Genomic DNA, 55,362 nt, shown 5'->3' on the forward strand with positions numbered 1-55,362 from the left:
CGCCGCACCCCTCTTCCCGCTTCCCGCCGCCTCCCTCCGCCGGGATCGCTGCCCGGCGTTTCGTCCCCTGTGCTCCCGCGCCGAGGGGTATTCGGCGGGCAGCGATTGCCGAGACCCGCTCTGCGTCTCTGCCTCCGTGGTCACATCACGTGGCGTGGTGTCGTTTCGCAAGGTCGGCGCGCCCTGTGTCCCGGTGTGGGTGAGACGATGCTGGGACCGCGCCTCGCGCGATGGCGCCATCTCAACTGGCCCAGGTGCAGTGCCGGTCCCCGTCGACCGCGCCATGCGGGCTTTTCGCAAGCGTGATGGGTTCTTACTCATCACCGTTCACCGAAACCCCGCACGCGCATCCGCAAAACCCATCACCGTTGCAGAAACCCCGCACGAAGTGACACCACTCATTGGGGCTCGCCCGGGCCTCCCCGCGCCCCTCATGGCGTGATCGCTGCCCGGCCATGCGCCTTCCGGAGCCTCGCGTCGAGGGGAGTTCATCGGGCAGTGATGGGCTCAGGTTCGCTCGGTCGTCTGCGAGAGCGGAGACTCGCGGGGGCTCTCAGGATGCGGGGCGTACGGTCGTGCCGTGAGCGTGCACATCCGCAGCATCGGCACCGCCGTCCCCCCGACCGAGCTGCCCCAGACGAAGGCCCGTGACCTCTTCGCGGCCCAGCCCGGCATCAACCGCCTCGGCGCGCGCCTCATCGGCGCGGCCTTCGATGGCTCCGCGATCGAGACGAGGCACACGGTCGTGGATGCGCTGGCCGGCGGCACCGACTCGGCGCTCGTCGCCGATGGCCTGGTGCTGGACGCCTCCACCGGCGCCCGCAATACGGTCTACGCCGAGCGCGTGCCAGAGCTGCTGCTCGGCGCCGCCCGCGCCGCACTCGAGGGCAGCGGCCTCGAGACCGGCGACATCACGCACGTCGTCACCGTCTCCTGCACGGGCTTCTACGCGCCCGGCCCCGACTACGAACTCGTGCGCGGCCTCGGCCTGTCGCCCCGCGTGCAGCGCTTCCACCTCGGTTTCATGGGCTGCTACGGCGCCTTCCCGGCGCTGCGTGCAGCGGATGCCTTCGCCAGAGCCGACCCGAACGCGGTCGTGCTCATCGTGTGCGTCGAGCTGTGCACCATCCACTTGACGAGCTCGAACGACCCGGAGCAGATCGTCGCCACCTCGGTCTTCGCCGACGGGGCTGCGGCAGCCCTCGTGACGGCACGTCCCGCCCCGGCCGGCACACGCATCCTGACCATCGACGCCCTCGCGAGCACCATCACCGACGAGGGCGAGTCGGAGATGGCGTGGACCATCGGCGACAGCGGGTTCCGGATGCGCCTCTCGGGGTACGTGCCGAGCATCATCGGGGCGTCGATCGAAGACGTCGTCGCTCCGCTGCTCGCGCCGACCGTGCCCGCCGAGACACCGCTGTGGGCGATCCACCCGGGCGGGCGGAGCATCCTCGACAAGGTCGAGCAGGCCCTCGGGCTCACCGAGGAGCAGCTCGCGCCGTCACGAGGCGTGCTGCGCGACCACGGCAACATGTCGAGCGCGACGGTGCTGTTCATCCTCGAACGGCTGCTCAGCGGGAACGCCGATGACTCGAGGCGCGGCATCAGCGGCGGCGAGTCGAGCATCGACGGCCAGGGTGTTGACGGCCCAAGCTCCGGTGCCCCGGCGGTCGGCGCCCTGAGCGTTGGCGGCCCAGGCGTCGGCGGCCCGAGCGCCGGCGATCCGACCATGGGCGCCTCGAGCGTCGGTGCCCCGAGCGCCGGCGATCCGAGCGTCGAGAACCCCAGCGGTCGCGACCGCGGCGAGGCGCTCTGCGCGATGGCGTTCGGTCCCGGCCTCACGGTCGAGGTCGGACGATTCACGCGGATGCGCGCGTGAGCGCACTCCGCGCGGTCGCCTCGGCGCTCGCCGTCCCGCGCGATACGACGTCGCTCGAGCTCATGGACGACCCCGATTGCGACCGCGATCGCCTCTTCGCGACGTACCGGCAGTTCCGCGCCGTCAACGCCCTCGTCGCGGGCTGGCGGCGCGTGTACCTGCGCGACGTGCGGCCCGTGCTCGACCGGACGCGCGCATCCAAGTTGCTGGACATCGGCTTCGGGGGCGGCGACATTCCACTGGCACTCGCCCGGTGGGCCGCGCACGACGGGCTGCGCCTCGAGGTGACCGCCATCGACCCCGACGAGCGAGCGCACGAGTTCGTCGAGACGCGCGGCCTCACGGGGAGCGGCGTCGACTTCCGGGCGGCGTCCAGCAGCGAGCTCGTCGCCGCGGGGGAGTCCTACGACATCGTCACGTCCAACCACCTCCTGCACCACCTCGACCCGGATGCGCTCACCGGCCTCCTCGCCGACAGCGCGGCCCTCGCCCCGCTCACCCTGCACAGCGACATCGAGCGCGGACGCATCGCGCTCGCCGCGTTCGGCGCCGCGACGAAGCCCCTCGACCGCGGGTCGTTCGTGCACTTCGACGGGACGCTCTCCATCCGTCGCAGCTACACGGCGCCCGAGCTCCGAGCGGTCGCGCCGGACGGATGGACGGTGCGGCGCGAGTTCCCCTACCGGCTGCTGCTGACCCGAGACCAGACGCTCACGCCGCAGGGCTCGCCTCAGCCCGCCGGTGTACCGTCGGCGACGTGAACGTGCCCCCGCTGCTGGTCGCCGCGACAACCAGCTACGCCGCGAACTGCGCCCTCGGCGTGAGCGTCGCGACGGGTGTCGTGCGAACCGGCCGCTGGCATTGGATCCACCACGCCCTCTACATCTGCACGTCGGGGCTCACGCTCGCCGCCGGCGTCGCGCTGCTCACGAGCCGCGACGAGCATCGCCGCCGCGCCGGCACGCTGCTGCTGCCGACCGCGCTCCCGCTCGCCGCGATCCCGTACGCCGGCACCCACTCCCGACGCCACCCCGCCATCGCGCTCGCGGCCGCACCCTTCTACGCGCTCGCGGTGCGAGCATCCGCTCGCCGCTGAGAAATCCAGCCCTGCCGGGTTGCCGCCCGGCCCCACCGCTGCCGCGTTGCTGCCCTGCCCTGCCGCCCTGCCCGCCAGCGCCCCGACCGGTCAATCGCTGCCAGTCGAATTGCCTTCCAGGATGAGCGCTGGACGGGTATTCGACTGGCAGCGATCTTGCGGGCGCGGGCTCAGGCGCGGGTGACTGCGATGTAGGTGGGGCCGCCAGACCGCGCGGCGGCACATCTGGCGCCGTAGCGCCTCAGCCTTCGCCGTTGTAGTACGGCCACGGGTTGATGCGGCGGTCACCGCGGCGGTCCGGTCCGGTGAGGGTCACCTCGCCGGTCGCTGCCCACTCGACGCCGCGCGGGAACATGCGGATGAACTCGATGCGGCGGAACGTGTCGATGTCGTGCCCGATCGTGATCGTGAACGAGCGGCCAGTGCCGTACTCGTTGATCCAGGCAAGGGGCTGCTCCGTGTTGATTCCGGGCAGCGCGGCGATGCCCTCCGGCGGAATCGCGACGGGGTAGTGGGGCATGGGCCACATGGGCGCCTTCTCGTAGGACTCGAGGTCGTCGAAGGTCGTGAGAAGAACCTGTGCGCCCTCGTACAGTTCGACGCCGACGAGGATGTCGTCGCCCGTGACCGTCCAGGTGTCGTTGATGCCGTCGGTGATGGCGTGGCGGGGTTCGGTCGTGCGCAGCTGCGCCTCACCCCAGGGGCGGGGGCGGATGCCGGTTGGCACGCTGAGCTTCGAGCCGCGCATGACGTTGTACTCCTCCGGGTACCCCCAGTCGTCTTCCTGCACGGCAGAGCCGTGGAACCAGACGATGCCCTTGCCGTCGTCGTGCACGAACTTCAGGATCGCCGCGTCCGTCTCCGGACCGAATCCGGTGCCCTGGTCGTGGTAGCCGTCACGACCTTCGAACACGATGAGCAGCGCGTCGTACTTGCCGATGATCTCGGAGGTGAGACCGCGGGGGTCCTCGGTGACGCGCACCTTGAACCGCCCCGTGTCTTCGAGGAGTGTCGTCAGCCACTGGTTGTGCTGGCGGAAGCTGCGGAACTCGTTGTCATGCTCCGACGTCATGTGTCCCGAGAGGATGAGCACGTTGAGGGGACTGGTCACTGGTTCTCCTTTGAGCCGGGTGTTCGGGCCAGGCTTCCACGCTTATGTCGAAATCGCACATAAGAAGTTCGGATCGCCGGCATCAGGCTGAGGGTCTGGACTTTTGAGCCCCGAGGTCCACCCGAAGGCTCGGGCATACGTTTCAGGCGGATGCGCCAGACTCAGCGCATGGAATTCCTCGACGTCCTGCGGCGCCGCAAGACCACCAACGGCCCGTTCCTCCCCGACCCCGTCAGCGAGGAGCATCAGCGCCTCCTCATGGAGGTCGCCGGCCGTGCCCCATCGCAGCTCAACAGCCAGCCGTGGCGGTTCGTTGTCGTCGAGGCGCGCGAGACGATCGAGGAGATCGCCAGCATCAGCGGCGAGAGCATGACGACGGCCATGAGCAACGGCACGTTCTTCGAGCGGTACAAGCCGTACTTCCGCTTCAGCAAGCAGGAGATGGAGCAGCGGCGAGACGGGATGCTGTTCGACAAGCTCCCCGCGCCGCTCCGGCCCTTCACGAGCCAGGTGTTCACGAAGCGCGGGCAGTTCCTCATGAACTCGCTGCGCGTCCCCAACACGCTCGGCGAGGAGAACCGTAAGCTCGTCGCGGGCTCACCGCTGCTGCTCGGCGTGATGCTCGACCGCGCCGAGTATCGGCCAGGGGAGCTGTCCTCGTTCTACTCGGTGTTCAGCATGGGGGCGGCCATGGAGAACATCTGGCTCACCACGGGTGAGATCGGGATGGGCATCCAGTTCGTGTCGTTCCCCATGGAGGTGCCGGGGCAGTGGGACAAGATCGTCGACCTCCTCAAGGTGCCGGACGAGTTCGAGCTCATGGCCGTGTACCGCCTCGGCTACCTCCCCAAGGAGCAGCGCCGCCCCGCCATCGACTGGTCGTCGCACCAGCGCAAGCTGCCCTCGCAGTACGTGTTCCGCGACACGTGCGAGACGCCGCAGCAGGGCTGGGACGAGGCCGCGCCGACGACGTAGGCGACGGCTGGATTACACGGCGGGGCAGGCCGTCGTGTACGTGAGGTTCGTCATCCGCACCCCGTGGCTCAGGACGCCCTGTGGCGGCACCGCGGTTCGTGGTGTCGTCAGCTCGACGATGAAGGAGTCGGTCGAGCCGGTCGACGAGTAGGTGACGGAACCCGCCACGACCGGCCCGATCGGCAGGTCGGCCGTCGGACGGTAGGTGTTGGATACGGGCTCCAGTTCGACCCTGTTCCCGGGGGTCGCGACCGCTCCCGGAAGTCCGATGACGCGGAGGTGCTCGCGGTAGAAGTCGCTCCCGTCGACGTCGAAGACGCGGAAGCTGATGTTCGCGAGGGGTCGGTCGAAGGTGATCGTCGTCGTCTGCGTGTAGGCGGCGTCGAACTCCTTGTTCGCTGCGGCCACCGTCTGTCGGTCGCCGAGGAAGATGCCGTCACCGGTCGTGTTGAGGTTGTCGGAGGTCGCGGGAACCTCGATGTTCGGCCCAGTGGCGACGGTGACGGTGTACGTGACGACCTCGCCCGTCGGCGTCGTGAAGGTGCCGACGCCGTTGCTCGTATCCGTGGCGGTGAAGGTGTTCTGCCAGCTGAGTTGCGCGTCCTGCGTGCACACGCCAGACGCAGCAGCGACCGGGGCGGCAGATGCGACGGCGATGAGCGGCACTGACCAGGCCGCGCCCGTGACGAGCGCTCTGCGCGAGAGCTCGGGTCGGCGAGATGAAGGGTTCGGGTGCGACATGAGGACCTCTCGAGTGGGGGCGGCGAGGTGCCACGGGGAGGGAACGGAGCCGAGGGGAGGCAGGAAGGAATGCGGCTTCCGCTTCGATTGTGAGCGAGAACTCTCCGGAAGTCATGTGGGAGCTGCATCTGGATCCGGCGGGCCAGCCGTGCTCGCCGCGTCGCGCGTCAGCTGGCGGTGGAGTTCGCGAGGGCTGTCCGCGCCACCTCTCCCGAGAGCACGAGCTCGGCGACGGCCTCCATCTCGGGGCTCAGGAAACGGTCGGGACCGGCTCCATCGGAGACGGCGGAGACGAGGCCCAGGACGGCGCTGGTTGCCCGGCCCGGCTCGAGGGGAGCGCGGAACTGGAGCGCGCGGGATCCGGTGAGCACCTCGATGGCGAGCACCCGCCCGAGCCCGTCGACGGCGCGGCGCAGCTTGCGCGCTGCAGCCCAGCCCATCGAGACGTGGTCCTCCTGCATGGCCGATGACGGGATCGAGTCGACGGATGCGGGCACCGCGAGCCGCTTGAGCTCCGAGACGATGCCCGCGGCCGCGTACTGCGCGATCATGAGGCCCGAGTCGACGCCGACCTCATGCGCGAGGAACGGCGGGAGCCCGCGGTTGCGGGACGGGTCGAGGGCGCGGTCGGTGCGGCGCTCGGAGATGCTGGCCACGTCGGCGACCGCGATGGCCAGGAAGTCGAGGACGTATGCGACGGGCGCCCCGTGGAAGTTGCCGTTCGACGCGACCCGACCATCCAGCGTCACGACCGGGTTGTCGACGGCGGATGCGAGCTCACGCTCTGCGATCATCGCCGCGTGCGCCAGCGTGTCGCGGGCGGCCCCGTGGACCTGGGGGGAGCAGCGCAGCGAGTAGGCGTCCTGCACGCGGCCGTCCTCAGGCCCGCGGTGGCTGGCGACGATGGGGGATCCGGCGAGGAATCGGCGCAGGTTCGCGGCGGACTCGCCCTGGCCGAGCTGCGGGCGCAGGGCCTGCAGATCGGCGGCGAAGACAGCATCGGTCGCGAACTGGCTCTCGACCGACATTGCGGCGGCCAGGTCGGCCGTCGTGAGCAGCATCCGGATGTCGTGGATCGCGAGCAGCAGCATCCCGAGCATCCCGTCGGTGCCGTTGATGAGCGCGAGGCCCTCCTTCTCGCGGAGGACAAGCGGCTCGATGCCGGCGGCGACAAGTGCCGCACCCGCATCAACTTCGGTGCCGCTCGCGTCGCGCACGGTTCCCTCGCCGGTCGCGGCGAGGGCCAGGTGAGACAGCGGGGCGAGGTCACCCGAGCAGCCGAGCGAACCGTACTCCCGCACCATCGGGGTGATGCCCGCGTTGAGCATGGCCGCGTACGTCTCGACGACCACGGGGCGCACGCCGGTTCGCCCCGTCGCGAGGGTCTGCAGGCGCAGCAGCTGCAGTGCCCGGATCACCTCGCGTTCCACCTCCGGCCCAGTGCCAGCCGCGTGCGAGCGGATGAGGCTCGCCTGCAGCTGCACGCGCCGCTCGGGCGCGATGAACTTCGTCGCGAGCGCGCCGAAGCCCGTCGAGATGCCGTAGTGCGGGTTCGGGTCGTCGGCGAGGCGTTCGATGAGGTCGCGGGTGCGCGCCACCTCGTCGAGTGCGGCCGGTGCGACGTCGACGTGCGCGCCATGCCTTGCGACGGCGACGACCTCCGCAGGCTCGAGCGGGCGAAGACCGAGAGTGACGGGCCCGACCGGTGCGGCCTGGCCTGAGCCGGGTTCGGCGGGGCTGGACGAGGTGCGGCCGGCGGCGGATGCGGGTGTGCTCATGACCTCGATTCCACCCCACCCGTTGCGTATTGTCAGCGCGGGGAGGACACTCAGTGTCTGTGATCTCAGACAGAGTGCCCGCGCTGGCCGGCCAGTTCGCGCGTGCGCTGCCGACGGTCGACCCGGTGTCCAACATGAGTGAGATAACCGCCACTCGAGGCCCCGTAGCGCGGTTCGGGCCGCTTTCATCACTGATGTTGGTCACGCGCGCCCGGGAGTCGGACCCGCCGGCCCCGGCGGCTGCCACGGACGCGGCGGACCCGGCGGACCCGACGGAGTCGCCCGCGCGCCTGACCAACTTGCGTGAGATACCCGCTACTCGAGGCCGTTTAGTGCGGTTCGGGTCGGTTTTCTCACTCATGTTGGTCACTGCTGCCCGGGAGCCGTGCGCCACCGACGCGGCGGGCCCGGCGGAGTCGCCTGCGCGCCTGACCAACTTGCGTGCAATATCTGCCGTCCGAGGGGGTTTGGCGCGGTTCGGGCCGTTTTTCGCACTGATGTTGGTCACGCGCGCGGCCAGGTCGAGGCCGCTCGAGGGCATTGCCGGGATGAGCTCGTGACGGAAGCCGGCGGCAAGGCTGCTGGCCGCGCCCAGGTACCGGCGGCCGACCAGACGCTCGCGATCCTCAGCTTCCTGAGTCGCCAGCGGGGGCCGGTTGCGGCGAGCACGATCGCGACGCAGCTCGGCATCCCGCGCTCGAGCGTCTACCACCTGCTGACGACGCTGCTCGAGCACCGCTTCGTCGTGCATCTGCGCGGCGAGCGTCGCTGGGGTCTCGGGACGGCCGCGTTCGAGTTGGCCGGCGGATACGCGCGGCAGGAGCCGCTCGCGCGCGTCGGCCACCAGGTGGTCGCCGACCTCGTCGACCAGGTGGGGGAGAGTGCCCACCTTGCCGTGATGAGCGGCCGAGATGTGCTCTACATCGTCGACGAGCGCGCACCACGTCGGCCGGTTCTGGTCGCCGACGTGGGGGTGCGTCTGCCGGCGCACCTCACCGCGTCCGGTCGTGCGATGCTCGCGGCCCTGCCGCAGAAGCAGGTGCGTGCGCTGTTCCCGGATGCGTCTTCGTTCGCGGATCGCACGGGTCGCGGCCCGAGGACTCCGCGTGAGCTGCGGGCGGTACTCGATGGGGTCCGGAGCGGGGCGCTGGCGTCGGAGAACGGCGAGGTGTCGGCGGGGATGCGCTCGGTGGGGATGCCAGTGCTCGACCACACCGGCTGGCCTGCGGCTGCGATCGCGGTCACCTGGTCGGAGGATCGCCCCCAGGATGAGCCGCGGCTGCGGCTGCTCCTCGAGAGGTCCGCTGCCGAGATCACCCGCCGCATCTTCGGCGGGTAGGCCCGCCCCAGAGGCTCAGGTGAGGTGCGGCGGGTTGCTGGTGTCCGGCTCGTAGTCTTTGGTGCCGAGCGGGTGCCGTTTGCGCTGTCGCGCGCTCTTGATGATCGTGATGAGGCCGTAGCCGCCGGCGAATCCGCCGACCCAGGTGAGGGCGTGCAGGTAGGCGGGTCCGCCCATGAGGTCTGCGATGACGGCGATCACGCCGAGCGCGAGTCCCGCGATGAGGTATCCGAGGGCGAGAACTTCTTGTCGCGTCATATTCGTCTCTTCAGGCCAGGGAAGCGAATGGGGTCACGGCGACGGAGTCGACCGTGTCAGTTGCTAGTGAATATACCTCCTGCGCCGTGCCACGAGGGCGTTTGAGCGTGCGGAGCAGTCGGGGTGTGAGGATGGGGCGATGACACGCATCCTCATCACCGGTTCAACGGACGGCCTCGGATACTCGACTGCGGAGTCGCTCCTCGATCAGGGGCACGAGGTCATCGTGCACGCGCGGAGCGCGGCTCGGGCGGAGGCAGTCTCGGCGCTCATCGACCGCGGTGCGGACCTCGTGGTCGCCGACCTGTCCGACCGCGGCGCGGTGCTCGACGCGACGGACGAGCTCAACGAGGGGCGGGCCATCGACGCGGTGATCCACAACGCCGGAGTGCTGACGGGGCCGAGCCTGCTGCCCGTCAACGTGGTCGCGCCGTATCTCTGCACGGCTCTCCTGACGACTCCGAGCAGGCATGTCTACCTCAGCAGCAGCATGCACCGAGACGGCAAGGCACAGCTCGCGGGGCTCGACTGGTCGGGTGGTTCCGTGACGGCGAGCTACTCCGACACGAAGCTGCTCGTCGCGGCCTTCTCGGCGGGCGTCGCCGAGCTGTGGGGTCCGCGCGTGCTCGCCAATTCCGTCGACCCGGGCTGGGTGGCGACGAAGATGGGCGGGTCCGGGGCGCCAGATGACTTCGACCTCGGCCACGAGACGCAGGAGCGTCTGGCGGTCGACCCGAGCCTGCAGGTCACGGGCGGCTACTGGCACCACGGCGCCCAGCAGCAGCCGGCGGGCGGTGTGCGTGACGCGGACTTCCGGGCGCGCCTCATCGAGGAGCTGGCCGAGGTCACCGGGGTCGCCCTGCCGACGCGCTGACGCGCGCATCCGCTCACGCGAGCACGCAGATTCGATCCGGAGCTGACGCGCACGCACAGATGAGATCGCGCACAGACGCGGGCCCGCGCATCCGGAACCAGGAAAGGAGGAACCTGGTGGATGCGGGGGCCCGCGCGGATCGTGCGAGTGCGGTGCTCAGCTCGCCGGTGGAGCAGCCGACGAGCTGGGCACTGCCCGGAGCGGAGTGACCTAGCCGCGGCCCTGCACTGCGTACGGGTTGAGGATGGCCTCTTCGGTCCCGGGGAGGATGCCCTCCTCGGTCGCGGTGGGGCGTCCGGCGTCCGGCGGGAACGACTCGGTCATCGAGATCGGCATGGCGCCGTTGCGGTAGAGGTTGTTGGAGCCGGTTGAGGGCTTCCAGTCGTTGGGCTCCCAGTCGGGCACGTAGTTGCGGTATCCGCCCGTGTTGACCTCGATGCGCATGCCGCTGGGGTCGCGGAGGTAGAGGAAGCTCTGCTCGCCGATGCCGTGGATGGAGGGGCCGTACTCGATGGGGATGTTGTTCTCCATGAGCACGTCGGCGCCCTGGAGGAGCTCCTCGCGGGTGTCGACCCAGTACGCGTAGTGGTTGATGCGGCCGGGGCGCGACGAGCTGTCGAGGACGACGCCGAGGTCGTGCGACTTCTCGTTGGTGGTGAGGACGGAGAAGACCGTGACGGGGTGGTCGTCGAGCACCGTGTAGGCCATGATGCGGAAGCCGAGGACCTCGTTGTACCACTTCGCGAAGCCGCGAACGTCGGAGGCGGCGACGGTGACGTGGTCGAGCTGGCGGGGGCCGACGGCGTGCTTCGAGCGCTTCTCGGGGCGGTCGGGGAAGACGGAGGCGTGCTCGGCGTCTGCCTGGTACTTCTCGACGTCCCAGTAGAGCTCCATCGTGTGACCGTACGGCCCGGTGAAGGTGTACGACTTGCCGTGGCCGACGCTGCGGTCTGCCCATTCGCCGTGCACGCCAGCGGCTTCGATGCGCTTGGCCGCCTCGTCGAGCGCCTCGGCGCTGGAGGTGCGCCAGCCCATGACGTTGAGGGCGGCCTCTGGGCCTTCGGCGATGACGAGGCTGTACGTGTAGTAGTCGCCCCACGAGCGGAGGTAGACCTTGCCGTCTTCGCGTGCGACGACGCGCAGGCCGAATTCGTTCTCGTAGAACGTGACCGAGGCTTCGACGTCTGGCGTCGCGATCTCGATGTGCGAGAGGTGGGAGAGCAGTTTGATCATCGTCGATCCTTTTCGTCTGGTGCGGTGCGTCTGTGGCGGTTCTCGGCCGCGGCTTGCATGTGCCGTCTCGGGCACAACACCACTTTCGTTCCGAACCCACATATCAGGGAAGCTGAAGTTCATGATGGCGAGCATCATCGATGTGGATGGTTCGCTCGCGGCTACCATTGCGGCATGTCCGGTGGCGGTGGTGACGAGCGCAGTGTCGCGCAGAAGTTGTTCGCGATCGTCGACGCGTTCGCGGCTCGTGAGGAGCTGACGCTCTCGCAGGTCGCGGCGGCAGCGAACCTGCCGGTGTCGACGGCGCACCGCATGCTCGCGTCCTGGACCGAGTGGGGTGGTCTCGAGCGGACGGAGTCGGGCACCTACCGGGTCGGTATCAAGCTGTGGCGCCTCGGGGCGCGGCGGACGACGGTCGAGCGCTTGCGCGCCATCGCGCGGCCGTATCTCGAGGATCTCCTGGAGGCGACGGAGGAGAACGTGCACATCGCGGTGCGGGACGGCCTCGGCGCGGTGTACCTCGAGCGCATCTCGAGCCCGAACGCGGTGCGGGTCATCTCGGATGTCGGCACGCGTCTGCCCCTGCACGCGACTGGTGTCGGGCTGGTGCTGCTCGCGCATTCGCCCATCGAGGTCTTCGACGAGGTCGTCGCGTCGAAGCCGCGGCAGTACCTGCCGAACACGATCACCGAGGAGAAAGCGCTTCGGCGCCGGCTCGCGGAGATCCGGGCGACGGGCCTCTCCAGGTCGGTCGAGGAGATGACGCCTGGTGCGTTCTCGATGGCCGCTCCGGTTGTGGATGCGCACGGCGAGGTCGTCGCGGCGGTGTCGATCATCGCGCACGTCGAGCGGCTTGCCGAGCCGCAGTTCGCACTCGGGGTGCGGATGGCGGCGCGTGGGATATCGGGTGCGGTCGGTCGGTGACCGGCCCGTTGGTGAGGGTGGGGAGTTCTCACCTTGTTGCCCGTGATGAACATAGCTAGGCTAACTACATGACTTCCCTCGCTCCCACCTCCACCTCTGAGAAGTCTGCCAAGCGCTCCACTTCGGACCGCTACTGGGATGCCTACCAGCGCCGCACGCTCCCGAAGGAGTTCCTCGCCCTGTCCGTCATCGGCGCGACGCTCAGTCTCGGCTTCATCGCCGCCGTCTCCGCGTTCCTCTGATCGGGCCGGTGACCACAGCTGATGACTGACGTCTCAAGGAACCGCGAACAGAACTCGACGACGCGTGAGCGCCCCTCCGCGACTCCAGGAGACGAGGCTTCGGAGGCGGTCGACGAGCTCCGTCGCGCGGAGGCGCGCCTCGGGCGGCGCCGCCAGGCGACCGGTGAGCTGAGCGAGACCCACCGCTCGGCGATGCGGTTCATCCTCGAGCGCACCGGCGAGGGGAAGCGAACGAGCCCAGGCGAGCTGGCCGACTGGCTCGACGTCACGAGCGCGTCTGCGACGATGCTCGTGCAGCGCCTCGCCGAATCGGGCCTCGTGCGAACCGCACCGGACCCGGATGACCGTCGACGCAAGATGATCGTTCCTGTCGACACCGACCTCGATGCCGACGAGATCGACCCGGTCTCCGGCCAGATCCGCAGCCTCTCCGAAGATCTCTCCCCGCAGGAGGCGAAGCTCGTCTCGCTGTACCTCGACCGCGTCACCGCGGTCGTCGATGGGGAGTCGTCGAACAGCTGACGCAGCTGCGGGTGGGGTGCCGCTGCTTTGAAGCGATGAAGTCGGTCAGAGCAGAAAGAGCCCGCGGAGTCGGCTCGGACGTCCAGATCAAAGCCGATCCCGCGGGCAGGTCGGCCGCTCGCAGAAGCGGCCGAGTCGTGAATTCTGCGGTGGTTAGCGGGTCTTCCCGAGCACGTGGATTGCTCCCGTCGTGACGCCGACCTCGAGCTTCTCGAGGGTCACCCCGCGGGTCTCGGGAACCTGCGTGATCGTGAAGAGCAACGCGACCGCCCCGATACCGGCGAAGAGGAAGAACACCCCGCTGATGCCCATCCCGGCGATGAGGCTCGGGAAGTAGAGGGCCAGGAAGCCGTTGGTCATCCAGCCGAAGAACACGGACACGCCGATGCCGAGGCCACGCATGTGCAGCGGGAAGATCTCCGCCAGGTATACCCAGACGGCGACGTTCAAGAAGGTCTGCATCGAGGCGACGAACGCGACGACGAGGATGAGGATCACGAACGGGCGGGCCGGGTTGCCGACCGGAAGCAGCAGCGACGCGGCGCCGATGAGCAGATGGCAGGTCGTCGTCAGCGTGAGGCCGATCGCGAACGTCTTCCGGCGGTCCACGCGGTCCATCATGTACAGCGCGATGAACCCGCCGATGACGGCGACCACACCGGGCGCGATGTTCGCGATGAGAGCCGCATCCGCTTCGAAGCCCGACTCGATGAGCACGACCTGCCCGTAGTACATGATCGAATTGATGCCGGTCAGCTGCTGCATCATGGAGACGCCGATGCCGATGAGCAGGATGCGGATGAGCCACTTGTTCGTGAGCACCGCGCCGAGGCCCACCTTCGCCTCCGTCTGCTCTTCCTTCGCGACCTGCTCGACCTCGCCGAGCTCGGCGATCGCGCGCTCCTCGGAGCGCACCGTCTTGAGCACGGTGAGCGCATCCGCGTGCCGTCCCTTCTCGACGAGCCAGCGCGGCGACTCGGGCATGCGCAGCATCCCGAAGAAGAGGGCGATGGCGGGAATCGCGCAGACGGCGAACATGATGCGCCAGACCCCGTCGATGTGGCTGAGCGTGTTGCCGAGGATGGCGTTGATGACAAACGCGGAGAGCTGACCCGTGACGATCGCGACCTCGTTGCGGCCCGTGATCGAACCGCGGATCTCGAACGGCGCCAGCTCTGCCAGGTAGACGGGCACGACGGTGGATGCGCCGCCGACGGCGAGGCCCAGCATGATGCGCCCCACGACGAGCAGCGCGAAGTTCGGCGACGCGACGACGACGACCGTGCCGAGGAAGAAGAGCACGGCGAGGATGATGATGGTGCGGCGGCGGCCGATGGCGTCCGAGATGCGTCCGCCGAAGAGCGCCCCGAAGGCGGCGGCGAACACGAGGGAGCTGGTGACGACGCCCTCCGTGAAGGCATCGAGGCCGATCTCCGCGGCCATGGGGCGCAGCGCGCCGTTGATGACGCCGGTGTCGTAGCCGAAGAGCAGTCCGCCGAAGCAGGCGACGATCGAGATGAGTCCGAGCCGCTTGCGGTACGGGCCTGGCGTGAGTTTGGGCAGGGTCGTCTCTGACGCTGATGCCCCATGCGTGGAAGTGATGAGAACTCCTTTGTCTCCGCGGTTCGTCGCGCTCCTGGGTGATCTCTGCGCGATTCTGGCCGGGTCGCCCGGCCAATTGGAGGCAACCTTATACGTACTAGACGCCGAGCGCTAGTACGTAATAGTCTGTGCGTGCTGGGCGCACCCAGCAGCACAGTGTCGTGTCGGCACCGCCGTCCTCAGGAGAAGCACCATGTCCAAGACCCCCCTCATTCGTGTCGCGCTCATCGGCGCCGGCCGCATCGGCAGCAACCACGCAGCGCTCATCGCCCGCGACATCCCGAACGCCGAGCTCATCGCCATCGCCGACCCCGTCGAGGGTGCCGCGGCGAAGCTCGCCGAGACGCTCGGCGTCGAGCAGTCGTACACGGACATCGCCGAGCTGCTCGCCCGCCCCGACCTCGACGCGGTCGTCATCACGGCCCCGCCGCGCTTCCACACCGCGCTCGTCGAGCAGGCGGCCGCGGCAGGCAAGGCCATCTTCTGCGAGAAGCCGACGGGTGTCTCGCTCGAGGAGCTGCGCCGCGTCGAGGCCGCCGTCGAACGCCACGACGTGATCTTCCAGGTCGGCTTCAACCGCCGCTACGCCAACGGGTTCCCCGAGCTGCGCTCCGCCCTCGACGCGGGAGCCCTCGGCACGCCGCAGCTACTGCGCTCGGTGACCCGCGACCCGGGCCTCGCGAACCCCGCGGCGATCCCGCCGTTCACGATCTTCCTCGAGACCCTCATCCACGACTTCGACACCCTCAACTTCTTCAACCCGGGCTCCCGCGCCACCCAGGTCTACGCGGTCGCGGATGCGCTCGTCGCGCCGGACTTCAAGGACAAGGGCCTCCTCGACACCGCTGTCGTCACGATCCGCTACGACAACGGCGCCATCGCAACGGCGGAGGCGAACTTCTCCGCCGCCTACGGCTACGACACCCGTGCCGAGGTCTTCGGCAGCGCCGGCATGGCGACCGCGGGTGAGCTGGCGGCGTCGAGCCTGCGCCTCTATGGCGCGGCGGGCGCGTCCTTCGACACGGTGCGCGCCGACACGCAGCTCATGCGTGCCGCCTACACGGGCGAGCTGCAGGCATTCGTCGACGCCGTCGCCGGCGTCGAGACCCCCCGCCCCGGCACGGAGGCCGCGCTCGAGGCCATGGTCATCGCGCTCGCCTGCATCGAGTCGGTCAAGACCGGCGCACCAGTCGAGGTCGTCCGATGAGCGGGGCCGTCGCTGGTGCTGGCTCGGGCGCTGTCGAATCGCCGTTCGTGCTCGCCGCGTGTGCGGAGATGCTGTTCCTCGACCTCCCGTTCGAGGAGCGAGTGCGCCGCATCGATGAAGCCGGCTTCGAGGTCGAGATCTGGCGGTGGTGGGAGAAGGACCTGGATGCGCTCGTCGCGACCGGCGCGACGTTCGGCTCCATGTCTGGGTACATCCGAGGTGAGCTCATCGACCCGTACGGGGCCGACGCGATCGTCGCCACGGCGCGCGAGTCGCTCGAGGCGGCCCAGGTGCTGAATGTGCCGCGCCTCGTGATCCACGGGACGGGCCTCGACGACAACGGCCTGCCCGTGCGTCCGAGCGCGCACACCACTCCGGCCGACTGGCTCGCCGCCCTGCGTACGTTGGAGCGCCTCGCGAAGCTCGGCGAGGAGTACGGCAAGGTGTTCACGCTCGAGAACCTCAACCACGCCGTCGACCACCCCGGCGTGCCGTTCAACCGGGCGAGCGACACGATCGCGCTCGTCGCCGCGGTCGACAGCCCGCACCTTCGGCTCAACCTCGACCTGTACCACGCGCAGATCGGCGAGGGGGACCTCGTCGACCTGTGCGGGCGCGCGCTGCCGTTCATCGGCGAGATCCAGGTCGCGGATGTGCCCGGGCGCTGCGAGCCGGGAACGGGCGAGATCCACTACCCGCGGGTCGCTCGGGAACTCGACGAGCTCGGCTACCGCGGGGTCGTCGCGATGGAGGCGTTCGCGTCCGGTGACTCCGACCTCGCGCTCCGCAGGTTCCGGGAGGCCTTTAGCATCGAGGTATGAGCGACGTTGACGCACGAGACGCCCGCCGCCCGGTGAGACCGGGCGGCGGCAAGCGCGTCACGATGCGCGACGTCGCCGACGCGGCTGGCGTCTCGCAGCCGCTCGTGTCGATCGTCATGCGCGACGTGCCGGGTGCGAGCCCAGAGTCGCGCGCGCATGTTCTCGAGGTCGCTGCCCGTCTCGGCTACCGGCGCGACGAGCGGGCGAGGATGCTCAAGCAGGGCCGCTCGCGCCTCGTCGGCATCGTCTTCCACGCGGCGCAGCCGTTCCACGGCGAGCTCATCGACGAGCTCCAGCTCGCGGCCCGGTCTGCTGGGTACAACGTGTCGCTCGCTGCGGTCACGAAGCGACGGGGCGAGGCGGATGCGATCGAGGCGCTGCTGGGGGAGCGGGTCGAGGGGCTCGTCCTGCTCGGAGCGTCGCTGCCCGAGGAGCAGCTCGACCGCATCGCCGAGGAGGTTCCCGTCGTCACGGTCGCCAGCCAGTACTCGTCGGCGTCGTTCGACAGCGTGTCCATGGACGACGCGCGCGGTATGGAGCTGGCGGTGCGGCACCTGCACGAGCGCGGGCACTCGCGCATCCTGTACCTCGGGGCGCCTGGCGTCTCGGGTGATGAGGTGCGCACGGCCACGTTCCTCGCCGCCACGGCTGCTGCCGGGCTCGGCGACCAGGTCGCGATCGTCGCGGGCGGAGCTTCGGAGGCCGCCGGCGCGAAGGTGATCGAGGAGGCGCTGGCCCGCTACCCGGACGCCACCGCTGTAGTCGCCTTCAACGACCGGAGCGCGCAGGGCGTCGTCGCCCAGGCGCGCCTCCTCGGCAAGCGTGTTCCCGAGGACCTGGCCGTGGTCGGCTTCGACGACTCCGAGCAAGCCGAGCTGCCGTACCTGCAGCTCACCAGCCTCGCGCAGGATCCGGCGCAGCTCGCATCCGCGGCCGTCGAGATGGTGGTGGGGCGCGTCGACGCGAGCGCCGAAGGCGAGCAGCCGCGGAGCGGGGAGCACCGCATCCTGCCGACGAGGCTCGTCGTGCGCAGCAGCAGCAACTCGGTCGAGCGCTCGAGGTGACGGAACGTCGGCCGCCCGGCTTCGACGGGGTGAGTCCGTCCCGTCCCAGCGGTTCGCTGCCTGGGCTGCGCGACGCTGCCCGCCGCCAGTACTTCTCGCTCGGCACCGGCGAGCTGGCGTCGGTCCTGACCTTCACGATGCTGGGCGTGTGGGTCGTGCCACCCATCTTGCCGTCGGGCAGTGACGTCGCCGCGTTCTGGTCGGCGCTCGCACCCCTGCTGCTCGTGCTCCTGCACGGTGGCTCGTACTGGCTGCTCGCCCGCCGCTGGGTCGGCACCTCCAGGATGCCCGTCGGTCTCGCGCGCACGTTCTGGGTGTTGAAGTGGCTGAACCTCGCGGTGCTCGTCGGCGGTCTCGTCGGCGTCGTGGCCTGGTGGCCCAGCTCCTGGCTGGTCGCGGTGCTCGTCCTGTTCACATGGGCATTCGGGGCCGTCGAGTACCTCAACTACTTCGTCGTGCGGCTGAGCTACCCGGCGCGGGCCTGGCTGCCAGAGGTGCGACGCCTTCGGACTCCGCGCTTGATGAGGGATATCAGGCAAGCCACGCATCGGTAGGCTTCCCGGATGCCACTCGGTCGCGGATTTCGTGTGCTCTGGAGCGCGAACGCCCTGTCGAACCTGGCAGACGGCATCGCGTTCGTATCGATGCCGCTGCTGGCCGCCTCGGTCACCGACGACCCGCGCCTCGTCGCGGGCTTGGCGACGCTCTACGCGCTGGTCCGCCTCCTGGTCGCGCTGCCCATCGGCGTCTGGGTCGATCGGGTCGAACGCCGGACCCTGCTCGTCGCGGCGAATGTGCTGCGCGGCTGCGCCCTGCTGGGGCTTGCCGTGGCCATCCAGCTCGGCTTCTCCTCCCTCATGGTCCTGTATGCGGCGATGGCCGTGGTCGCGACGTTGGAGAGCGCGGCGGACAACGCCGCATCGGCCATGCTGCCGTCGCTCGTCGACCGCGAGCGACTCGATTCCGCGAACGGGAGGGTCGCGGCGGCGCAGCTTGTCGCGGACGAGTTCGCGGGCCCTCCCCTCGGGGGCTTGCTGTTCGCACTCGCCGCAGCAGCCCCTGTCTTCGCGATGGGTGGGCTGTGGGCCGTCGCGGGCCTCGTTGCCCTCGCGCTGCCGATTCGGCGACCGTCGAGGCCAGGATCGGATGCGCGCGACGCACGACGTTCAGTCTTCGTCGAGGTGCGCGAGGGCATCGCCTGGTTGGCACGCCACCGCGTCGTCGGCAGTCTTGCGCTCATCGGAGCGCTCGCGAGCGTCGGCTACATGCTGCCCTTCTCGATTCTCGTGCTGTTCGCCGAGGAGCGCCTCGGCCTGGACAGCACCGGATACGGCCTGCTGCTCGCCGCGTCGGCCCTCGGCGGCTTGCTCGGCTCCTTCCTCGCAGCCCGGCTTCGCACGTGGCTCGGATACCGATGGACGATCGTGGCCAGTCTGGCGCTGGGGGCGCTCACGCTCGGTGGGCTGTGCCTCACGACGAAGCCGATCGTCGCCGGCGTGCTCTTGGCGCTCTACATCCTGCACGCGACAGTCTGGAGCATCTGCTCGCAGTCCCTCCGCCAGCGCCTCATCCCGGACGAGCTGCTCGGCCGCGTGGGCGCCAGCACGCGCGTGCTCGGTCTCCTGGGGCTCGCCATCGGGGCGACGATGGGCGGGCTCCTGGGGGTGGTCGACATCGCGATACCGGTCGCGGCCGGGGCCGGGATGTTCGTGGTCTGCGGCTTGGTTGCTGCTGGCGCGCTGCGGGGCGGCGTGTCCGGTCGGCGTCCGGGGAGTTCCTCTCAGGCGTCCGGAGAGCCGATGCGTCGATAGGGTCGCTCTATGTGGGAGACGGATACCGAGGACTTCGCAGACATCAAGAGCGCTGAACTCGCGCTGCTCTCGTCGGCCGTTCGAGCCGACTCCGCCCAGACGTCCGCGTTCCTGTCCGAGGACTTCGCGGAGATCGGGCGCTCCGGGCGTCGCTGGACGTACGCGGAGTCGGTGGCGGCCCTGGCCGGCGAGGAGGAGCGACCTCTGCCGCGCACATCGGAGTGGCTCTTCAATCGGGTGAGCGCGGAGCTCGTGCTCATGAACTACGTGCTCCATGAGCCCGGTCGGGACAGCAGGCATGCGTCGCTCTGGGACACGCGAGGCCCAACCCTCCGGTATCACCAGGGGACGATCATCCCCAGCTAGCCGGCGGAGCTGCGGGTCACGAACCTCGTTCGGGGTGCTCACTGCCGCGAAGGCGCCACGCCCGAGCGGGGTTCGTCGTGAACATCGCTGCGGCGACGGCGTCACCGACGCGCGAGGCGATCGTCCGCCTCGTCTGGCTGAGGAGGCCGCGCATCCCGGCCCCGCCGTCGGCTGCTGTCGCCGAGCGCGTCGTGGTGTCGCCGCCGATGAGGAGCGAGTCGGCGTGGCCCGTGTCCACGATCCGGCTGATGACAGACAGCAGGGCGGTGTCCGTGCGTGCGTGGTTGGGCGAGGGGCCGTCGACGCACAGGTACGTGCCCGTGGTGCTGACTTCGGCGATGTACTCGAGGTCGGGGTTGCGGCCCAGGTGTCCCAGGACGACGGCTTCAGGCGTCACTTCGAGCTCCCGGAGCAGGCCGACGACCTCGAGGGCGCCCCTTCCTCCTTCGAGGTGGACGGCGATGGGCGCACCGGTCGCGTGATGCGCGGCCGCAGCTGCATCCAAGCTCGTCCGTTCGAACGGCGTCACGCACGCCGGTCCGGTCCCGACCTTGATCAGGCCGCACCGCCGATCGATCACGTCGTCGACGAAGACCGCCGCGAGTTCGACGGCACTGGCGTCGAGGAGCGGATGCCCGGGCGGGTAGACCTCCCGGCGGTGCCGGCCGGTCGCGGCGACGATGTGGACTCGGGACGCGTGACCGAGTTCTCGCAGTGCGGCCAGCTGCCGACCGAGGCCGCGCGGAGTCCACTGCACGATCGTGGTTCCGCCTTCCTCGCGGAAGAGGTCAGCCTCGAGCACCGCGGCCCCGAAGTCGGCGAGCTCCTGGCCTGGCAGGGCGGGCGTGGAGAGGAACAGATGGTCGTGCGAGTCCACGACGCCGAGGCTCGCCGCGTCGAGGTCGCCGGCAATCGTTCGGACGACCTCAGCGCTCACGCGGTCGTGCTGTTCGGGGAGACCGTGTCGAGTGCGCGCAGGGCCGCCATGGTGCGGGGCAGGCCGACGTAGGCGACGAGGTGCACGAAGGCCTCAGCGACCTCTTCTCTCGACATGCCGATCCTGATCGACGATGCGATCTGTCCCTGCAGTTGAGGATCCACGCCGCCCAGTGCCGCGAGGGCTCCGAGGTTGAGGAGCTGCCGATCGCGGGGGCTGAGCCCGGGGCGCTGGTAGGTGCCGCCGAAGACCGCACCGACGATCCACTCATCGAAACCGGGCGCCGTCGCGTCGACGGTCGTGCGCCATCCCTGCGTCGTCTCGGGTTCCTGCAACGCGGCGAGCGCATCGAGGCCGGCTTCTGGGTCGTACTGCTTGTCCACGGCGTCTCCATTCTGTAATGGTTCACACGTTACACTTGTCGAGTGGCCGACAAGACAGCATTCAGGACAGATGGTGGAGCGGCGTGGCTCAACCTCCTCGCTACTCGGGGGCAGGCATTCGGCGCGCATCCCATCGAGCGCCTTCAGGGTCCTGACGACCTCCAACGGTGGCTCACGTTGATGGGCCTGCGGCCCCGAGAGGCGCCGAGCGAAAGCGACCTGAAGGAAACGGTGCGGCTCCGCGAGACCCTTCGTGGGCTGGCGATGGCAGCCGTGGAGCCCTCGCCGCCCAGGGAGCTGAGGGTGGATGCGCTCCTCGAGTTCTCCGCGAAGGGAAACCCGGCTCTGGCTGGGGCGCCGCTCGGCGATGTCGCGTCCGCGCTGTCAGCGCTCGCCATCCAGGCGACCCTCACGTTGCGGGGGCCCGACCGTGCGCTCCTTCGCCAGTGCGATGAGGTCGACTGTCGCTGGGTCTTTCTGGATTCATCCGGCCGCAGGCGGTGGTGCCCAGCGGCTGCGTGTGCATCCCGCGGACGTGTGCGCGCGCACCGCGCAGCGGCGGCTGTGGGCGCATCGTCGCCCTCGTGAGCTCGGCGCTCGACTCGTCTAGCTTGGCGGCCGGTCCTGTTCCGAATGGTGCCGTTCTTGCCAGGAGGGGTCGGCGATTCCGGTCAGGACGCTGAGCACCGTGCGCTCGGCGAGCTTCGCGTCGATCGGCTGGTGGCCGAAGAACGCTCGGTAGTAGAGCGGTGCCGCGAGGAGGTCGAGGGTGAGCTCCATGTCGAGTTCCGCCCGAAGGTCTCCTCGCTCGATGGCGTGCTCGAGGACTGTCCTGGTCGTCGCGCGGCGAGCCTCGAAGTACTCGCGGAGGAACAGCTCGCGGAGCTCCGGGTCGGCCTCCAGGTCGGCGAGGAGCCCCGGGAGTGCGCGGGTGATGGGGGAGTTGCCGAACCCGTCGGCGATGTTCGAGATGCCGCTGACGAGGTCGCAGTGCACGCAGCCGGTGTCGGGCGTCGGCGTCGTTCCGAGCACCGAGATGAGCGTGTGCACGACGATGCCCGGCAGGCTCTTCCAGCGCCGCCGAAGCGCGGGCTTGCTCGTGCCGGCGGCTGCCGCGACGTTCTCCATCGTGAGTGCGCGATATTGACCGGTCTCGAGGAGGCTGATGACCGCCTCGGTCGCCCTGGCGTCGATCGTCGCGTCGCGGGGGCGGCCGTGCGGCAGTGATCGGGTCTGGGGTGCGGTGTGCGGCTCTGGTTGCGGCATTGCCTCACCGTACCCTACATTCATTACGTTCCGGTGTGGAATGTAATGATGGGAGTGGGCATGCAGCAGGATGAATCGCGTTCGACGGCGGGGGCGACGACACCCTCAGAGGTCGAGGCCGGAGGTGTCTTCTCGCCACGTCTGCGCGGGTCCACGATCGGGATCCTCGTGAGCGTCGGGGCGGTGGCCTTCGAATCGCTTGGGGTCGCAACCGTCCTCCCGACCGTCGCCGAACAGCTGGGCGGCCTGCGCGGATACGGCTGGGGGCTCTCGGCACTCATGCTCGCCAGCATCGTCGGCACCGTCGTCGCCGGGAGCGACATCGACCGCAGGGGGCCCGCGCGGGCAGTGGTGGTCGGAAGCCTGGTCTTCGCGCTCGGCTGCCTGCTCGCCGGTCTCGCCCCCGGGTGGGGCGTGTTCGTGGCCGCGCGAGCGCTCCAGGGATTCGGGGTCGGAGCGATCATGGCGTACGCGTACAGCCTGGTCGGCCTCGCGTATCCGCCTCGGCTCCAGGCCGTCATGTTCGCGTTCCTGTCGTCGGCGTGGACGATCCCGTCGCTCCTGGGTCCGGTCTTCGCTGGGGTGCTCACGACGGTGCTCGACTGGCGCGTCGTGTTCTGGACCATCGCGCCGATCACGATTCTCCTCCTCCCGCTCGTCTTGCCTGGTGCACTCCGGGTCTCTGCAGGACCGAGGGTGCGGAGCGGCCGGTTGTTCTCCGCGCCCGTCTGGTTCTCGGTGCTCCTCGCGGCTGGGACGGGGGCCGTGCTCTTCGGCCTCGAGGTGGATGCGCTCCCGCTGATGCTCGCGCTGCTCGTCATGGGCCTGGTGGCCGCTGCCGTGGGCTTGCGCCGCACTTTGCCGAGGGGCTCATTCCGTGCGCGTCGTGGTGCACCGGCCGGGGTCGTCGTGCGCTTCATCCTGTGCGGTGTGTACTTCGGGTCGGAGGCGTTCCTGCCCCTCGGGCTCACGAGCATCCACGACCTCGACGTCACGATCGCAGGGCTGGGTCTCGCGGCCGGCGCGCTCGCCTGGACGGCCGGGTCGTTCGTGCAGGCGCGGATCGATGCGGCCAGACCGGGGCAGCGTTCTCGCTCGACGAGGCTCGGGATGCTCGTCCTGCTGGGCGGCCAGCTGCTCATGGGGGCGGCTGTCGCGCTTCCGGTGGCCTGGCCTGGCTGGGCCGTCGTCGGCTGGGGCATCGCTGGAATCGGGATGGGGATCGCGTTCAACGCATCGACGGCGGCGACCATGTCGGCCACGCCGACCTCGGCCGCGGGGAGCATCAGCGCGAGTCTGCAGCTCGCGCAGACCCTAGCGACGGCCGTCATCGCCGGCCTCGGTGGGGCGGCCGTCGCGCGGCTCGGCGCCACGACGCCCGCGTTCCTCGCGGTCTTCGGGTCCACCGCCGCACTCGCCCTGGTGGGTGTGTGGGTCGCGGGGCGCCTCAAAGGGCAGGCGGCCGAAGCCGGGGACGGACGCCAGTAGGAGGAATGGGGCGCCAAGTTGTCCGGGGAAGAGCGCGCGGCGCCGCGTTCGCCTCTCCTCTCTACTCCGGCGAGGCGCGCGCGATGTGCACCGCGAGGAAGGCCACTTCCTCGTCGGGAAGCTCCACGCCGTGCGTCTCGCGGATGAACGTGCGCACGCGTTCCGCGGTCGCGATCGCACGAGGGGCTCGCTCGCTGAGGTTCCGGAACAGGAAGTCGTCGCCGCCCAGCAGCTGGCCCGCGAAGAAGCGCTCCGCGAAGAACTGCAGGTGCGTGAGGAACCGCGAGGCGTGGAGGTCCTTCCTGGAGACCCGGACGGCGGAGGTCATCGTCACGATGCTCGTGACCTTCGCGACCAGGTCGACGACGCGCATCGAGTCGACGCCGAGCTTGCCCGTGTCGGCGTTGACGAGGTGGAAGGCCACGTTGGCTGCCTCCTCCTCGCCGAGCCGCACGCCGAGGCGTCGTTCCACGTCGTCGAGGGCACGGACGCTCACGGCGTGGTGGTCCGGGTAGACGGTGCGCACCTCCCACGCGAGCCGGTTCGTGAGGGCGATGCCCTTCCGGTATCGCTCCACCGCGAAGTGGAGGTGGTCGGTGAGGGTGAGGTACACGTGCGGGTCGAGGGTGAGTCCCGCGCGACCCGCATCCGCGACGATCTCGCGGGTCAGCTCGACGTACTCTGCCGGGATCTGCGCGAGCAGCTCGACGAGGTTCCGGTGATCCGAGTCAGGGAGGGAGATGAACTCCTGGTCCGTGATCGTCGCCGAAACCTCGTCGCCCGGCTTCTGTCCGTACCCGATGCCCTTGCCCAGCAGGACGCGTTCGACGCCGCGGTCGTCGACGACGAGCACCACACTGGAATTGAGGACCTTCTTGATGGCGGGCACGGTGGTCTCCTTTGACGCCGCTTGGAGGGGAGGGGGTTAGCTGAGGTCTGCGCCGTTGGACTCGATGACCTGGCGGTACCAGTGGAACGAGTCCTTGCGTCGGCGCTCCAGTGTGCCATTCCCGAGGTCGTCGAGGTCGACGTGGATGAACCCGTACCGCTTGCTCATCTGCGACGTCGACGAGCTGACGAGGTCGATGGGCCCCCAGCTGGTGTAGCCGAGCAGATCGACGCCCTCGTCCACAGCCTGGATCATCTGCTCGAAGTGCGCTCGGAAGTACTCGACGCGGTAGTCGTCGCGGATCCGTCCGTCCTCGTCGACCGTGTCGCGCATCCCGAGCCCGTTCTCCACGATGAAGAGGGGCTTGCGGTAGCGGTCGTAGAGGTCGAGGAGGGAGATGCGCAGCCCGATCGGGTCGATCTGCCAGCCCCACTCGGACGAGCCGAGGTAGGGGTTCTTGACGCCGAGGACCGTGTTGCCCGGCGTGCGCTCAGCGTCGGGGTCGACTGATTCGGTCATCGACATGTAGTAGCTGAACGACACGAAGTCGGCGGTGTGCTCGCGCAGGAGCTCAACGTCGCCGTCCTCGAACGGCACCGTGACCCCCATTTCCTCGAGCTGGCGGAGCACGATCGGCGAGTACGACCCGCCGGCCTGCACATCCGAGCACATGTAGAGGAGGCGTTCCTTCGCACGCGTCGCGGCGACGTCGTTCGGGTGGCAGGTGCGCGGGTAGGTCGTGAGCATGGTGATCATGCAGCCCATCTGCGCGTCCGGGTGCAGCTCTCGCAGCATGCGGGTGACGGATGCGCCGGCGATGAACTGGTGGTGCAGGGCCGTGTAGCAGGCCTGCGTGATCGAGGTCCCCGTCACGGTCTCCTCGATGATGCCGCCCGAGGTGAACGGGTGGCGTTCCATGCCGTCGATCTCGTTGAACGAGATCCACCGCTTCACGATGTGCCCGAACCGTTCGAAGCAGGTGCGGGCGAAACGCTCGAAGAGGCCGATCGTGGCCCGGTCGAGCCAGCCGTTGCGGGTGACCGCGAGCTCGAGGGGTGCGTCGAAGTGCGACAGCGTCACGAGGGGCTGGATGCCGTGGCGCTGCATCTCCTCGAACAGGTCGAGGTAGTAGGCGATGCCGTCCTCGTTGGGCTCGAGCTCCTCGCCGGTCGGGTACAGGCGCGACCAGAGGATCGACACCCGCAGCACGCTGAAGCCCATCTCGGCGAACAGGGCGAGGTCTTCCTTGTACCGGTGCACGAAGTCGATGGCGCGCCGCTTCGGGAAGTACGTGGGGTCCGGGTCGCGCTTGGCTTCGGCGATGCTCTCGAGGGTGACGGCGTGCAGCGCGGCGAAGTCGTCGTTGTTGGCGTTCGGGTGGCGGCGGAGCACGTCGGTGACGACCCAGCCGCGGCCATCCTCACCCCAGCCGCCTTCGGCTTGGTTCGCGGCGATTGCGCCGCCCCAGAGGAAGTGATCAGACAGTGCCATGTGCGGTCTCCTTGATGTTGGTGAGTGAGATGAGGGATGCGCCCCGGTTGACGTGCTGGCCGGTGTCGAACTGCGCGTCGCCGCCGGCCGTGTTGACGACGACGATGGGGGTGATCGTGTCGAGGCCAGCCGCGGCGATGGCGTCGAGGTCCGCGTCTATGACGGGCTGGCCCGCCTCGACTCGGTCACCCTGCGCGACGTGCGTTGTGAAGGGGGCGCCTTCGAGGACGACGGTGTCCATGCCGACGTGCACGAGCACCTCGACGCCGTCGTCAGTGCGGATGCCGATCGCGTGCTGCGAGTCGAGGAGGGAGGTCACGGTGCCCGACACGGGGGCGACCACGCGCCCATCCGTGGGGCGGATCGCGACGCCGTCGCCGAGCACACCCGTCGAGAAGACCCCGTCGCCGAGCGAGGCGAGCTCGACGACCTCGCCCTGCATGGGGGAGACGATCGTGAGCGCGCGAGGCTGCGTCGCACCCGCTGCGGCATCCGTGCCCGCGTCCGCGCTGGCGTCCGGGTCCGCATGCTCGTCGGTCTTGCCGAGCACGCGCAGGGTGCCAGAGTCGGAGTCCTTCCACAGCACGACGCCGACGATGAACGACACGGCCGCGCCGATCACGAGGCCGATGAGGGCGTGGATGAGGTTCCACGGGTCGAGGGCGTCGATGAACATGGAGAAGCTCGCGAGGCCGGGGCTGACGATCGCGAAGGTGTCGACGAACGTGATGCCGAGGTATGCGCCCGAGGTGATGGCGCCGGCGAGCACCGCGATGAGGGCGCGTCGGTTCTGGAGGGTGACGCCGTAGAGGGCCGGCTCGGTGACGCCGAACAGTGCTGAGAAGCCTGCGGAGATCGCTGTGGCGCGGAGCACCTGGTTGCGGGTGCGGACGGCGACGGCGAAGCTCGCGCCGGCCTCGGCGATGTTGTGCGCGAGGGAGGCGGTCAGGTAGAAGCTCTCCTTGCCGTACGTTGCCATCGTCGTGATCGTCGGCGGCAGGAGCGGCTTGTGCATGCCGACAGAGATGAGGAACGGCAGGATGGCGGCGAGGAGCGCGACGGCGATCCACCCGAAGGTGTTGTGGAAGTTGAAGAGCAGGCCGGCGAAGAGGTCGCCGATCTCGAAGCCGAACGGGCCGATGAGGAACACCGTGGCAGGCGCGACCACGAGGTAGCACATGAGGGGCACGTAGAAGGTGCGGATGGGCGGCCACGAGAACTTCGTGAAGAAGCGCTCCGCGCCCCAGAGCAGCAGTACCGCGAGGATCGCGGGGAACACCTGCGCGTTGTAGTTGACGACGGGCACCGGAATCCCGAAGAGCGCCGCGCCGCCATCCTGGGTCACGAGGCTCGTGAATCCGGGGAAGAGGAGCAGCGCGACGGAGCCGAGGGCCACCGGCCGGTTCACGTCGAGCTTCTTCGCGGTCGTGTAGGCGACGAGCAGCGGCAGGAACGCGAAGACGGCGTCGGGGACGGCGGAGATGAGCGCATACGAATCGCTCTCCCGGTCGATCCAGCCGAGCGCAGCCGCGAGGACGAGGAGTGACTTGAAGATTCCCGCGCCGGCGATGGCGGGGATGATGGGCACGAAGACGCTGACGACGAAGTCCAGCACCTTCGAGCCGACCCGCTTGGCGGTCCACGGGGTGCGGGGCTTCTCGGCCGCGGGGGCGGTCGGTGACCCCGAGCGGAGCTTCTCGACCGCTCGGTAGTACTCGAGGACCCGTCCTCCGACGATGACCTGCGTCTGTGGGCCGCGGACCACGCCAAGCACGCCGGGGATGGACTTGAGCGCGGCCTCGTCGACGGGGGTGTCGTCGCTGAGGGTAAACCTCAGGCGGGTCGAGCAGTGCTGCAGGGCAGACACGTTGCTGCTCCCGCCGACGTGCTCGAGGATCTCTGCCGCCTCTGAGCTGATGTTCATGTTGTGCTCCTCCATTGGAACTCGGGGGACAGCTTCCGGGCAACAAAAAAAGGACCCGATCGTAGCTCTGTAGAGCAACAATCGGATCCTGCCTGCATGACCAGTCACATGTCCGTTGCATGAATGTACACGGATCCTGGAGCGCTGTCCACCGGCGGTTCGGAGGTACACTCGGCCTCAGCAGGGTGTGTGCGTGGCACCCGCGCGCCAGGTGACCTTCGGGGCCTTCGCGATCCGATCGGTGAGCGATATCTGGAGTGCCCTTGACGAACATCCGCCCCAGGGAGCGTGCGCTGGCCGCGTTCGCCGCCATCGCCTTCGGCTTCGTGATCGCCGGCGCCAACAGCATCAACCCGCTGCTGCCCATGCTCCGGGCCGAGGTTCCCCTGAGCCCGCTCGGTGTGTCGCTGACGTTCGTGGTCTACGTATCGGCAGCGGTTGCCACCCTCCTGGTCGTCGGATTCACGCGGCTGCGGGTGACACCCGGTGCGGCCGTGGTCGCGGCCCTGCTCATCGCTGCGCTCGCGAACCTGCTCCTCGCTTCCTCGAGCGAGGTGCAGCTGCTCGTCGGACGGGCCGCGACCGGTGTCGCGGTCGGACTCGCCACGGGCGGTGCGGCAGGTCTGGTCGTGGGTGCGCTCAGAGGGCGCGGGCGGGGGCTGGCTGCGACGGGGAACCTCGTCGGCGCTGTTGTCGGCACTGCGATCGCCCAGGGGGTTGCGGCGCTCGAGACCGTCGCAGGGGCGATGTCCATGTATTTCGCTGGTGCCGCGACAGCTCTCGTGCTCGCGCTGGTGCTCGCCCTGCTGCTTCCCCGCGGTGTGCCACGCGCTGCGCGGAAGGGCGGGGCTGGGGCTCCGGCCTCCCGGCGCCTGACGCGCGCGGACGTCCGGACGATCTCGCGCGCCGCCGTCGTCTGGACGGGGCTCAGCTCGGGCGTCGTGTACGCGCCCACGGTGTTTTCCGATGCCTCGATGCCGATTGCGCAGTTCGCCGGCAGCGTCACCATGCTGGTCGCCGCGGCCATCGCTCAGCTCGCGAGCGTGCCGCTCGGTCGGCTGCTCCCCGCGGCGAGCGGTCACCTCGCGTTCGCCGTCGGCTGCGCGCTCGCGGTCACGTCGGTGCTGATCTCGAACAACCCGCTCGCCCTGCTCGCGATGGCACTGCTCGGTGCTGGCGGGGCTGTGGCCTACCGGACCTCGCTGGTGCGCCTGACGCGCGGAGCGGCCCCGAGCCAGCAGAGCTCGCTCGCGTCGAAGTTCGCCGTCGCCACCTACGCGGCATCCGCTTCGACGGTGCTCGTGATCGGAGTGCTCGGGAGCGTGATGCGGACCGAGGTCGTGCTCGCGGTGTTCGCGACGCTGCTGAGCGTCGCGGCGGTCTGCATGCATCTGGGCGCACCCCGGTTCAGGGACCTCGCCGACGGGCCCACGGGCAACGGAGCGCGCTGAGGTCTGGTGGCGCAGGTCGCCGCGCACTCGGCGCCAGCCTGCTGTCGACGATCCGCGGCACGGGTGGCTCGGCGGGAGGTCTCATCGCACCGCATCCGGGATACTCCCCACAACTTTCAACAGTGTGTAAAGTTTGCAGCAGGGTCAGACCCGGCAGGAGGGTAAGCGAACCGTGACCGCACAGGTCCTGGTGGTTCGTGCCTAGTCCGAACTGCAACATCCGCGGAGGAGGCGCCACCGCACGGCGCCTCCTCCGTCGGCGTAGGAGGCCCGATCTGCGCTACCGAGTGTGATGCGAGGCGGAGCGGATGCTGGTTCGAGTCCCGGTGGTGAAGAGGTCGTCGATGGTCGCCGCGAGCAGTGCGTGGGCGTCGACCGAGGGGTCCAGGAGCCATTGCAATTGGACCCCATCGGCGGTGGCGATGATGCGCCGTGCCGCGTCAGCAGCCACGACCCTCTCTCGCACGACACCCTGCCTCTGCCCCTCGAGGATGGTCTCGGTCGTTCGGGCGACGTGTCCCTCGAATCTCGCAGTGAAGTACCCGTGTGCCGGATGGGTGACCTGTGCGGCCTCCGCCGCGAACGAAAGGTAGAGGTGCACGATTCCTCGGACCTCGGCGTTGAATCGCAGTGCGTCGAGGAGCACCTCGAACTGGTCGCAGCCCTCTGTGCGCTCGTGCAGGTCCGCGTCCCACCGTTCGATCACTTCGCGCAGCAGCCCCTCGCGTGATCCGAAGTAGTAGCCGACATGCGCTGGGTCGATGTCCAGTGATCGGGCGATGCCACGGAGGCTGGTTGCGTGATATCCGTGTTCCGCGATCGTCGCGAGTGCCACGCCGAGAATCTCCTCTCGCCGCTTCGCGCCCCGTGCGTAGGTCCCCCTGGCTGGCATGCGGTCAGCCTAACGCCGCATGAGGCGGGGCTCTTCGATCGGAAGAAGGTGCCCACTTCCGACGATGGGAGCCCCGGCCATACGCGGACGAGGATCACCCGGTCGTCTGCACTCAGACCTGACGTCCGCTCCCCTTCTTCGTCGCCAGTCCGATCAGCTGGGAGTATGTCGCGATCGCCTCGGCCTCCGTGATCGCGCCTTTGAGGGTCGAGGCCGACAGGGACTCGCCCGCGCCGACAAGGGCGATGCAGAGGCGGTGGAGTTCCGGTTCGGGCATGACGACGTGCGGCCGAAGGATCGCCTCGAACATCTGGACGCCCGTCTCCTCGAGCTCGCGGTAGATGCGGGCACGTTCTTCGTTGCCCGTCATCGCAGCCCCGACGGCGAAGAACTCGCTGCTCGCATCCGTCGCGCACCGGATGTACGTCTCGGAGAGGGCGTGGATCGTGGGTTCGTGGGCGAGGCCGTCCTGGGCCATCCCCTCTTGGAAGGCCCGCTTCCTCTCCGCGTCGATCCATCGGTACAGGGCGGTCAGCAGTGACGAGCGCGACTCGAAGTGGTCGTAGACGACGGGCTTCGACACGCCCCCGTGCTGGGCGAGGGTGCCCAGCGTCAGGGCGTCTACCCCGTCCTGCCGCACGATGGCCAGCGCCTTCTCCAGCAGATCCTGGTGACGAGCGTCCCAGGGGAGGCGACGCTTCCGTGGTTCCTCGAGGGGTGGTGCCGCTTGGGTTTTCATTAAACTACCTTTGGTAGGTTACCGTTGCTACTATCAGTAGCTTACCGAGTTGCGGGTGCCAGCAGGCGGCGTCCAACTCGCCGATGAGAGGAATCGCCATCACTTCGCAGCCCGTCCACTCAACTCCTCATGTCGACAGCGATGCCGATGACGATGGGGCATCGAGCTCAGTACCGAAGCACGCGGTGCATCCTCGCGTCTTCATCTTCGGCATCTCAGGCAGGGTCGGCCGTCTGCTCGCGACCCGCCTTCGAGGTCAGGGCGTGCCCGTTTCCGGTCTCGTTCGGACCCCGCAGCAGGCCGTTTCGCTCGAGGGAGCCGAGGTGTCGCCGCTGCTCGGCGACCTCGGAGCCGCCACCACTGACGACCTCCGGGCGATGCTCCGCGACTGCGATGTCGTCGTCTACGCCGCGGGTTCGAACGCTGGCCCCCAGCGCGTGACGGACGACATCGACCTCGCCGCCCTCGGCCGCGTGGCGGAGGCGGTCGAGCGCACCCCAGGGGCGCGACTCATTCTGCTCTCCGTGCTTCCCGAAGCGTGGCGTGAACGAGCGTTGAGCGACGACGAGGAGCACTACTTCGCGGCCAAGAAGCGGGCAGAGGTGAGCCTGACCCGTCAGGACATCGATTGGGTGATCCTCCGCCCATCGCTCTTGACGGATGATGCTGGAATCGGGGAGGTCTCCCTCGGGCCCGCGGAGGAGCACGGCGAGATACCCCGAGAAGATGTGGCCGCTGTCCTCGAGGCCCTGGTTCTCGAGCCGTCCATCAGTCGGCAGATCCTGGAGCTAAACGAGGGGCAGACTCCGGTCGCCGAGGCGGTTCGCGGGTTCGCGCGCGAGCTCTGAGCTCTGGGTTCATCGAGGCAAGTGGGCGTGGTCGCCGTCGCTCGTGAGGATCGTGAGGATCTCTACCGGGCCTGGCCCGTGTGCACCGAAAGCGTGGGGGATCATCGTCGAGAATTCAGCGGCGCTTCCCGCTTCGACCAGGATGAGTCGATCGCCCAGTCGAAGTTCGGCAATACCCGACAGCACGGTGAACCAGTCCCGTCCTGGGTGGACGCCAGCTTCTTCCGTCGGCGGCGCCGGCGTCGTGATGCGCATCTTCGCGACGGTGAGTCCGTTCGGGGCGCGGTTGCTGGCCAGTGTCCAAAGGGTCGTGCCGCGTTGCTCATCCTGGCGTGGGCGGATCACCACGTCGGCATCATCGGCCGGCTCGATGAGCTGATCGAGGCTGGTATCGAGAGCTCGAGCGATCGGGATGAGCTGATCGAGTGCGATGCGTCGGCCACCTGTCTCGATCCGGCTGAGGTTCGAGGGGCTGAGGAAGCTGCGTTCGGCCAGCGTGTCAAGAGACCACCCACGCGACTGTCGAAGAGCTCTGATGCGCTGCCGGACGAGGCGGTCTACGTCAGTTTCTTGCGTCATAGACAAGAGTGTATGCGCTTGACGCAGGTTCGATCTACGTTGGATACATGCCTCATACCGCGAGTACCCACGCTCACCACGACCAGCTGTCTCGCCTTCTGGACCTCGACGCGATCATCCATCGGTCTGTCACCGAGCGAGCAGTGAGGGCTCTCGCCCGTCATGCACGCAAAGCCGACGTCACCACAGTCCTCGACATCGGCGCCGGGACCGGAGCGGGCCTCTTCGCCCTCGCCACAGAATTCGAAGATGCAGAACTCGTCGCGATCGATCTCGACGAACGGATGCTCGATGACATCCGCGGGCGTGCAGGCCGGCAAGGGCTCGGGGGTCGAATCACCAGCCTCCGCGCCGATGTGGGCGAGCGGCTCTTCGATGCCGGAGACGCTGACGTGATCTGGTCGTCCAACGCGCTGCATGAAGTGCCGGATCCGGCGCTGGCCCTGGCGAACATGTTCCGCAGTCTGCGCCGCGGAGGCGTGCTCGCGATCGTCGAGATGGTTGCTCCACCGCTCGTGCTCCCCAGTGAACACGCATCGTTGGAGACGCTTCTCCGCCTCGCCGCAGGAGCAGATCGCAACGCTCCAGACTGGACGACGGACATCACCGCGGCCGGCTTCGAGCTCCTCGAGACCCGCACGCTCACGAGCGGCCAGCGTCTCGCCGCTGACGGGCCAGGGGGCGCATACGCGGCGCTCGAACTCCGGCGACTCGCGCAGCACGCGCAGCCCGAGCTCAGCGACGAGTCGGCGCGGTCCATCAGAGAGATCATCGCCGACCTGTCGGGTGAGCATCGACTCATCGAGCGCGTGCATGTCCGCGGCGCACGAGCCCTCTGGATCGCCCGCCGCCCCTGAGGCGCGGCCCGAACGTAGCTCCGGCCTTCGCGCCTAGCTGTATTGACCCGTGAGGTTGTGAACGCGGTCTGAGGGGCGTTGGCCGCCGATTCCGGTGTGGGGTCTGTGGTGATTGTAGTGATGGAGCCAGGTGTCGTAGGTCGCGGCTCTGGCTTCATCGTACCCCACCGGAGCACGCAGAGGGTCCGGCCCAGCCCCCACCAGGGCACGCAGAGGGTCCGGCCCAGCCCCCACCAGGGCACGCAGAGGGTCCGGCCCAGCCCCCACCAGGGCACGCAGAGGGTCCGGCCCAGCCCCCACCGGGGCACGCAGAGGGTCCGGCCCAGCCCCAGCCAGGGCACGCGAAAAGGCCCAGGATGCTCGCATCCCGGGCCCCTCGCTCAGCGGATCAGCTTAGAGCTGGCCAGCCTCTTCTCCGATGTTGGAGTAGGTGTTGCCGTTGCCGTACTGGTAGATGCCGATCGTGGCCTCTGACGGGTCGCCGTTCTCGTCGAACGAGATCGGGCCGGAGACACCGTCGTAGTCGATGTCGGTTCCAGCTTCGAGCAGCGCGACGCAGTCGGCGTAGGTGGTGCACTTCTCACCATCGACGGAGACCTTCTGCATGTTGTCCTTGATCGTTGCCGGGTCAGCGGCACCGCCGGCCTGAGCGGCGAGGGCCGCCAGGATGACGGCGTCGTACGACTCAGCGCCATACGTGAAGTCCTTCAGGTCCGGGTCGATGCCGAGCAGCTGGGCGCGGAAGTCGTCAGAAGCGACAACACCGGGGATGGTGCCCTTGGCGCAGTTCAGCGTGCCCTCTTCGAAGTCGGCGGAGTAGTCGGCCATGTTGCCGTCGACCATGTAGAGCTTGTCGGCGGGGAAGCCCTTGGTGCCGATGAGCTGCGGAACGATGGTCGCCGTCTGGTCGAACGCGACGAGCGCGATCGCGTCGGGGTCGGCGGCCGTGACGGCGTCGATCTGCGCGGAGAACTGGCTGTCACCCTCGTTGAAGGCTTCAGACGCGACGACCTCGCCACCAGCAGCCTCGACTGCCGTGGTGATGCTCTCAGAGAGGCCCGAGCCATAGGCGTCGTTCAGGTAGATGATGCCGACGGATGCGTTGCCGTCGTTGACGATCGTGTTTCCGTTGACGCGTCCCTGGAGGATGTCCGAGGGGGCGGTGCGGAAGTAGAAGCCGTTGTCGGCGTAGGTGGAGAACTCGGCCGAGGTGTTCGCCGGCGAGATCTGCACGACGCCCGCGCCGGTGATCTGGTCGATGACCGTCATCGAGACGCCCGAGGATGCCGCGCCGACGATGGCGGACACGTTCTGGCTGAGCAGGTCGGTGACCGACTGCGTCGCGATGTCGGTCGACGTGTCGCCCGAGTCACGGTGGACGACGGTGATGTTGCCGCCGAGCACACCGGACGGCGAGGCGTTGATCTCGGCGACTGCGAGGTCGACACCGGCGATCTCGGGCGGGCCGAGGAAGGCGAGGGTTCCGGTCTGCGGAAGCAGCGAGCCGATCTTGAGCGCTTCGGAGCGCTCCTGAGCGGCCGGTGCGTCGACGGGCGTGACGTCGGCGACGGATGCAGCTGTGTCGGGCCCACAGACCGCAGCGGCAGCATCGCCCTCCGCAGCTGGATCGCCGCCGTCGGTCGTCGACGAGCACGCAGCCAGCATGAAGACGCCGACGCTCATGGCGGCGATTCCTGTGGTGATGCGCAACTTCCTGGAGGGAGACGACTTGGCAAAGTTACTCATGGTGCTCCTTTATACGTAAGCAGAGAGCGAGCGCCGCGCAGCGGCGCCCGGATCTCAAGCTAGCCGCGGCACTGCGACTAACTGATTCATGCTTGTTACGAGCGAGTAAATCATGAGTCAGGGCTCGATGTGTATTTCACCATCGGCACGTGGGGAATGTCGTCCTCCATGAAGTTCTCACCGCAGCGTTCAAACCCGAATCTCGCGTACCAGGACTCGAGGTGCGCCTGTCCGTTGAGGGAGGTCGAGAGGCCTTCACTCTCGGCGATCTCGACGAGGTGGCGGATGATCTGAGCCGAGTAGCCGAGGCCTCGGGAGCTCTCGGCGGTCACGACCCTGCCGATGGGGCGTGATGCGTGCGTGGGCAGGTGCTCGTCCGGCCAGCCGATGGGGAGGAGTCTCGCGTAGCTGTGGGGGTAGAGGGGGTCGTCGCCGATGAACGCGTGCAGGGTGCCGTCGGCGAAGTCGGCCGTGTCCGGGTCGAGGTACACACAGTCCTGCTCGACGACGAAGATGCTCGAGCGCAGGTGCAGGATGCCCCAGAGTTCGGCGGCGCTGAGTTCGGTGAAGGTGCGGACCGTGATCATGCCAGCCAGTCTTGCAGAGCAGCGGGCGGCGAGCGGGCGGCTCCGTGCAGCGGATGCTGGGGAGCTCTGATCCGCGCCCCCTACGATGGCGCCATGGTTCGCGGATACCTGACGACGAAGTCCACCGACGACGCGGGGAAGCCTCGCATCGACGTCGCGTTCGATGAGCTCGGCGACGAGCTGTTCGGCGATGGTCACCTCCATCGCGGCCAAGTGCTCGTCGACGTGGCCTACTCGAGCCTCAACTACAAGGACGCCCTGCTGCTCGCCGGCAGGCCCGGCGTGAGTAGAGCCGATGTGCTCGTCCCGGGCATCGACGTCGTCGGCGTCGTTCGGGAGTCACGCACGCCGAACTTCGTGCCAGGCGATCGCGTCGTGCTGAACGGGGCGGGACTCGGCGAGAGCAGGCACGGCGGCCTCGCCGAGCTGTGCCTCGTCGACGACGAGTCGCTCATCCACCTGCCCGAGGAGATGTCCCTCTTGCAGGGAGCCGCCATCGGCACTGCCGGCTACACGGCGATGCTGTCGGTGCTGGCGCTCGAGAAGCAGGTCGCACCCGGCGACGGCGATGTGCTCGTGACCGGTGCCGCGGGTGGCGTCGGAAGCGTCGCGATCGCCCTGCTGGCCGGACTCGGCTACCGGGTCGTCGCATCCACTGGCCGCGGTGACGAGGAGGGCGACTACCTGCGCCACCTCGGCGCAGCCGAGATCATCGACCGGCATGTGCTCTCCGATACGCCGGGCAAGGGGCTGCAGACGGAGCGCTGGGCCGGGGCCATCGACGCGGTCGGCTCGACGACCCTCGCGAACGTGATCGCGCAGACGAGACGAGAAGGGCTGGTGACGGCGTGCGGACTGGCGCAGGGCACCGACCTGCCGACGACCGTCCTGCCGTTCATCCTGCGCGGGGTGACGCTGCGCGGCATCAACTCGGTCGTGCAGAGCCTGGAGGTGCGCGCCGAAGCCTGGAACAGGCTCCTCGATCTCGACAGCGAACTGCTCGAGTCGATGACCGAGGTCGTCGCACTCGAGGAGGCGATCGAGGTCGCGCAGCCCATCCTCGATGGGACAGTGCGCGGGCGAACGGTCGTGCGCGTGCGGGGCGACGCCTGATCCGAAGGCGACTGACGCTGGATCAGGCCAGAGGTGCGTGTTCGAGGTTCTCCGAAGCCCACGTGCCGAGCTGCTTGAGCACTGGGATGAGGCGCTGTCCGGCCGTCGTGAGCTCGTAGCTGACCGAGATCGGCGGGCCGTCGTTGACGGTGCGCGCGACGAGTCCGGCCCCGGCGAGCTCGGTCAGTCGGTCGGAGAGGACCGCGTCGCTGATGCCCGTCACGGCGCGGCGCAGGGCGACGAAGGTGAGGGGCTGCGAGCCGAGCACATCGATGATCATGCCGTTCCAGCGCTTGCCCAGCAGCGTGAAGGCAAGCGAGATGGCGCCGTCGCATTCCGCGGTGCCGTGCTCCTGCGCTTTCTCTGCCATGCCGCCAGTGTACCCGTGCTAATCTGCACAGAGTCGCTCTGGTTTTCATAGCGACTCTGTGTAATTTCAAGGAGCCCCGCATGTCCCTTCTCCGTATCGATGCCAGCCTGCTCCCCGCCACCTCCGCCAGCCGCGCGCTCGGCGACCTCGTCGAGGCCGAGTGGACCCAGGCACACCCAGACTCGGTCGTCACACGCCGCAACCTCATCGAGTCGCCCATCCCCGCCGACGCCTGGCAGAACGCCGTCTACGCTGGCTTCACGCCCGAGGATGACCGCACCGAGGAGCAGCGCGCCGCTGTCGCTCTCGCAGCGCAGCTGGCCGACGAGATCATCTCGGCCGACGCCCTGCTCTTCACCGTGCCGCTCTACAACTACGGCATCTCGCAGCACTTCAAGCTCTGGTTCGACCTCGCCTACACCGACCCGCGCACCAATGCTGGAAGCACGACGCTCGCCGGGAAGCCCGCAACCCTCGCGACCGTCCTCGGTGGCAACTACGACGAGGGCACCCCGAAGGAGGGCTGGGACCACTCCACGCCCTACCTCACCCGTCTGCTCCAGGACGCCTGGGGCCTCGATCTCCGCGTCGTGCAGCGTCCATTCACGCTCGTCGGCGTCAACCCTGCCCTCGACCAGTTCACCGACCTCGCCGCCGACCTCAAGTCCAACGCCGAGACGAAGGCGACGGAGTCCGGCCGCGAGCTCGCCGAGCTCCGCGGCAAGACCGACGCCGCGTAGGCAGGCGGAGTCCAGCTCCACCACCTCGAACGTCGCCGGCCACCGGCCGGGCCGTCGTCACCCGGGTAGGCGACAGTCGAGCCGCCCCGGAGGAGAACTCGCTTCGCTGAGGGAACGTCATCTCAACGAAGCGAGTTCTCTCTCCAGAGGCGTTCGGACTCCGTGGGCGGGATGCGCCTAGCTCGCGACGTCGGCCTTCCGGCGGTCAGTGAGCTTCTCGAGCCAGCCGTTGACAACCTGCGCGAGAAGGCCAAGAGCGATGGCCGTGACCACGGCGAGCACCATCATGAGCAGCGGGTTGTCCGTGCTGAAGGAGCCGAATACGGCGCCGATCACCACCGCGTAGCCCACCCACACGGCACTCGCGAGCACGGAAAGCGGGAGGAACCGGGGCATCGGCATCCGTGCGTCGGATGCGGCGAGCACTGTCGCGATGCGCCCCATCGGCAACAGCCTCACGGTGACCATGACCCACTTCGGACGGGTCTTCAGCTGATCGCCGACACGCGTGCGCACGGCCGTGAGCCGGCGCCCGTTCATCCAGCTCCATTTGCCGAAACCGACGCCTCTCGCGAGCCAGTAGGTGCCGATGTCGCCGAGCACCATGCCGACGACGCAGAACGCGAAGAGGCCGAACAGGTTGATGAGGGCCGTCCACCCCTGATCTCCGGCGGTGAGGGCGGAGAGCGCCACGACCAGCGATTGACTCGGCAGGAACGTGACGACACCGCCGATGAGCAGCACAAGGGCCACGACTGCGAAGCTCCAGCCGGAGCCCCTCAGGTCGAGCACCCAGTTGGTGAGTTCCTCCACGTAGCCTCTACGCCCTTTCGTCGACGGCTCGGCGTTCCAACGCGGCCCTACTCGGGTGCCGAGGCGTTGGCCGCGGCCCGGGCTGCTGCGGGGAGCGCCGCGAGAACGCGGTCGATGGCCGCATCGTCGTGGGCAGCCGAGACGAACCAGGCCTCGAAGACGCTCGGCGGCAGGTTGACACCGGCGTCAAGCATCGCGGCGAAGAACGGCGGGTAGCGCCAGGCCTCCTGGCGCTTGACCTCGTCCTCGTTCCGCGGCCCGCCACCGGTTCCGGTCCAGCCGAGAGCCGCGCCGTCGCCGAAGGTGAAGCTGAAGAGGTTGCCGACGTTCTGCACCGAGTGGGCGACGCCCGCGGCGGTGAGCGCCTCGGAGGTCGCGGTGCGGATGCGCTCGGCAGCCGCATCGACGCGAGCGTAGACGGCGTCGCCGGCGTGTGAGAGCGTCGCGATGCCGGCGGCGACCGCGACGGGGTTCCCCGAGAGCGTGCCCGCCTGGTAGACGGGGCCCTGCGGGGCGAGGTGGCTCATGATCTCGCGCGAACCGCCCAGTGCTGCGACGGGCATGCCGCCGCCGATGACCTTGCCGAACGTGTACAGGTCGGCCTGCCATCCGCTCGAGGACTCGATCTTCTGCTCCTCGCCCCACCAGCCCGCTGGGCCTGTGCGGAACCCGGTGAGCACCTCGTCGCAGACGAGCAGGGCACCCTCGGACGAGCACAGCTTGGCGAGCTCCCGGTTGAAGCCAGGCTCGGGAGGGACGACGCCCATGTTCGCGGGTGACGCCTCGGTGATGACAGCGGCGATCTCACCGGGATGCTCGGCGAACGCGGCCCGCACAGCCTCGAGGTCGTTGAACGGGACGACGATGGTCTGCGAGGTGATGGCTTCCGGCACACCGGCAGAGCCCGGGAGCGCAAGCGTGGCGAGGCCCGAGCCCGCGGCCGCGAGGAGGCCGTCGGAGTGGCCGTGATAGCAGCCCGCGAACTTCACGATGAGGTCGCGGCCCGTGTAGCCGCGTGCGAGACGCAGAGCGGTCATGGTCGCCTCGGTTCCCGTCGAGACGAGGCGCACCTGCTCGATGGGGGCGATGCGATCGACGACGAGCTCCGCGAGCTGCGTCTCGGCCGGGGTAGGGGCTCCGAACGAGAGTCCGCGAGCCGCCGCGTCTTGGACTGCCTCGACGACGGCGGGATGCGCGTGCCCGAGCAGCATGGGGCCCCATCCGCTGACGAGGTCGACGTACTCGTTGCCGTCGACGTCGGTCAGGTACGGACCCGTCGCGGAGGCGGCGAAGGGAGGCGTGCCCCCAACCGAGCCGTACGCGCGGACCGGGGAGTTCACACCCCCGGGCGTGACCTCGAGCGAGCGGGCGAAGAGCGAGGCGGAGACGTCGTGGTTCATCGTGCATCCACTCTGCCATGGGCCGCCGACACTGGCGTGCCCGACTGCGACGCCAGGGTGCGCGCGAGCTCACTCGCGTAGTAGGTGAGCACGGCATCGGCTCCAGCACGTCGAATCGACGTGATGGACTCCGCGATCGCGCGATCGCGGTCGATCCAGCCGTTCGCCGCAGCGGCCTCGATCATGGCGTACTCGCCGCTGACCTGGTAGGCCCACACGGGAACGATCGACTCCGCAGCGACATCGGCGAGCACGTCGAGGTACGAGCCAGCCGGCTTCACCATGACGACGTCGGCCCCCTCATCGATGTCGATGAGCGCCTCCCGCATGCCCTCGCGCCGGTTGGCCGGATCGAGCTGGTAGGTGCGACGGTCCCCCTGGAGCTGCGAGTCCACAGCCTCACGGAACGGGCCGTAGAACGCCGACGCGTACTTCGCGGAGTAGGCGACGATCGCGACGTCGGTGTGCCCGGCCGCGTCGAGGGCGTCCCTCGCACTCGCGACCTGGCCGTCCATCATCCCCGACATCCCGAGCATCGCGGCACCGGAGTCGGCCTGGGCGATCGCCATCGCGTCGTACCGCTCGAGCGTCGCGTCGTTGTCGACACGACCGGCCGCGTCCAGCACGCCGCAGTGGCCGTGGTCGGTGAACTCGTCGAGGCAGAGGTCGGTCTGCACGACGATGTCCTCGCCGAATTCCTCCGCGAGCACACGGGCCGCGACGTTGAGGATGCCGTTCGGGTCGGTCGCGCCCGAGCCCACGGCGTCACGCGTCTCCGGCACGCCGAAGAGCATCACCCCGCCCACTCCGAGCGTCGCCGCTTCCTCGACCGCGCGGCGCAGCGAGTCGAGCGAGTGCTGCTGCACGCCGGGCATCGACGAGATGGCGATCGGCTCGCTCACGCCCTCGCGGACGAACAGCGGCAGGATGAGGTCGTTCGGGTGCACGCGCACCTCGCGGACCTGGCGGCGCACGGCGTCGCTCTGGCGCAGGCGACGAGGCCTGCGGCTCGGGGAGATCATGCGATCGTGTCCTTCCTCAGGAGTTCTGCGCCGACGGACGCGGACGCGGCCCGGCTTGTCGGCATGTGGGTTCGATCCGCCCAGCAGGCGGCGAACTCAGCGGTCATTGGGGGCTTGACCGCGTCCCTCGTCGAGGGCCGGGATGTCTTCCTTCGGCACCGGTCGACTGTCCTGCTCGGCTTGCAGCTCGCTCGCCTCGAACGCGCGGAGTGCTTTCAGATCGATGGCCTCGGTCACCGGCATGTCGCTGCCGCTCGCAAGCCACTCGAGGCCGTCGAGCAGCGACGCGACCGAGCGCTGCTTGGCGACGACGTCGACGCGCAGACCCAGCTGCCTGGCGTCCTTCGCGGTCCGGGGGCCGATCGCGGCGATGTAGATCTCATCCGGGATCGGCGAGAACTGCTTGTGCACCTGCTCCGCCACGGAGCCGCTGGTCACGAGGATCGCGCGGATCCGGCTGTTGCGGATGTCGTACTGGATACTCTCCGCCGCCGGCACACCCACCGTGCGGTACGCGACGACCGAGTCGACGAGGTGCCCGCGCCTGGCGAGCCCCTCCGCGAGCGTCGGGCGAGCGACCTCAGAGCGCAGCCACAGCACCGAGATGGGAGGCTGGCGGCGAGCCGCCTCGGCCCACTCCAGGAGCAGCCCCTTGGCGGAGTTGTCGTGCGTGGGAACGAAGTCGACCCGGTAGCCGGCCGTCGTCAGCGAGGCCGCCGTCGTCTCGCCGACCGCCGCGATGAGCGTGTGGTCTGGCACCTTCACGCCGAGCGAGTGCATGACATCTGCCGCCGTGGCGCTCGTCACCGCGATCCAGTTGTAGTGTCCGCTCTCGAGCAGGCGGATCTTGTCGCTCAGTACCCGGGAGTCGTCCTCGTTCGGGCTCGCGAAGTTGATGAGCGGGGCCGTGATGGGGAACGCCGATCGCGCGCGAACAGCCTCCGCGACGTCGCCGCCCCAGACGCCTCCACGGGGTACGAGGATCTTCCAGCCCTTCAGCGGTGCATCCATCGTGGTTCCTCCGTTCACGTCCGGACCCTCCGTTCAGGCCATCAGCGCGACAGCACCCTGATCGAAGAGGTCCGTCGAGATGAGCGAGACCAGTTCTGCCTGGGCGGCATCGAATGCGCCGGGGTCGGAGACCTCCACGGCACGCCTGCTGGAGACCCGCGAAGATCCGTCTACTGCATACACGGTAGCCCACGCCTCGAGTTTTCCGTCGGCGTACCGGGCTGCAGCGCCGACGGGAGCCGCGCAGCCGGCTTCGAGCGTCGCGAGAATGCCGCGTTCGACGAGCACTGCCGCACGCGCTTCTCGGTCGTCGAGGTCGGCGACGCCCGCAGGTGCGTCATCGTCGCGGACCTCGATGGCGAGGCAGCCCTGACCGGGAGCGTTGGGGAAGTCGGCGAGGTCGAAGCGCTCGGTGATGGCATCCGCGAAGCCGAGCCGCTCGAGCCCGGCAGCGGCGAGCACGACGGCGTCGAGCTCCCCGTCGGTGACGAAGCGGAGACGACGCTCGACGTTGCCGCGGATGTCGCGGATCTCGAGGTCGGGGCGCAGTGTGAGCAGCTGCGCCACGCGCCGAGGCGACCCGGTGCCGACCTTCGCGCCGTGCGGAAGCTCGGCGAGGGAGAGTCCGGAGGCTCCGCCCAGCGAGCAGAGCGCGTCGCGCGCATCTTCCCGCACGGGGTACGCGGCCACGGTGAGGCCAGGGGCCTTCGCGGTCGGGAGATCCTTGAGCGAGTGCACGACGAGGTCGCACTCCCCCGCGAGCAGCGCATCCCGCAGCTCGCTCGCGAACACGCCAGTACCGCCGAGCGACGACAGTGCGGCGCGCGTCACGTCGCCATGGGTGGTCACTCGCACCAGCTCGGTCTGCTCGCCCGTGATGCGCTCGAGCTCCCGCGCCATCGTCGACGTCTGCGCGACCGCGAGCGCGCTGCCTCGCGTGCCGATCCGCAGGGTCACGGCAGCAGTCCGGAGACCGCCGGCTTGAAGCCCAGTCGCTTGTTCGCGCAGCACCCGGGGCGGCACACGTCGAACCACGGTCCGATCGAGGTCATCGCCGGACGCTCTCCGACGGGGGTCGCGTCGCGACGCTCCAGGATGAGGTCGACGAGCCCTTCCACGTACTTCGCGTGGATGCCGGGCGTCGGAGTGCGGCGGAATGCGAGTCCCGCATCCGCTGCCGAGTCCTTCGCCTCGTTGTCGAGGTCCCAGAGGACCTCCATGTGGTCGGAGACGAAGCCGATCGGCACGACGACGACCGCCTTGGCGCCCTTCGACGGGAGCTCCGCGATGACGTCGTTGATGTCGGGCTCGAGCCACGGCTGCGAGGGCGGGCCGGAGCGCGACTGGTAGACGAGCTGCCAGGAGAGCTGCTCAGGCACTCGGCCTGAGATGGTCGTGTCTTCCTCGAGCTCCTGCAGAGCCGCGAGGGCGACGACCTCCGCGACCGCGAGGTGCTGGGCGGCGTATGCGCCGCTCTCACCGAAGCCCGCGCCAGGAGGGCCCGAGTTCGCGGCATCCGCCATCGGCACCGAGTGCGTCGTGAAGAGCACCTCGACCTCGGTGGCCAGGTCGAGCTGGGCGTCTTCCTGAGCGAGGCTGAGCACGGCGTCGCGGACACCCTCGATGAAGGGGGCGACGAAGCCCGGGTGGTCGAAGAAGGCGCGCACCTTGTCGATCGTGAGCTGCCCGCCGAGTCCCGTGTCCTCGAGCGCGTCCGCGAAGTCCTCGCGGTACTGACGGCAGCTGGAGAAGGACGAGTAGGCACTCGTGGCGACTGCGATGAGCGTCGAGCAGCCGGCTTCGCGGGCGTCGAGGAGCACGTCGTTGAAGTACGGCTCGGAGTTGCGGTTGCCCCAGAAGACGGGCAGGTCGATACCGCGCCGCTCGAGCTCCCGCTCGATGGAGGCCTTCAGCTGACGATTCTGCTCGTTGATGGGGCTCACGCCGCCGTAGTGCCGGTAGTGGTGGGCCACTTCCTCGAGCCGCTCGTCTGGGATGCCACGGCCTGCCGTCACGTTGCGCAGGAACGGGATGACCTCATCCTGTCCTTCCGGCCCGCCGAAGGAGGCGAGCAGGATGCCGTCGTACGCGACGGGCTCGGTCGTGTGCTCCGGGCCGAACTTGGCGGCGGCGGAGGCGGCGCTCACGGCAGCATTGACCTCGACGCGGGTGAACGTCGCCGGGCCGGGCTTGCGGCCCTTCGGCTGCGAACCGGTCTGCGGTGCAGCGACGTCGGTCACTGCAGCACCTCGACGATCTCGGAGGTCTGCAGGAAGCGACCCGTGTAGAACGGCACCTCCTCGCGCACGTGGCGCCGAGCATCGGTCTGTCGCAGGTCACGCATCATGTCGACCAGGTTGAGGAGGTTGTCGTCCTCGAGCGCGAGCAGCCACTCGTAGTCGCTGATTCCGAAGGACGCGACGGTGTTGGTGAGGGTCGACGTGTACGAGGATCCGGCGCGGCCGTGCTCGGCGAGCATCTGACGACGCTCGTCCTCCGGCAGCAGGTACCACTCGTAGGAGCGCACGAACGGGTAGACGGTGACCCACTGGCGCGGCTCCTTGCCGAGCATGTACGCGGGCATGTGGCGTGCGCTGAACTCGGCGGCGCGGTGCACTCCGACGATCTGCCAGGACGGCGTGAGTGGCGCGATGAGCTCGCTGCGGCGGATCTGGCGCAGGCCCCACTGCAGGCTCTCGGGCACTTCGCCGTGCAGCCACACCATGAGCTCGCCATCGTGCCGGAACCCGGAGACGTCGTAGAAGCCGCGCACCTTGACGCCGTTCTCGGCCAGCTCCGCGACGATGCCGTCGAGTTCGTCGACCGCCTTGATGGCGTCGCGACCCGACAGGACGAGCTCGTTGAGCGTCTCTCGTCGGAAGACCGAGATCATCGTGTACTCGGTGAGCGTCGCGCCTCCCCCCTGCTCCTCAGCGCCCTGGTGGGCCTCTGGGGCGCCCTGCTGAGCTGCCGATGCGTGCTCTGCGGGGACTGCGGACGTTGCGTTGGGCTCGGCGGCGAAAGCCGGGACCTCATTCGAGTGGGTCATGGTCCTATTCTACGAAATGTCGAGGAGTGTTTGGGGTGCGGCGCACAGCCGACGGAGCTCAGCGAGAGCGGCGGTACAGTGCGACGGCGGCGGTCACGCCACCGGCCACGACGACCGCGGCACCAGTAGCGATACCCGCGAGCAGGAGCGGGTTGTCTTCCTTCAGGCGCTGGATGCTGTGGCGCGTTGATTCGAGGAGTTCGCGGCCGCGGATGCGCGGGTCGACCTTCACCTCGATCGCGTCGAGCGTTGCCGCCAGCTCACGTCGGGTGCGCTCGATGTCAGCCTTCAGCTGACCGTCGTTGCGCTTGTCTTCCTTCTTCGCGAGGGTCGCCTCGCCGTTCTGCTCACTCATACTGTCCGAGCCCCTTCACTGCGTTGACATCCTGCTTGACGCTGGCGATCGTGCGCTCCGGGGCGAGCTTGCCCGCGCGCTTGAGCGCGAGGTAGCCGGCGAGGCCGAGCACGATGACGATCAGCAGGAACGCTCCTGCCACGATGAGCGCGGAGAGCCACGGCGCGAACACCGTGTTGAGTCCGAGGACGGCAGCGGTCACGAGCACTGCCCACAGCGTGAGCGCGAAGAACGCCGCAGCGGCGAACAGGCCGACCGCGATACCGTACTTCGTGCCGGTCGAGATGAGCTCTCGCTTGCCCTGCTCGACCTCGTCGCGCACGAGCTTCGTGAGGAGCTTGGGGACGTCGGTCACGAGCGTGCCGAGGCTCGACCGTGACTTCGGGTTGGCCCTCGTGCGGCCAATACCGGGGAAGGGCCCGCGGATCGGCGTCTTTTCTGACGACTCAGACATGGGTGTGTCGCTCTCTGCTGGGAGTGCTGGTTAGGACGCGTCGCTGCTCGGGTTGCCGACGGTTCCGGAGGGAGCAGGCGGGTTCGACTTGCCGGACGAGCTCTTCTTGCCGTTGTCCTTGACCGCCTTCGTGACCTGGGCCGTCACGAGCTTCGCGCCGCTGACGGCCGCGTCGGCGACCTTCGGAGCGAGCTTGCGGGAGAACTCGTCGACCTCAGCACGCTTGGAGCGGACGAGCTTCGTGTCCCACACCGTCTGCGCGACGGAGGAGATCTGCTCGTAGCGCTTGCGCCCCGCGCGAGCACCAAGGACGTACCCGGCACCGAGGCCAAGCACAAACACGAACTTCTTCATGAAAACTCCTATCGTTCGCCGGTACGCCAGCGATCGGTCAATCGGGCGCGATCAAGCCACGGAGCAAGCCTAGCCCCGCGAGGCATCTCAACTCGCGCTAAGCCTGTGCGTCCTCGGGGAAGAGCTCATCCACGGCGCGCAGCACCCCTGGGATGACACTCGCGAGCCCCGTCCCGTCGATCCAGGTGCCGGCGAGCGCGACTCCTGGCGTCCGCCGAGCCTTGTCGCGTGCACCCCGGAGCTCAGCGGATCGTCCGATGCGCGCGGCGGGGGCCGGGATGCGCCAGACGTGCCTCGCCAGAGCGATGACGTCCTCGCGCTCGATGTCGATGCCGAGCAGGCGCCCGGCATCGCCGCGTGCGAGCTCGATCGTCTCATCGTCGCTGAGCGAATGCGTGAGCGGCTCGCTCCCCCCGCGAGCTTGTGGACCGTAGGAGAGCCGGAGCACGTGCATCCCATCGGATGCCGCCTCCTGCCAGGCCCACTTCGCGGTGACGTGAGTGAGCGCCTTCGCCCGGATGGTTGCGCTCGGGTCGCCGACGAGCACGCCAGTGCCTCGCGGGTGAGCGTCGAGCTGCGGAGCTCGGACGAGCAGCGCGACGACCTCGGCGGGGACTGCGGCAGCGCCGCCGATCGCAGGCGCCTCGCCGGATGACCCCTCGGAGTCGTCGTCGCGGGCGGACACGGAGCGCGGAACCGCGACGGTCGACAGGATGCGCTTCGCGAACAGCGGCTCCCCGCCTTCGAGCTCGACGCGCCAGACCTGCTCGAGGGCGGAGCCGCCTTCGAGCACGGAAGCGACGCGAGTGGAGAGCCGGACATCGACGTCGAGCTCGGCGAGGTCGTGCTCGAGCCGCGCCACGACGCGGTGCATGCCTCCCTCGACGGTGCGAACTGCGGCGCCAGGGGGCGCGCTCCTCCTGAGCGCCGCGACGGCGGCCGCCAGGGAGCCGTGCTCGTGGATGCGCTCGGCGAGACCCGGGATGAGCACCCGGTGGTCGAGCTCCGCCGGGTCGAGCGAGTACACGCCCCGCGTGACCGGCGCGACGAGCCGGCCGAGCACGGTCGGCCCCATGCGCGCGAGCACCAGAGACTCGAGGTCGGAGGCGTCGGCGCCGACGCCCGGGCTGAGCGTCCGGTCGCGTTCGAGCTCCGCGATGCCTTCGTCGCCGATCGCGGCGTGCACCGCGGCACGGGACTCCGCGTCACGCAGAGCCGCTTCCCCAGGTATGCCGAGCATCCCCCCGGCCGGCATCGGAGCAGCAGTCACGTCGGTCACGACCCAGGAGCCCAGTGCCCGCGGCTCGACGATGTCGCCGTGCATCCCGAGCTCGTGCAGCAGGGCCGCGAACGCGCCACCGCGCGTCGCGAACGCCTCAGCGCCGATGTCGATCGGCAGCCCGCCCAGGTCTGCGCGGCGGATCATTCCGCCGAGTCGATCTCCCGCCTCGACGATCACCACGCTGGCACCACGGCCAGCGGCCCGTCTCGCCGCGAGCATCCCCGCGATGCCCCCGCCGACGACAACGAGGTCAGGCGTCGACTGGCCGAGGGGTGATCGGGTCACTCGACCCGACCGCCGTCCGGCAGCGAGTGCGCGAACTCCACGAGGCCGGTCAGCACGGCCGGATCGGCGGACGGCGGAACGCCGTGGCCGAGGTTGAGGATGTGCGCGGGTGCCGAGTTCCCCCGCCGAACGACATCTCGCACGTGCTCCTGGAGCACGGCGTCGCCCGCGCCGAGCACAGCAGGGTCGACGTTGCCCTGCAGCGGCACACCGCCACCGAGGCGGCGGGAGGCCTCGTCGAGCGTGATGCGGTCATCGACCCCCATGACGTCCGCCCCGATCGCGTGCATATCCGGCAGCAGCTCGGCGGTGCCGACGCCGAAGTGGATCGTGCGGACGCGCTCGCCACCCGGCGTGCGCAGGGCCCGCACCCGCTCGAGCGCCAGGCCGCTCGAGGCGGCGATCGACTTCTGGTAGCGATCGCGACTGAGCGAGCCAGCCCACGAGTCGAAGAGCTGCACGATGCTCGCCCCCGCGCGCACCTGCGCCTCCAGGAACGCGGCAGAGAGCTCGGCGATCGCGCCGGAGAGGTCGGCCCATGCCTCAGGATCGGCCTGCATGAGCGTGCGCGTGCGGAGGTGATCCTTCGAGGGACCGCCCTCGACGACATACGCGGCGACCGTGAACGGCGCCCCGGCGAAGCCGATGAGCGGCGTGGAGCCGAGCTCCGCCACCGTCAGCGAGACGGCCTCGCTGATGGGAGCGAAGAGCTCCGGGCTGACGCGGGCCCTGATGCGCGCAGCGAACTCGTGCGCCTCCTGCGAGGAGCGCACCGGGTTCTCGAAGACCGGACCGGTGCCTGGGACGATATCGACGGCCTCGCCGATGAGCTTGAGCGGAACAACGATGTCGCTGAAGAAGACCGCCGCGTCGACGCGGTGACGACGCACGGGCTGCAGCGTGATCTCCGCGGCGAGCTCCGGACGCAGGCAGGAGTCGAGCATCTCGATGCCCTTGCGCAGCTCGCGGTACTCGGGCAGCGAGCGGCCAGCCTGTCGCATGAACCACACCGGGAGCGTCTCAGGTCGGTCCCCGCGTGCCGCGCGGATGAGCGGAGCGTCGGCAGTGAGGCCAGAGGAGAGAGGATGCGAGTCGCTGAGCGGCAGGGGTGCAGGAGCTGTTTCGGTCACCCGCCCATTCTCCACCCGGCACCCGAGCGGGGCCGTACAGCAGGCATGCGACGGCGGATTCCCGGGTCTGCCGGATCGCAAGAGGTTTAAGGGAAGGTATGGCTCAGAAGCGAAAACGCGGAGAACTTCTACAATAAGTAATCGTGTTGCTGTGTCTGAGTGCCAATCACCGCACCGCGAGCTTCCCAGTCCTTGAAAAGCTCGCGGCCCGCGAAGATGGCGGACTTGAGTCCGCGCTCCGCGACGCCCCTGGCGTCGACGGAGCCATTGTGCTCGCCACCTGCAACCGCTTCGAGATCTACCTCGACATCGACACGGCGCAGCCGGTCGCTCCCGAGCTCATGCCGACCATCGCGACGGCGCTCGACGTCTCCGTCGAGACGCTCCGCGCAAACATGGCCGTCATCCACGACACCCAGGTGCCCGAGTACCTCTTCGCCGTCTCGAGCGGCCTCGAATCGGTGGTCGTCGGCGAGGGCGAGATCTCCGGACAGGTCCGCCGGGCACTCGAGGAATCACGTGCAGCTGGCATGTCGACCTCGCAGCTCGAGCGTCTCTTCCAGTCAGCGTCCACAACCTCGCGCGGCATCAAGTCGGGCACGAAGCTGCAGAGCGCGGGCCGATCCCTCGTGCGCCTCTCGCTCGAGCTCGCCGCATCCCAGATCGCCGACTGGAGCACCGCGCAGGTCGTGCTCGTCGGCACCGGCTCGTACGCGGCAGCCTCGCTCAAGGCCCTGCAGGACCGCGGCGTCACCCGCGTCGGCGTGTACTCCCCCTCGGGTCGCGCCCACAAGTTCGCCGAACGCGACGGCGTCTTCGTCATCGACAGCCAGAACCTGCCGGAGCACCTTTCGAACGCCGACCTCGTCGTCACCTGCTCGAGCGCCGACACGGTGGTCATCGACTACGACCTCATGCTCGGTGCACGTCTCGCGCCCGGATGCGCCGAGGCCACGCTCATCATCGACCTCGGCATGCCGCGCAACGTCGACCCGGCCGTCGGCCGCCTCGACGGCATCTCGGTGCTCGACCTCGAGACCATCCGCATCCACGCTCCCCTCGAGGAGCTCGGGGCCGCCGATGAGGCTCGCTGCATCGTGTCCCGCGCGGCCAGCGAGTTCGTCGAACAGCAGGCCGAGACGAGCGTCGCGGAGGGCATCGCAGCGCTCCGCTCGCACATCACCGACATCGCGCGCGCGGAGACCGAGCGCGTTGCGAACAAGGACGAATCGGGCGTCGCCGAGGCGGCTCTGCGTCGCCTCGCGAACACGCTCCTGCACAGCCCCTCGGTGCGCGCGAAGGAACTCGCCCGCGCTGGTCGCGGCGACGAGTACTTGGACGCGATCGAGCTGCTCTTCGGCATCACCGTCGAGCGAGAGACTCCCGCGGCGAAGCCGGCGAGCCCGGCGGTGGCATCCATCACGCCGACCGCGCTTCCCCGCGTCGCGCAGGTAGAAGACGACGGGGCGCTCGAGTGCCCCGTGCACACCTCCTAGCAGCACCCGACCGCCCCTTCCGCGGCTGGACCCACGAGCCCACGCACGGGACCACTTTCCGTGCCGCGCCTCCGTGCCGCACCTCTGCGCCCGATGCCCGACCCCAGCTCCCTCTCGGGCTGGAGACCTTCCTCTTCTGCGGGAAGCTCTCAAGAACGAAGCGACTTCTCCACCCCGAGTCGGCGTGGTCGGTCTACGCCGAATGCGCGGCAACGCGGTCAGGCTCACCCGAATCCTCGAGTTCACGGGGCAGAATCGTTGCGCGCCGGCGATCTCGGGAAGCACGCCTCCTCGCTTGGGCTGAGCATCCTGAGAAGTCCACCGAGCGCACGCTCCGTCGATGGGAACCCCTGCGAATGCTCCGCGAACACCGCTCCAAGCTGCTTGCCGGCGCCGCCACCGTGACCGCGCTCCTCGCGCTGAGCGGATGCTCGGGCTCCGAGCAGACGGACGACGCCGCACCCGAAGAGGGCATGCAGCCGCCAGGCACGTCGATCGCGGATGCCCTCAGCGAGAACGAGATGGGCGCCACCCTCGATTTCGGCGCGCTCCTGCCGAGCGGCGCGACCGGTGCGGTCATCGCCTGCCCAGGCGACACGGTCGAGTCGCTCGTCGAGAGCACTGGCATCGATGAGGGGAGCTACGAGCTCCCGGATGGAACCCTGCCGGTCGCCGATGGCTCGTTCACCCTGCTCTTCGGCGACGCGGAAGACAGGATCACGACGTCGACCGTGTACACGGGGGAAGGCGTCGACCTGTGTTCGGGAGACGCGGTCGCGTCGACGTACCTGGGTTCTGGCGCCCGCATCATGCTGACGGGGTCGGGCGGGGCCTGGACGCCGATCGGCGTGGAGTAGCGGCCCAGCGGGCAGACGAGACGGAACGACGACGCCTCCCGGGTGACGATCTGGCGTCCCGGGAGGCGTCGAGGTCAGGCCCGTCTCGACAATCGGGCTACCAGATGGTGACCCTGGCTTCGGGAGCGAGCCAGAGGGCGTCACTGTCGGTGACATCGAAGGCGTCGTAGAAGGCGTCGACGTTGCGGACGATCTGGTTGCACCGGAACTCGGCGGGCGAGTGCGGGTCGACCGCGAGGAGCAGCTTGGCGTACTCGGGGCGCGCCTTCTGCTGCCACGCCTGCGCCCAGCTGAGGAAGAACCGCTGCGCAGCGGTGAGCCCGTCGATGACGTTCTCGTCGTCTGCGTCGAAGCCGGCGTCTGCACGGTAGGCGCGGTACGCCTTCCAGGCGATGCCGAGTCCGCCGAGGTCGCCGATGTTCTCGCCGATGGTGAGCTCGCCGTTGACCTTCTGGCCCTCGGTGCCCTCAGGTGACAGTTCGTTGTACTGGTCGATGAGTGCACGAGTGCGCTGCTCGAAGGCAGTCCGGTCGGTCGCGGTCCACCAGTCCTCGAGGCGCCCGTCTCCGTCGTACTTGGACCCCTGGTCGTCGAAACCGTGCCCGATCTCGTGGCCGATCACGGCGCCGATGGCGCCGAAGTTCGCGGCGGGGTCGCGGTGCTCGTCGAAGAACGGCAGCTGGAGGATCGCGGCCGGGAAGACGATCTCGTTCTCGCCTGGCGAGTAGTAGGCGTTGACGGTCTGCGGCGGCATCATCCACTCATCGCGTCGCACGGGCGTGCCGAGCTTGGCGAATTCGTAGGCCGCCTCGTAGACGGAGGCCCGACGCGAGTTGCCGACCACGTCGTCGTCTCGGATCTCCAGGTCGGAGTAGTCGCGCCAGCGGTCTGGGTACCCGATCTTGGTGACGAACTTCTCGAGCTTGTCGAGAGCTCGCTCACGGGTCTCTGGGCTCATCCACTCCAGCTCGGCGATGGATGCGCGGTAGGCGCCGGTGAGGTAGCCGACGAGCTCGAGCATCTTGGCCTTCGCGGTCGGCGAGAAGTGCCGCTCGACGTAGGCCTTGCCGATGGCTTCGGGGAGCTTGCCCTCGGCGTGGCCCGTGCCACGCTTCCAGCGCTCGCGCTGCTCTGGTGTGCCCTGGAGGGTCTTGCCGTAGAAGTCGAAGTTGGCCGCGGAGACCGACGGGGCGAGGATGCCCGAGTACTGCGAGACGATGCCCCAGACGAGCCAGTCCTGCCAGCCCTGGAGGCGCTCTTCCGTGAGCAGGCCAGCAGCCCCCTCGAAGAAGTCGGGCTGACGGACGATGACGCGGTCGAGTGCGCCGGCCGGTGCACCCCAACGTGCGGTCCAGCCTGCGAAGTCGACGTTCGCGTAGGCCGCGCTGAGTTCTGCGAAGGTGCGCGGGTTGTACGCGAGCTCCGCTTCGCGCGACTTCACGACGTCCCAGTGGAGCTTGGCGACCTCGGTCTCGAGCGCGAAGACGCGCGCGGCCCGAGCCTCTGCGTCGGCCAGTCCCGCGAGGCCGAGCATGCGCGCGATGTGCGCCGTGTACTGCTCGCGGATCTCGGCGTACTGCTCCTCGCGGTAGTAGCTCTCGTCTGGCAGGCCGAGGCCGGACTGCTCGAAGTAGAGGGCGTACTCTGCGGGCGATTTGAGGTCGGGGTAGACGTAGGCCGAGACGAACGAGCCGAGTCCGGTGCGCTCGAGGTCACCGAGGACATGGAGGAACTCGTTGATCGTCGATGCGGCGAGTGCGCGGTCGATGTCGGGGCGGACCGGGTCGAAGCCGAGGGCCTCGAGCTTGTCCTCGTCCATGAACGCTGCGTAGGCGTCTGCCGCCTTGCGCAGCTCCGAACCGGGCTCCGCATCCGCGCCGCTCTTCAGGATGTCGAGGACCGCCTTCTCGGCGTCTTCGCGCAACTGGATGAAGCTGCCGTAGGCGGGCAGGTACGCGGGTACCTCCGTGGCAGCGATCCACTTGCCGTTGGTGTGCCTGAACAGGTCGTCTGCGGGGCGGACCGAGGCGTCGAGCGCCTCAAGGTCGATGCCCGAGGGGAGCTGCTCGGTTGCGGGAGCGGTGGAGGCGAGGTCGTCCGTCTGTGACATGTCCCTCAGGCTAGAACACGCCACCGACACAGGCCCTGTGATCACCTCAGGGCGAACATGCGAGGGGAAGCGGGATCACCGACCGTGCACCTGCCCGACTCCGGGCAACGGGCCTCGCGCTGACTGCTGGGAGGATGGATCCGTGCGCGCATCTCGAAACTCCCAACCCGCTGGCCGCACCGATGCACGCGCGCTCGACCGCAGCATCCTGACCCTCGCGGTCCCGGCGTTCGGGGCCCTCGTGGCCGAGCCCCTGTTCCTGCTCACCGACACGGCGCTCGTCGGCCACCTGGGCGATACGGCGCTCGCGGGCCTCGGGGTCGCGGCGACGATCCTGCACACGATCGTCGGCATCATGGTGTTCCTGGCCTACACGACGACCCCGGTCGTGGCGCGGCTGCTCGGCTCCGGCAACCGTCCAGGCGCCATCCGCGCCGGCATCGAGGGCATGTGGCTGGCGGCCTTCTGCGGCCTCGTGCTCCTCATCGTCGGCCTTCCCCTGAGCGCCCCGCTCGTCGGCGTCTTCACGAGCGACCCTGGCGCCATCGAGGCCGCGAACACGTACCTCTCGCTGAGCCTGTGGGGACTCCCCGCGATGCTCCTCGTCATTGCCGCCATGGGCCTGCTGCGCGGACTGCAGAACACCAAGGTGCCGCTGGTCGTCGCCATCGCGGGCTTCGCCGTCAATGGGGCGCTGAACGCGGTCTTCATCTACGGCTTCGGCTGGGGCATCGCGGGGTCTGCTCTCGGCACCGTCATCGCGCAGTGGGGCATGGCGATCGTCTACATCGTCATCGCGGTCCGGGCGGGCCGCGAGCTCGGCGTCTCGCTCCGGCCGGGCATCGGCGACCCTCGAACGGTCTTCTCAGCGAACGCGTTCATGGTGCTGCGCACCCTCACGCTGCGCGCATCCCTCGTCGTGCTGGTGTGGGCGGCCGGACAGCAGGGGGTCGCAGAGCTGGCCTCACTGCAGATCCTCCTCTCGGTCAACAGCCTCATCGCCTTCACCCTGGACGCGCTCGCGATCGCGGGCCAGGCGATGGTCGGGCACGCGCTGGGTGCCGGTGACACGAAGCGGGTCACGGCGATCTCCCGCCGCCTCAAGCAGTGGGGGTTCTGGTTCGGCGTGATCCTCGCAGTCGTCTTCGCGGCCCTCGCCTGGGTTCTCGGGTACGTCTTCACGAGCGACACCGCCGTGCTCGCCCTCTTGCCCGTCGGGTTCCTCATCCTCGCCGCCGGGACGCCGATCGCAGGGTTCGTGTACGTGCTCGACGGCATCCTCATCGGCGCGGGTGACGTTCGCTACCTGGCACTGGCGGGCATCCCGCCCCTGCTCGTGCTGGTGGTCGGCGTGACGCTCGTGCTGCAGCTCGGGATGCACGGCGCGGCCGGTCTCGGGGTGCTGTGGGCATCGTTCGCCGTCGGCACGATGGGCGCGCGGGCGCTCGTCCTGGGCGCCAGGGAACGCGGCACGAAGTGGCTCGTTCCGGGCGCCGCGCGGTAGCGGAAGCACGGGTTCGCTCGCGCATCTCCGCGGATCCGAGCTGGGCCTCGGGGAGTTCTCCCCATCGCCACCCGGGTGATTTCCTGCAAATGTG

56 protein-coding genes and 1 pseudogene are annotated in these 55,362 nt (G+C 69.0%); 25 read left to right on the forward strand and 32 right to left on the reverse strand.

Annotated features, from left to right (window positions below):
- Window positions 1-580: 580 nt before the first annotated feature.
- The 3 genes from GV007_RS04070 to GV007_RS04080 are packed head-to-tail and all read left to right on the forward strand — an operon-like array spanning window position 581 to window position 2,978.
- Window positions 581-1,882: a type III polyketide synthase gene (locus tag GV007_RS04070; protein WP_160071120.1), complete on the forward strand. Its 1,302-nt coding sequence runs from the start codon at window positions 581-583 to the stop codon at window positions 1,880-1,882.
- Window positions 1,879-2,643, forward strand: coding sequence for a class I SAM-dependent methyltransferase (locus GV007_RS04075; protein ID WP_236558315.1), 765 nt, complete (start codon window positions 1,879-1,881; stop codon window positions 2,641-2,643). The genes GV007_RS04070 and GV007_RS04075 overlap by 4 nt, the downstream gene beginning before the upstream one ends.
- Complete coding sequence (locus tag GV007_RS04080) at window positions 2,640-2,978, forward strand: hypothetical protein (protein ID WP_160071121.1); 339 nt, start codon at window positions 2,640-2,642, stop codon at window positions 2,976-2,978. The genes GV007_RS04075 and GV007_RS04080 overlap by 4 nt, the downstream gene beginning before the upstream one ends.
- A gap of 241 nt (window positions 2,979-3,219) precedes the next feature.
- Here GV007_RS04080 and GV007_RS04085 read toward each other — a convergent pair whose 3' ends face one another.
- Complete coding sequence (locus tag GV007_RS04085) at window positions 3,220-4,089, reverse strand: ThuA domain-containing protein (RefSeq protein ID WP_160071122.1); 870 nt, start codon at window positions 4,087-4,089, stop codon at window positions 3,220-3,222.
- Between the two features lie 168 nt (window positions 4,090-4,257).
- On the opposite strand from GV007_RS04085, the gene GV007_RS04090 reads away from it, so the two are divergent.
- A complete protein-coding gene (locus GV007_RS04090; RefSeq protein ID WP_160071123.1) occupies window positions 4,258-5,064 on the forward strand; it encodes a nitroreductase family protein in 807 nt (268 codons plus the stop codon).
- Between the two features lie 12 nt (window positions 5,065-5,076).
- Here the strand turns inward: GV007_RS04090 and GV007_RS04095 are convergent, their stop codons facing one another.
- Window positions 5,077-5,805 carry a hypothetical protein gene (locus GV007_RS04095; protein ID WP_160071124.1) on the reverse strand — a complete coding sequence of 243 codons (729 nt, stop codon included), beginning with the start codon at window positions 5,803-5,805 and terminating at the stop codon, window positions 5,077-5,079.
- A 167-nt stretch (window positions 5,806-5,972) separates the two neighbouring features.
- Window positions 5,973-7,583, reverse strand: a complete 1,611-nt coding sequence (gene hutH, locus GV007_RS04100) for a histidine ammonia-lyase (RefSeq protein WP_160071125.1) — start codon at window positions 7,581-7,583, stop codon at window positions 5,973-5,975.
- A gap of 556 nt (window positions 7,584-8,139) precedes the next feature.
- On the opposite strand from hutH, the gene GV007_RS04105 reads away from it, so the two are divergent.
- Window positions 8,140-8,922 carry an IclR family transcriptional regulator gene (locus GV007_RS04105; RefSeq protein ID WP_160071126.1) on the forward strand — a complete coding sequence of 261 codons (783 nt, stop codon included), beginning with the start codon at window positions 8,140-8,142 and terminating at the stop codon, window positions 8,920-8,922.
- Window positions 8,923-8,937: 15 nt separating this feature from the next.
- Here the strand turns inward: GV007_RS04105 and GV007_RS04110 are convergent, their stop codons facing one another.
- Complete coding sequence (locus GV007_RS04110) at window positions 8,938-9,180, reverse strand: hypothetical protein (RefSeq protein ID WP_104301148.1); 243 nt, start codon at window positions 9,178-9,180, stop codon at window positions 8,938-8,940.
- Window positions 9,181-9,319: 139 nt separating this feature from the next.
- Here GV007_RS04110 and GV007_RS04115 point away from each other — a divergent pair, with 139 nt between their 5' ends.
- The gene (locus GV007_RS04115) at window positions 9,320-10,054 is read left to right on the forward strand and encodes an SDR family NAD(P)-dependent oxidoreductase (protein ID WP_160071127.1); all 735 of its coding nucleotides are present in this window, start codon (window positions 9,320-9,322) and stop codon (window positions 10,052-10,054) included.
- A 210-nt stretch (window positions 10,055-10,264) separates the two neighbouring features.
- Here the strand turns inward: GV007_RS04115 and GV007_RS04120 are convergent, their stop codons facing one another.
- Entirely contained in the window at window positions 10,265-11,287 is a 1,023-nt protein-coding gene (locus GV007_RS04120; protein ID WP_104239928.1) for a VOC family protein, read from the reverse strand.
- 174 nt (window positions 11,288-11,461) lie between these two features.
- Between GV007_RS04120 and GV007_RS04125 the strand changes: the two genes are divergently transcribed.
- From GV007_RS04125 to GV007_RS04135, 3 genes are all read left to right on the forward strand, one after another.
- On the forward strand, window positions 11,462-12,211 hold the full coding sequence (locus tag GV007_RS04125; protein WP_160071128.1) for an IclR family transcriptional regulator: 750 nt from the start codon (window positions 11,462-11,464) through the stop codon (window positions 12,209-12,211).
- A gap of 68 nt (window positions 12,212-12,279) precedes the next feature.
- On the forward strand, window positions 12,280-12,453 hold the full coding sequence (locus tag GV007_RS04130; protein ID WP_160071129.1) for a hypothetical protein: 174 nt from the start codon (window positions 12,280-12,282) through the stop codon (window positions 12,451-12,453).
- A 21-nt stretch (window positions 12,454-12,474) separates the two neighbouring features.
- Entirely contained in the window at window positions 12,475-12,975 is a 501-nt protein-coding gene (locus tag GV007_RS04135; protein WP_160071130.1) for a MarR family winged helix-turn-helix transcriptional regulator, read from the forward strand.
- 153 nt (window positions 12,976-13,128) lie between these two features.
- Here GV007_RS04135 and GV007_RS04140 read toward each other — a convergent pair whose 3' ends face one another.
- Entirely contained in the window at window positions 13,129-14,631 is a 1,503-nt protein-coding gene (locus GV007_RS04140) for a sugar porter family MFS transporter (RefSeq protein ID WP_160071568.1), read from the reverse strand.
- A gap of 139 nt (window positions 14,632-14,770) precedes the next feature.
- On the opposite strand from GV007_RS04140, the gene GV007_RS04145 reads away from it, so the two are divergent.
- From GV007_RS04145 to GV007_RS04170, 6 genes are read left to right on the forward strand one after another with little or no spacing between them, the layout of a single operon-like run.
- The gene (locus GV007_RS04145; protein ID WP_160071131.1) at window positions 14,771-15,784 is read left to right on the forward strand and encodes a Gfo/Idh/MocA family oxidoreductase; all 1,014 of its coding nucleotides are present in this window, start codon (window positions 14,771-14,773) and stop codon (window positions 15,782-15,784) included.
- Window positions 15,781-16,605: a TIM barrel protein gene (locus GV007_RS04150; protein ID WP_160071132.1), complete on the forward strand. Its 825-nt coding sequence runs from the start codon at window positions 15,781-15,783 to the stop codon at window positions 16,603-16,605. Before GV007_RS04145 ends, GV007_RS04150 begins: the two co-directional genes overlap by 4 nt.
- Window positions 16,602-17,669 (forward strand): LacI family DNA-binding transcriptional regulator, encoded by a 1,068-nt coding sequence (locus tag GV007_RS04155; protein WP_160071133.1) that lies wholly within the window; start codon window positions 16,602-16,604, stop codon window positions 17,667-17,669. Before GV007_RS04150 ends, GV007_RS04155 begins: the two co-directional genes overlap by 4 nt.
- On the forward strand, window positions 17,666-18,223 hold the full coding sequence (locus GV007_RS04160; protein ID WP_236558317.1) for a hypothetical protein: 558 nt from the start codon (window positions 17,666-17,668) through the stop codon (window positions 18,221-18,223). The genes GV007_RS04155 and GV007_RS04160 overlap by 4 nt, the downstream gene beginning before the upstream one ends.
- 9 nt (window positions 18,224-18,232) lie before the next feature.
- On the forward strand, window positions 18,233-19,480 hold the full coding sequence (locus GV007_RS04165) for an MFS transporter (RefSeq protein ID WP_160071134.1): 1,248 nt from the start codon (window positions 18,233-18,235) through the stop codon (window positions 19,478-19,480).
- A gap of 9 nt (window positions 19,481-19,489) precedes the next feature.
- Window positions 19,490-19,846, forward strand: coding sequence for a nuclear transport factor 2 family protein (locus tag GV007_RS04170; RefSeq protein ID WP_160071135.1), 357 nt, complete (start codon window positions 19,490-19,492; stop codon window positions 19,844-19,846).
- Between the two features lie 16 nt (window positions 19,847-19,862).
- Here the strand turns inward: GV007_RS04170 and GV007_RS04175 are convergent, their stop codons facing one another.
- On the reverse strand, window positions 19,863-20,783 hold the full coding sequence (locus tag GV007_RS04175) for a phosphotriesterase (protein ID WP_160071136.1): 921 nt from the start codon (window positions 20,781-20,783) through the stop codon (window positions 19,863-19,865).
- Complete coding sequence (locus GV007_RS04180) at window positions 20,780-21,166, reverse strand: carboxymuconolactone decarboxylase family protein (protein WP_160071137.1); 387 nt, start codon at window positions 21,164-21,166, stop codon at window positions 20,780-20,782. Before GV007_RS04180 ends, GV007_RS04175 begins: the two co-directional genes overlap by 4 nt.
- Before the next feature lie 42 nt (window positions 21,167-21,208).
- Between GV007_RS04180 and GV007_RS19435 the strand changes: the two genes are divergently transcribed.
- Window positions 21,209-21,754, forward strand: a complete 546-nt coding sequence (locus tag GV007_RS19435) for a CGNR zinc finger domain-containing protein (RefSeq protein ID WP_160071138.1) — start codon at window positions 21,209-21,211, stop codon at window positions 21,752-21,754.
- An 18-nt stretch (window positions 21,755-21,772) separates the two neighbouring features.
- On the opposite strand, the gene GV007_RS04190 is transcribed toward GV007_RS19435, so the two are convergent.
- The gene (locus GV007_RS04190; protein WP_160071139.1) at window positions 21,773-22,432 is read right to left on the reverse strand and encodes a TetR/AcrR family transcriptional regulator; all 660 of its coding nucleotides are present in this window, start codon (window positions 22,430-22,432) and stop codon (window positions 21,773-21,775) included.
- A 60-nt stretch (window positions 22,433-22,492) separates the two neighbouring features.
- On the opposite strand from GV007_RS04190, the gene GV007_RS04195 reads away from it, so the two are divergent.
- On the forward strand, window positions 22,493-23,920 hold the full coding sequence (locus tag GV007_RS04195; protein WP_236558319.1) for an MFS transporter: 1,428 nt from the start codon (window positions 22,493-22,495) through the stop codon (window positions 23,918-23,920).
- Between the two features lie 61 nt (window positions 23,921-23,981).
- Here GV007_RS04195 and GV007_RS04200 read toward each other — a convergent pair whose 3' ends face one another.
- From GV007_RS04200 to GV007_RS04210, 3 genes are read right to left on the reverse strand one after another with little or no spacing between them, the layout of a single operon-like run.
- The gene (locus GV007_RS04200) at window positions 23,982-24,809 is read right to left on the reverse strand and encodes a PRD domain-containing protein (protein ID WP_104239894.1); all 828 of its coding nucleotides are present in this window, start codon (window positions 24,807-24,809) and stop codon (window positions 23,982-23,984) included.
- A gap of 36 nt (window positions 24,810-24,845) precedes the next feature.
- On the reverse strand, window positions 24,846-26,300 hold the full coding sequence (locus GV007_RS04205) for a family 1 glycosylhydrolase (RefSeq protein WP_160071140.1): 1,455 nt from the start codon (window positions 26,298-26,300) through the stop codon (window positions 24,846-24,848).
- The gene (locus GV007_RS04210) at window positions 26,287-28,224 is read right to left on the reverse strand and encodes a glucose PTS transporter subunit IIA (protein WP_160071141.1); all 1,938 of its coding nucleotides are present in this window, start codon (window positions 28,222-28,224) and stop codon (window positions 26,287-26,289) included. Before GV007_RS04210 ends, GV007_RS04205 begins: the two co-directional genes overlap by 14 nt.
- A gap of 263 nt (window positions 28,225-28,487) precedes the next feature.
- Here GV007_RS04210 and GV007_RS04215 point away from each other — a divergent pair, with 263 nt between their 5' ends.
- Complete coding sequence (locus GV007_RS04215) at window positions 28,488-29,675, forward strand: MFS transporter (RefSeq protein WP_160071142.1); 1,188 nt, start codon at window positions 28,488-28,490, stop codon at window positions 29,673-29,675.
- 280 nt (window positions 29,676-29,955) lie between these two features.
- Here the strand turns inward: GV007_RS04215 and GV007_RS04220 are convergent, their stop codons facing one another.
- Both GV007_RS04220 and GV007_RS04225 read right to left on the reverse strand, forming a co-directional pair.
- The gene (locus GV007_RS04220; protein WP_160071143.1) at window positions 29,956-30,567 is read right to left on the reverse strand and encodes a TetR/AcrR family transcriptional regulator; all 612 of its coding nucleotides are present in this window, start codon (window positions 30,565-30,567) and stop codon (window positions 29,956-29,958) included.
- 112 nt (window positions 30,568-30,679) lie between these two features.
- Complete coding sequence (locus GV007_RS04225) at window positions 30,680-31,306, reverse strand: TetR/AcrR family transcriptional regulator (RefSeq protein ID WP_160071144.1); 627 nt, start codon at window positions 31,304-31,306, stop codon at window positions 30,680-30,682.
- Between the two features lie 185 nt (window positions 31,307-31,491).
- Here GV007_RS04225 and GV007_RS04230 point away from each other — a divergent pair, with 185 nt between their 5' ends.
- On the forward strand, window positions 31,492-32,154 hold the full coding sequence (locus GV007_RS04230) for an NAD(P)H-binding protein (RefSeq protein WP_201297557.1): 663 nt from the start codon (window positions 31,492-31,494) through the stop codon (window positions 32,152-32,154).
- Between the two features lie 9 nt (window positions 32,155-32,163).
- On the opposite strand, the gene GV007_RS04235 is transcribed toward GV007_RS04230, so the two are convergent.
- Window positions 32,164-32,733, reverse strand: a complete 570-nt coding sequence (locus GV007_RS04235) for a helix-turn-helix domain-containing protein (RefSeq protein WP_160071146.1) — start codon at window positions 32,731-32,733, stop codon at window positions 32,164-32,166.
- Between the two features lie 47 nt (window positions 32,734-32,780).
- On the opposite strand from GV007_RS04235, the gene GV007_RS04240 reads away from it, so the two are divergent.
- Complete coding sequence (locus tag GV007_RS04240; protein WP_160071147.1) at window positions 32,781-33,590, forward strand: class I SAM-dependent methyltransferase; 810 nt, start codon at window positions 32,781-32,783, stop codon at window positions 33,588-33,590.
- 33 nt (window positions 33,591-33,623) lie between these two features.
- On the opposite strand, the pseudogene GV007_RS04245 reads toward GV007_RS04240, so the two are convergent.
- The 3 genes and pseudogenes from GV007_RS04245 to GV007_RS04255 form a co-directional block, all read right to left on the reverse strand.
- A pseudogene (locus tag GV007_RS04245) lies at window positions 33,624-33,743 on the reverse strand (integrase core domain-containing protein); the annotation flags it as partial.
- A gap of 240 nt (window positions 33,744-33,983) precedes the next feature.
- On the reverse strand, window positions 33,984-35,336 hold the full coding sequence (locus tag GV007_RS04250; protein ID WP_104329980.1) for an ABC transporter substrate-binding protein: 1,353 nt from the start codon (window positions 35,334-35,336) through the stop codon (window positions 33,984-33,986).
- A 110-nt stretch (window positions 35,337-35,446) separates the two neighbouring features.
- Complete coding sequence (locus GV007_RS04255; RefSeq protein WP_160071148.1) at window positions 35,447-35,923, reverse strand: GNAT family N-acetyltransferase; 477 nt, start codon at window positions 35,921-35,923, stop codon at window positions 35,447-35,449.
- A gap of 93 nt (window positions 35,924-36,016) precedes the next feature.
- Here GV007_RS04255 and GV007_RS04260 point away from each other — a divergent pair, with 93 nt between their 5' ends.
- A complete protein-coding gene (locus GV007_RS04260; RefSeq protein WP_160071149.1) occupies window positions 36,017-37,036 on the forward strand; it encodes an acrylyl-CoA reductase family protein in 1,020 nt (339 codons plus the stop codon).
- 22 nt (window positions 37,037-37,058) lie between these two features.
- On the opposite strand, the gene GV007_RS04265 is transcribed toward GV007_RS04260, so the two are convergent.
- The gene (locus GV007_RS04265) at window positions 37,059-37,406 is read right to left on the reverse strand and encodes a winged helix-turn-helix transcriptional regulator (RefSeq protein WP_160071150.1); all 348 of its coding nucleotides are present in this window, start codon (window positions 37,404-37,406) and stop codon (window positions 37,059-37,061) included.
- Window positions 37,407-37,486: 80 nt separating this feature from the next.
- On the opposite strand from GV007_RS04265, the gene GV007_RS04270 reads away from it, so the two are divergent.
- Complete coding sequence (locus GV007_RS04270; RefSeq protein WP_160071151.1) at window positions 37,487-38,146, forward strand: FMN-dependent NADH-azoreductase; 660 nt, start codon at window positions 37,487-37,489, stop codon at window positions 38,144-38,146.
- 177 nt (window positions 38,147-38,323) lie between these two features.
- Here GV007_RS04270 and GV007_RS04275 read toward each other — a convergent pair whose 3' ends face one another.
- From GV007_RS04275 to hemE, 12 genes are all read right to left on the reverse strand, one after another.
- Window positions 38,324-38,959 carry a DedA family protein gene (locus GV007_RS04275; protein WP_160071152.1) on the reverse strand — a complete coding sequence of 212 codons (636 nt, stop codon included), beginning with the start codon at window positions 38,957-38,959 and terminating at the stop codon, window positions 38,324-38,326.
- A gap of 47 nt (window positions 38,960-39,006) precedes the next feature.
- Window positions 39,007-40,359, reverse strand: a complete 1,353-nt coding sequence (hemL, locus tag GV007_RS04280; protein WP_160071153.1) for a glutamate-1-semialdehyde 2,1-aminomutase — start codon at window positions 40,357-40,359, stop codon at window positions 39,007-39,009.
- The gene (hemB, locus tag GV007_RS04285; RefSeq protein ID WP_160071154.1) at window positions 40,356-41,381 is read right to left on the reverse strand and encodes a porphobilinogen synthase; all 1,026 of its coding nucleotides are present in this window, start codon (window positions 41,379-41,381) and stop codon (window positions 40,356-40,358) included. The genes hemL and hemB overlap by 4 nt, the downstream gene beginning before the upstream one ends.
- A 96-nt stretch (window positions 41,382-41,477) precedes the next feature.
- A complete protein-coding gene (locus GV007_RS04290; protein ID WP_160071155.1) occupies window positions 41,478-42,392 on the reverse strand; it encodes a uroporphyrinogen-III synthase in 915 nt (304 codons plus the stop codon).
- A gap of 33 nt (window positions 42,393-42,425) precedes the next feature.
- Entirely contained in the window at window positions 42,426-43,349 is a 924-nt protein-coding gene (hemC, locus tag GV007_RS04295) for a hydroxymethylbilane synthase (RefSeq protein WP_268893482.1), read from the reverse strand.
- Complete coding sequence (locus tag GV007_RS04300; RefSeq protein WP_236558383.1) at window positions 43,346-44,539, reverse strand: ferrochelatase; 1,194 nt, start codon at window positions 44,537-44,539, stop codon at window positions 43,346-43,348. Before GV007_RS04300 ends, hemC begins: the two co-directional genes overlap by 4 nt.
- 89 nt (window positions 44,540-44,628) lie before the next feature.
- On the reverse strand, window positions 44,629-45,441 hold the full coding sequence (gene hemQ / locus GV007_RS04305; protein WP_160071157.1) for a hydrogen peroxide-dependent heme synthase: 813 nt from the start codon (window positions 45,439-45,441) through the stop codon (window positions 44,629-44,631).
- Between the two features lie 58 nt (window positions 45,442-45,499).
- Window positions 45,500-45,796: a DUF3618 domain-containing protein gene (locus GV007_RS04310; protein WP_104244121.1), complete on the reverse strand. Its 297-nt coding sequence runs from the start codon at window positions 45,794-45,796 to the stop codon at window positions 45,500-45,502.
- Window positions 45,789-46,250, reverse strand: coding sequence for a phage holin family protein (locus GV007_RS04315; RefSeq protein WP_160071158.1), 462 nt, complete (start codon window positions 46,248-46,250; stop codon window positions 45,789-45,791). Before GV007_RS04315 ends, GV007_RS04310 begins: the two co-directional genes overlap by 8 nt.
- Window positions 46,251-46,280: 30 nt before the next feature.
- Window positions 46,281-46,604 (reverse strand): hypothetical protein, encoded by a 324-nt coding sequence (locus GV007_RS04320; RefSeq protein WP_104244117.1) that lies wholly within the window; start codon window positions 46,602-46,604, stop codon window positions 46,281-46,283.
- Window positions 46,605-46,701: 97 nt separating this feature from the next.
- Complete coding sequence (locus GV007_RS04325; protein ID WP_160071159.1) at window positions 46,702-48,171, reverse strand: protoporphyrinogen/coproporphyrinogen oxidase; 1,470 nt, start codon at window positions 48,169-48,171, stop codon at window positions 46,702-46,704.
- Window positions 48,168-49,301, reverse strand: a complete 1,134-nt coding sequence (hemE, locus tag GV007_RS04330) for a uroporphyrinogen decarboxylase (RefSeq protein ID WP_236558321.1) — start codon at window positions 49,299-49,301, stop codon at window positions 48,168-48,170. The genes GV007_RS04325 and hemE overlap by 4 nt, the downstream gene beginning before the upstream one ends.
- Window positions 49,302-49,444: 143 nt before the next feature.
- Here hemE and GV007_RS04335 point away from each other — a divergent pair, with 143 nt between their 5' ends.
- Both GV007_RS04335 and GV007_RS04340 read left to right on the forward strand, forming a co-directional pair.
- Window positions 49,445-50,797 (forward strand): glutamyl-tRNA reductase, encoded by a 1,353-nt coding sequence (locus GV007_RS04335; RefSeq protein WP_160071160.1) that lies wholly within the window; start codon window positions 49,445-49,447, stop codon window positions 50,795-50,797.
- 356 nt (window positions 50,798-51,153) lie between these two features.
- Window positions 51,154-51,654: a hypothetical protein gene (locus tag GV007_RS04340; RefSeq protein ID WP_160071161.1), complete on the forward strand. Its 501-nt coding sequence runs from the start codon at window positions 51,154-51,156 to the stop codon at window positions 51,652-51,654.
- A gap of 97 nt (window positions 51,655-51,751) precedes the next feature.
- Here the strand turns inward: GV007_RS04340 and GV007_RS04345 are convergent, their stop codons facing one another.
- Window positions 51,752-53,764: a M13 family metallopeptidase gene (locus GV007_RS04345; protein ID WP_160071162.1), complete on the reverse strand. Its 2,013-nt coding sequence runs from the start codon at window positions 53,762-53,764 to the stop codon at window positions 51,752-51,754.
- Between the two features lie 142 nt (window positions 53,765-53,906).
- On the opposite strand from GV007_RS04345, the gene GV007_RS04350 reads away from it, so the two are divergent.
- Entirely contained in the window at window positions 53,907-55,268 is a 1,362-nt protein-coding gene (locus tag GV007_RS04350; protein ID WP_236558323.1) for an MATE family efflux transporter, read from the forward strand.
- Window positions 55,269-55,362 lie beyond the last annotated feature (94 nt).

The sequence above is a fragment of the Pseudoclavibacter sp. 8L genome, from assembly GCF_902506465.1.
Classification (GTDB): domain Bacteria; phylum Actinomycetota; class Actinomycetes; order Actinomycetales; family Microbacteriaceae; genus Pseudoclavibacter.

Excerpts from the sequence above, each read along its gene's own strand:
- GV007_RS04090 (WP_160071123.1), top strand. The coding sequence starts at position 4,258 with ATGGAATTCCTCGACGTCCTGCGGCGCCGCAAGACCACCAACGGCCCG.
- GV007_RS04095 (WP_160071124.1), bottom strand. The coding sequence starts at position 5,805 with ATGTCGCACCCGAACCCTTCATCTCGCCGACCCGAGCTCTCGCGCAGA.
- hutH (WP_160071125.1), bottom strand. The coding sequence starts at position 7,583 with ATGAGCACACCCGCATCCGCCGCCGGCCGCACCTCGTCCAGCCCCGCC.
- GV007_RS04110 (WP_104301148.1), bottom strand. The coding sequence starts at position 9,180 with ATGACGCGACAAGAAGTTCTCGCCCTCGGATACCTCATCGCGGGACTC.
- GV007_RS04115 (WP_160071127.1), top strand. The coding sequence starts at position 9,320 with ATGACACGCATCCTCATCACCGGTTCAACGGACGGCCTCGGATACTCG.
- GV007_RS04120 (WP_104239928.1), bottom strand. The coding sequence starts at position 11,287 with ATGATCAAACTGCTCTCCCACCTCTCGCACATCGAGATCGCGACGCCA.
- GV007_RS04125 (WP_160071128.1), top strand. The coding sequence starts at position 11,462 with ATGTCCGGTGGCGGTGGTGACGAGCGCAGTGTCGCGCAGAAGTTGTTC.
- GV007_RS04130 (WP_160071129.1), top strand. The coding sequence starts at position 12,280 with ATGACTTCCCTCGCTCCCACCTCCACCTCTGAGAAGTCTGCCAAGCGC.
- GV007_RS04135 (WP_160071130.1), top strand. The coding sequence starts at position 12,475 with ATGACTGACGTCTCAAGGAACCGCGAACAGAACTCGACGACGCGTGAG.
- GV007_RS04145 (WP_160071131.1), top strand. The coding sequence starts at position 14,771 with ATGTCCAAGACCCCCCTCATTCGTGTCGCGCTCATCGGCGCCGGCCGC.
- GV007_RS04150 (WP_160071132.1), top strand. The coding sequence starts at position 15,781 with ATGAGCGGGGCCGTCGCTGGTGCTGGCTCGGGCGCTGTCGAATCGCCG.
- GV007_RS04155 (WP_160071133.1), top strand. The coding sequence starts at position 16,602 with ATGAGCGACGTTGACGCACGAGACGCCCGCCGCCCGGTGAGACCGGGC.
- GV007_RS04165 (WP_160071134.1), top strand. The coding sequence starts at position 18,233 with ATGCCACTCGGTCGCGGATTTCGTGTGCTCTGGAGCGCGAACGCCCTG.
- GV007_RS04170 (WP_160071135.1), top strand. The coding sequence starts at position 19,490 with ATGTGGGAGACGGATACCGAGGACTTCGCAGACATCAAGAGCGCTGAA.
- GV007_RS04190 (WP_160071139.1), bottom strand. The coding sequence starts at position 22,432 with ATGCCGCAACCAGAGCCGCACACCGCACCCCAGACCCGATCACTGCCG.
- GV007_RS04195 (WP_236558319.1), top strand. The coding sequence starts at position 22,493 with ATGCAGCAGGATGAATCGCGTTCGACGGCGGGGGCGACGACACCCTCA.
- GV007_RS04205 (WP_160071140.1), bottom strand. The coding sequence starts at position 26,300 with ATGGCACTGTCTGATCACTTCCTCTGGGGCGGCGCAATCGCCGCGAAC.
- GV007_RS04210 (WP_160071141.1), bottom strand. The coding sequence starts at position 28,224 with ATGAACATCAGCTCAGAGGCGGCAGAGATCCTCGAGCACGTCGGCGGG.
- GV007_RS04220 (WP_160071143.1), bottom strand. The coding sequence starts at position 30,567 with ATGCCAGCCAGGGGGACCTACGCACGGGGCGCGAAGCGGCGAGAGGAG.
- GV007_RS04225 (WP_160071144.1), bottom strand. The coding sequence starts at position 31,306 with ATGAAAACCCAAGCGGCACCACCCCTCGAGGAACCACGGAAGCGTCGC.
- GV007_RS04235 (WP_160071146.1), bottom strand. The coding sequence starts at position 32,733 with ATGACGCAAGAAACTGACGTAGACCGCCTCGTCCGGCAGCGCATCAGA.
- GV007_RS04240 (WP_160071147.1), top strand. The coding sequence starts at position 32,781 with ATGCCTCATACCGCGAGTACCCACGCTCACCACGACCAGCTGTCTCGC.
- GV007_RS04250 (WP_104329980.1), bottom strand. The coding sequence starts at position 35,336 with ATGAGTAACTTTGCCAAGTCGTCTCCCTCCAGGAAGTTGCGCATCACC.
- GV007_RS04255 (WP_160071148.1), bottom strand. The coding sequence starts at position 35,923 with ATGATCACGGTCCGCACCTTCACCGAACTCAGCGCCGCCGAACTCTGG.
- GV007_RS04260 (WP_160071149.1), top strand. The coding sequence starts at position 36,017 with ATGGTTCGCGGATACCTGACGACGAAGTCCACCGACGACGCGGGGAAG.
- GV007_RS04265 (WP_160071150.1), bottom strand. The coding sequence starts at position 37,406 with ATGGCAGAGAAAGCGCAGGAGCACGGCACCGCGGAATGCGACGGCGCC.
- GV007_RS04270 (WP_160071151.1), top strand. The coding sequence starts at position 37,487 with ATGTCCCTTCTCCGTATCGATGCCAGCCTGCTCCCCGCCACCTCCGCC.
- hemL (WP_160071153.1), bottom strand. The coding sequence starts at position 40,359 with ATGAACCACGACGTCTCCGCCTCGCTCTTCGCCCGCTCGCTCGAGGTC.
- hemB (WP_160071154.1), bottom strand. The coding sequence starts at position 41,381 with ATGATCTCCCCGAGCCGCAGGCCTCGTCGCCTGCGCCAGAGCGACGCC.
- GV007_RS04290 (WP_160071155.1), bottom strand. The coding sequence starts at position 42,392 with ATGGATGCACCGCTGAAGGGCTGGAAGATCCTCGTACCCCGTGGAGGC.
- hemQ (WP_160071157.1), bottom strand. The coding sequence starts at position 45,441 with ATGACCCACTCGAATGAGGTCCCGGCTTTCGCCGCCGAGCCCAACGCA.
- GV007_RS04310 (WP_104244121.1), bottom strand. The coding sequence starts at position 45,796 with ATGAGTGAGCAGAACGGCGAGGCGACCCTCGCGAAGAAGGAAGACAAG.
- GV007_RS04315 (WP_160071158.1), bottom strand. The coding sequence starts at position 46,250 with ATGTCTGAGTCGTCAGAAAAGACGCCGATCCGCGGGCCCTTCCCCGGT.
- GV007_RS04320 (WP_104244117.1), bottom strand. The coding sequence starts at position 46,604 with ATGAAGAAGTTCGTGTTTGTGCTTGGCCTCGGTGCCGGGTACGTCCTT.
- GV007_RS04340 (WP_160071161.1), top strand. The coding sequence starts at position 51,154 with ATGCTCCGCGAACACCGCTCCAAGCTGCTTGCCGGCGCCGCCACCGTG.
- GV007_RS04345 (WP_160071162.1), bottom strand. The coding sequence starts at position 53,764 with ATGTCACAGACGGACGACCTCGCCTCCACCGCTCCCGCAACCGAGCAG.